Origin of the sequence: Achromobacter sp. RTa, assembly GCF_000757485.1 — a bacterium.
Lineage (GTDB): Bacteria > Pseudomonadota > Gammaproteobacteria > Burkholderiales > Burkholderiaceae_B > Achromobacter.
In genome coordinates, this window is the sequence record NZ_JPYO01000045.1 from 252,992 (window position 1) to 308,523 (window position 55,532).

The 55,532-nt window shown below is 62.1% G+C and carries 54 protein-coding genes and 1 pseudogene (2 of these 55 running past the window's edge); 17 read left to right on the forward strand and 38 right to left on the reverse strand.

What is annotated here, in order from left to right:
• From hpaH to JL37_RS25480, 5 genes are all read right to left on the reverse strand, one after another.
• Positions 1-722, reverse strand: the 5' portion of a protein-coding gene (gene hpaH / locus JL37_RS25460) for a 2-oxo-hept-4-ene-1,7-dioate hydratase (RefSeq protein WP_043547768.1). 61 nt of this gene lie to the left of the window's left edge; 722 of the gene's 783 nt are visible here — the first part of the coding sequence; it begins with the start codon at positions 720-722; the stop codon falls past the left edge of the window.
• Entirely contained in the window at positions 712-1,599 is an 888-nt protein-coding gene (locus tag JL37_RS25465; RefSeq protein WP_043547769.1) for a fumarylacetoacetate hydrolase family protein, read from the reverse strand. The genes hpaH and JL37_RS25465 overlap by 11 nt, the downstream gene beginning before the upstream one ends.
• Positions 1,596-2,468: an amidohydrolase gene (locus tag JL37_RS25470; RefSeq protein ID WP_043547770.1), complete on the reverse strand. Its 873-nt coding sequence runs from the start codon at positions 2,466-2,468 to the stop codon at positions 1,596-1,598. The genes JL37_RS25465 and JL37_RS25470 overlap by 4 nt, the downstream gene beginning before the upstream one ends.
• Before the next feature lie 12 nt (positions 2,469-2,480).
• A complete protein-coding gene (locus JL37_RS25475) occupies positions 2,481-2,861 on the reverse strand; it encodes a RidA family protein (RefSeq protein WP_043547772.1) in 381 nt (126 codons plus the stop codon).
• Between the two features lie 69 nt (positions 2,862-2,930).
• Positions 2,931-3,899: a tripartite tricarboxylate transporter substrate binding protein gene (locus JL37_RS25480; RefSeq protein WP_043547774.1), complete on the reverse strand. Its 969-nt coding sequence runs from the start codon at positions 3,897-3,899 to the stop codon at positions 2,931-2,933.
• A gap of 237 nt (positions 3,900-4,136) precedes the next feature.
• On the opposite strand from JL37_RS25480, the gene JL37_RS25485 reads away from it, so the two are divergent.
• Together JL37_RS25485 and JL37_RS25490 are read left to right on the forward strand one after the other, a co-directional pair.
• Complete coding sequence (locus tag JL37_RS25485; protein WP_043547776.1) at positions 4,137-4,769, forward strand: flavin reductase family protein; 633 nt, start codon at positions 4,137-4,139, stop codon at positions 4,767-4,769.
• On the forward strand, positions 4,766-5,557 hold the full coding sequence (locus tag JL37_RS25490) for an IclR family transcriptional regulator (protein ID WP_043547778.1): 792 nt from the start codon (positions 4,766-4,768) through the stop codon (positions 5,555-5,557). The genes JL37_RS25485 and JL37_RS25490 overlap by 4 nt, the downstream gene beginning before the upstream one ends.
• An 86-nt stretch (positions 5,558-5,643) precedes the next feature.
• Here the strand turns inward: JL37_RS25490 and JL37_RS29835 are convergent, their stop codons facing one another.
• Positions 5,644-6,888, reverse strand: coding sequence for a tetratricopeptide repeat protein (locus JL37_RS29835; protein ID WP_197064650.1), 1,245 nt, complete (start codon positions 6,886-6,888; stop codon positions 5,644-5,646).
• A gap of 257 nt (positions 6,889-7,145) precedes the next feature.
• Here JL37_RS29835 and JL37_RS25500 point away from each other — a divergent pair, with 257 nt between their 5' ends.
• On the forward strand, positions 7,146-7,895 hold the full coding sequence (locus JL37_RS25500; protein WP_043547780.1) for an SDR family oxidoreductase: 750 nt from the start codon (positions 7,146-7,148) through the stop codon (positions 7,893-7,895).
• A gap of 93 nt (positions 7,896-7,988) precedes the next feature.
• Here JL37_RS25500 and JL37_RS25505 read toward each other — a convergent pair whose 3' ends face one another.
• A complete protein-coding gene (locus JL37_RS25505) occupies positions 7,989-8,210 on the reverse strand; it encodes a helix-turn-helix transcriptional regulator (RefSeq protein ID WP_043547782.1) in 222 nt (73 codons plus the stop codon).
• Positions 8,211-8,621: a hypothetical protein gene (locus JL37_RS25510; protein ID WP_052097596.1), complete on the reverse strand. Its 411-nt coding sequence runs from the start codon at positions 8,619-8,621 to the stop codon at positions 8,211-8,213.
• 414 nt (positions 8,622-9,035) lie between these two features.
• On the opposite strand from JL37_RS25510, the gene JL37_RS25515 reads away from it, so the two are divergent.
• Together JL37_RS25515 and JL37_RS25520 are read left to right on the forward strand one after the other, a co-directional pair.
• Positions 9,036-9,395 (forward strand): hypothetical protein, encoded by a 360-nt coding sequence (locus tag JL37_RS25515; protein ID WP_043547783.1) that lies wholly within the window; start codon positions 9,036-9,038, stop codon positions 9,393-9,395.
• Positions 9,396-9,476: 81 nt separating this feature from the next.
• Positions 9,477-9,944, forward strand: coding sequence for a YMGG-like glycine zipper-containing protein (locus JL37_RS25520; RefSeq protein ID WP_043548213.1), 468 nt, complete (start codon positions 9,477-9,479; stop codon positions 9,942-9,944).
• Positions 9,945-9,995: 51 nt separating this feature from the next.
• Here JL37_RS25520 and JL37_RS25525 read toward each other — a convergent pair whose 3' ends face one another.
• The 9 genes and pseudogenes from JL37_RS25525 to JL37_RS25550 all read right to left on the reverse strand — a co-directional run bounded on the left by JL37_RS25525 (position 9,996) and on the right by JL37_RS25550 (position 23,527).
• The gene (locus JL37_RS25525) at positions 9,996-10,523 is read right to left on the reverse strand and encodes a flavin reductase family protein (RefSeq protein WP_231570430.1); all 528 of its coding nucleotides are present in this window, start codon (positions 10,521-10,523) and stop codon (positions 9,996-9,998) included.
• A gap of 47 nt (positions 10,524-10,570) precedes the next feature.
• Positions 10,571-11,599 (reverse strand): methionine synthase, encoded by a 1,029-nt coding sequence (locus JL37_RS25530; RefSeq protein WP_043547786.1) that lies wholly within the window; start codon positions 11,597-11,599, stop codon positions 10,571-10,573.
• A 27-nt stretch (positions 11,600-11,626) separates the two neighbouring features.
• Positions 11,627-12,610: a DUF1852 domain-containing protein gene (locus tag JL37_RS25535; RefSeq protein WP_043547788.1), complete on the reverse strand. Its 984-nt coding sequence runs from the start codon at positions 12,608-12,610 to the stop codon at positions 11,627-11,629.
• 435 nt (positions 12,611-13,045) lie between these two features.
• A complete protein-coding gene (locus tag JL37_RS25540; RefSeq protein WP_043547789.1) occupies positions 13,046-13,936 on the reverse strand; it encodes a LysR family transcriptional regulator in 891 nt (296 codons plus the stop codon).
• A 105-nt stretch (positions 13,937-14,041) separates the two neighbouring features.
• Positions 14,042-14,761: a hypothetical protein gene (locus JL37_RS30595; RefSeq protein WP_156124400.1), complete on the reverse strand. Its 720-nt coding sequence runs from the start codon at positions 14,759-14,761 to the stop codon at positions 14,042-14,044.
• A gap of 458 nt (positions 14,762-15,219) precedes the next feature.
• The gene (locus tag JL37_RS30600; protein ID WP_156124401.1) at positions 15,220-18,588 is read right to left on the reverse strand and encodes a hypothetical protein; all 3,369 of its coding nucleotides are present in this window, start codon (positions 18,586-18,588) and stop codon (positions 15,220-15,222) included.
• Positions 18,589-18,610: 22 nt separating this feature from the next.
• Positions 18,611-18,950 (reverse strand): annotated as a pseudogene (locus JL37_RS31095) (hypothetical protein).
• Between the two features lie 1,326 nt (positions 18,951-20,276).
• Positions 20,277-22,145 carry an ATP-dependent endonuclease gene (locus JL37_RS25545; protein WP_043547790.1) on the reverse strand — a complete coding sequence of 623 codons (1,869 nt, stop codon included), beginning with the start codon at positions 22,143-22,145 and terminating at the stop codon, positions 20,277-20,279.
• 356 nt (positions 22,146-22,501) lie between these two features.
• Positions 22,502-23,527 (reverse strand): hypothetical protein, encoded by a 1,026-nt coding sequence (locus JL37_RS25550; protein ID WP_043547791.1) that lies wholly within the window; start codon positions 23,525-23,527, stop codon positions 22,502-22,504.
• A 326-nt stretch (positions 23,528-23,853) separates the two neighbouring features.
• Here JL37_RS25550 and JL37_RS25555 point away from each other — a divergent pair, with 326 nt between their 5' ends.
• Positions 23,854-24,417, forward strand: coding sequence for a hypothetical protein (locus JL37_RS25555; RefSeq protein WP_043547793.1), 564 nt, complete (start codon positions 23,854-23,856; stop codon positions 24,415-24,417).
• Between the two features lie 343 nt (positions 24,418-24,760).
• Here JL37_RS25555 and JL37_RS30225 read toward each other — a convergent pair whose 3' ends face one another.
• Positions 24,761-25,642 carry a restriction endonuclease gene (locus JL37_RS30225; RefSeq protein WP_081955204.1) on the reverse strand — a complete coding sequence of 294 codons (882 nt, stop codon included), beginning with the start codon at positions 25,640-25,642 and terminating at the stop codon, positions 24,761-24,763.
• Positions 25,643-26,175: 533 nt separating this feature from the next.
• Positions 26,176-26,487: a hypothetical protein gene (locus tag JL37_RS30230; protein ID WP_081955205.1), complete on the reverse strand. Its 312-nt coding sequence runs from the start codon at positions 26,485-26,487 to the stop codon at positions 26,176-26,178.
• Between the two features lie 559 nt (positions 26,488-27,046).
• Between JL37_RS30230 and JL37_RS25565 the strand changes: the two genes are divergently transcribed.
• Complete coding sequence (locus JL37_RS25565; RefSeq protein ID WP_043547796.1) at positions 27,047-27,259, forward strand: hypothetical protein; 213 nt, start codon at positions 27,047-27,049, stop codon at positions 27,257-27,259.
• A gap of 46 nt (positions 27,260-27,305) precedes the next feature.
• Here JL37_RS25565 and JL37_RS25570 read toward each other — a convergent pair whose 3' ends face one another.
• The 11 genes from JL37_RS25570 to JL37_RS25620 form a co-directional block, all read right to left on the reverse strand.
• Complete coding sequence (locus tag JL37_RS25570) at positions 27,306-28,163, reverse strand: SAM-dependent methyltransferase (RefSeq protein ID WP_043547797.1); 858 nt, start codon at positions 28,161-28,163, stop codon at positions 27,306-27,308.
• 88 nt (positions 28,164-28,251) lie between these two features.
• On the reverse strand, positions 28,252-28,527 hold the full coding sequence (locus JL37_RS25575) for a hypothetical protein (RefSeq protein ID WP_043547798.1): 276 nt from the start codon (positions 28,525-28,527) through the stop codon (positions 28,252-28,254).
• A gap of 367 nt (positions 28,528-28,894) precedes the next feature.
• Entirely contained in the window at positions 28,895-30,064 is a 1,170-nt protein-coding gene (locus JL37_RS30235; RefSeq protein WP_081955206.1) for a CMD domain protein, read from the reverse strand.
• A 20-nt stretch (positions 30,065-30,084) separates the two neighbouring features.
• Positions 30,085-31,383, reverse strand: coding sequence for an acyl-CoA thioesterase/bile acid-CoA:amino acid N-acyltransferase family protein (locus tag JL37_RS25585; RefSeq protein WP_043547799.1), 1,299 nt, complete (start codon positions 31,381-31,383; stop codon positions 30,085-30,087).
• Positions 31,384-31,386: 3 nt separating this feature from the next.
• Positions 31,387-32,970, reverse strand: coding sequence for an ABC transporter substrate-binding protein (locus tag JL37_RS25590; RefSeq protein ID WP_043547800.1), 1,584 nt, complete (start codon positions 32,968-32,970; stop codon positions 31,387-31,389).
• Positions 32,971-33,047: 77 nt separating this feature from the next.
• Entirely contained in the window at positions 33,048-34,067 is a 1,020-nt protein-coding gene (locus JL37_RS25595; protein ID WP_043547801.1) for an ABC transporter ATP-binding protein, read from the reverse strand.
• On the reverse strand, positions 34,064-35,071 hold the full coding sequence (locus tag JL37_RS25600; protein WP_043547802.1) for an ABC transporter ATP-binding protein: 1,008 nt from the start codon (positions 35,069-35,071) through the stop codon (positions 34,064-34,066). The genes JL37_RS25595 and JL37_RS25600 overlap by 4 nt, the downstream gene beginning before the upstream one ends.
• Positions 35,068-35,985: an ABC transporter permease gene (locus JL37_RS25605; protein WP_043547803.1), complete on the reverse strand. Its 918-nt coding sequence runs from the start codon at positions 35,983-35,985 to the stop codon at positions 35,068-35,070. Before JL37_RS25605 ends, JL37_RS25600 begins: the two co-directional genes overlap by 4 nt.
• Positions 35,982-36,956 carry an ABC transporter permease gene (locus tag JL37_RS25610; protein ID WP_043547805.1) on the reverse strand — a complete coding sequence of 325 codons (975 nt, stop codon included), beginning with the start codon at positions 36,954-36,956 and terminating at the stop codon, positions 35,982-35,984. The genes JL37_RS25605 and JL37_RS25610 overlap by 4 nt, the downstream gene beginning before the upstream one ends.
• Complete coding sequence (locus JL37_RS25615) at positions 36,953-38,428, reverse strand: NAD(P)/FAD-dependent oxidoreductase (protein ID WP_043547806.1); 1,476 nt, start codon at positions 38,426-38,428, stop codon at positions 36,953-36,955. Before JL37_RS25615 ends, JL37_RS25610 begins: the two co-directional genes overlap by 4 nt.
• Complete coding sequence (locus tag JL37_RS25620; protein WP_043547807.1) at positions 38,425-39,402, reverse strand: LysR family transcriptional regulator; 978 nt, start codon at positions 39,400-39,402, stop codon at positions 38,425-38,427. The genes JL37_RS25615 and JL37_RS25620 overlap by 4 nt, the downstream gene beginning before the upstream one ends.
• A gap of 244 nt (positions 39,403-39,646) precedes the next feature.
• Between JL37_RS25620 and JL37_RS25625 the strand changes: the two genes are divergently transcribed.
• Positions 39,647-41,848 (forward strand): TonB-dependent siderophore receptor, encoded by a 2,202-nt coding sequence (locus JL37_RS25625; RefSeq protein WP_043547808.1) that lies wholly within the window; start codon positions 39,647-39,649, stop codon positions 41,846-41,848.
• 28 nt (positions 41,849-41,876) lie between these two features.
• Here the strand turns inward: JL37_RS25625 and JL37_RS25630 are convergent, their stop codons facing one another.
• The 3 genes from JL37_RS25630 to JL37_RS25640 form a co-directional block, all read right to left on the reverse strand.
• A complete protein-coding gene (locus JL37_RS25630) occupies positions 41,877-42,110 on the reverse strand; it encodes a hypothetical protein (RefSeq protein WP_043547810.1) in 234 nt (77 codons plus the stop codon).
• 297 nt (positions 42,111-42,407) lie between these two features.
• Positions 42,408-42,755, reverse strand: coding sequence for a hypothetical protein (locus JL37_RS29840; RefSeq protein WP_052097598.1), 348 nt, complete (start codon positions 42,753-42,755; stop codon positions 42,408-42,410).
• 153 nt (positions 42,756-42,908) lie between these two features.
• Positions 42,909-43,790: a LysR family transcriptional regulator gene (locus JL37_RS25640; RefSeq protein ID WP_156124403.1), complete on the reverse strand. Its 882-nt coding sequence runs from the start codon at positions 43,788-43,790 to the stop codon at positions 42,909-42,911.
• Between the two features lie 96 nt (positions 43,791-43,886).
• Here JL37_RS25640 and JL37_RS25645 point away from each other — a divergent pair, with 96 nt between their 5' ends.
• From JL37_RS25645 to JL37_RS25655, 3 genes are read left to right on the forward strand one after another with little or no spacing between them, the layout of a single operon-like run.
• The gene (locus JL37_RS25645) at positions 43,887-44,891 is read left to right on the forward strand and encodes a membrane dipeptidase (protein ID WP_043547813.1); all 1,005 of its coding nucleotides are present in this window, start codon (positions 43,887-43,889) and stop codon (positions 44,889-44,891) included.
• A 32-nt stretch (positions 44,892-44,923) separates the two neighbouring features.
• Positions 44,924-45,901, forward strand: a complete 978-nt coding sequence (locus tag JL37_RS25650) for a tripartite tricarboxylate transporter substrate binding protein (RefSeq protein ID WP_043547815.1) — start codon at positions 44,924-44,926, stop codon at positions 45,899-45,901.
• 13 nt (positions 45,902-45,914) lie between these two features.
• The gene (locus JL37_RS25655; RefSeq protein ID WP_043547816.1) at positions 45,915-46,412 is read left to right on the forward strand and encodes a RidA family protein; all 498 of its coding nucleotides are present in this window, start codon (positions 45,915-45,917) and stop codon (positions 46,410-46,412) included.
• A gap of 7 nt (positions 46,413-46,419) precedes the next feature.
• Here JL37_RS25655 and JL37_RS25660 read toward each other — a convergent pair whose 3' ends face one another.
• Together JL37_RS25660 and JL37_RS25665 are read right to left on the reverse strand one after the other, a co-directional pair.
• Entirely contained in the window at positions 46,420-47,022 is a 603-nt protein-coding gene (locus JL37_RS25660) for an OmpA family protein (RefSeq protein WP_043547817.1), read from the reverse strand.
• 2 nt (positions 47,023-47,024) lie between these two features.
• Positions 47,025-47,510 (reverse strand): hypothetical protein, encoded by a 486-nt coding sequence (locus JL37_RS25665; protein WP_231570431.1) that lies wholly within the window; start codon positions 47,508-47,510, stop codon positions 47,025-47,027.
• A gap of 233 nt (positions 47,511-47,743) precedes the next feature.
• On the opposite strand from JL37_RS25665, the gene JL37_RS25670 reads away from it, so the two are divergent.
• A complete protein-coding gene (locus JL37_RS25670; protein WP_043547818.1) occupies positions 47,744-47,995 on the forward strand; it encodes a hypothetical protein in 252 nt (83 codons plus the stop codon).
• A gap of 23 nt (positions 47,996-48,018) precedes the next feature.
• Here the strand turns inward: JL37_RS25670 and JL37_RS25675 are convergent, their stop codons facing one another.
• A complete protein-coding gene (locus tag JL37_RS25675; RefSeq protein WP_043547819.1) occupies positions 48,019-48,399 on the reverse strand; it encodes a DCC1-like thiol-disulfide oxidoreductase family protein in 381 nt (126 codons plus the stop codon).
• A gap of 63 nt (positions 48,400-48,462) precedes the next feature.
• Complete coding sequence (locus tag JL37_RS25680; protein WP_043547820.1) at positions 48,463-49,413, reverse strand: GlxA family transcriptional regulator; 951 nt, start codon at positions 49,411-49,413, stop codon at positions 48,463-48,465.
• 120 nt (positions 49,414-49,533) lie between these two features.
• Between JL37_RS25680 and JL37_RS25685 the strand changes: the two genes are divergently transcribed.
• Positions 49,534-50,130, forward strand: a complete 597-nt coding sequence (locus JL37_RS25685; protein WP_043547821.1) for a LysE family translocator — start codon at positions 49,534-49,536, stop codon at positions 50,128-50,130.
• A 19-nt stretch (positions 50,131-50,149) separates the two neighbouring features.
• Here the strand turns inward: JL37_RS25685 and JL37_RS25690 are convergent, their stop codons facing one another.
• Positions 50,150-50,776, reverse strand: coding sequence for a DUF2239 family protein (locus JL37_RS25690; protein WP_043547822.1), 627 nt, complete (start codon positions 50,774-50,776; stop codon positions 50,150-50,152).
• Between the two features lie 192 nt (positions 50,777-50,968).
• Here JL37_RS25690 and guaB point away from each other — a divergent pair, with 192 nt between their 5' ends.
• From guaB to JL37_RS25710, 4 genes are all read left to right on the forward strand, one after another.
• A complete protein-coding gene (guaB, locus tag JL37_RS25695; RefSeq protein ID WP_043547823.1) occupies positions 50,969-52,429 on the forward strand; it encodes an IMP dehydrogenase in 1,461 nt (486 codons plus the stop codon).
• Between the two features lie 117 nt (positions 52,430-52,546).
• Positions 52,547-54,139 (forward strand): glutamine-hydrolyzing GMP synthase, encoded by a 1,593-nt coding sequence (gene guaA, locus JL37_RS25700; protein ID WP_043547824.1) that lies wholly within the window; start codon positions 52,547-52,549, stop codon positions 54,137-54,139.
• Positions 54,140-54,301: 162 nt separating this feature from the next.
• Positions 54,302-54,694 (forward strand): Rap1a/Tai family immunity protein, encoded by a 393-nt coding sequence (locus JL37_RS25705; protein ID WP_043547825.1) that lies wholly within the window; start codon positions 54,302-54,304, stop codon positions 54,692-54,694.
• A 324-nt stretch (positions 54,695-55,018) separates the two neighbouring features.
• Positions 55,019-55,532: the 5' portion of an NAD(P)-dependent oxidoreductase gene (locus JL37_RS25710; protein WP_043547826.1), read on the forward strand. Its footprint extends 374 nt past the window's final position; the window shows 514 of its 888 coding nt (coding positions 1-514); its start codon is at positions 55,019-55,021; the stop codon falls past the right edge of the window.

Sequence of the window (55,532 nt, forward strand, 5' to 3'; positions counted from 1 at the left end):
CTTTTGACGGCTACCGTGCGGGTGAACGACCCGGCCAGCACGATCTGCCCGGCGGCCAGGCCCGTATCGTGCTGGGCCAGCTTGTTGGCCAGCCACGCGATGCCCAGCGCCGGATGCCCCAGCACTGCCGCGGACACGCCCGATTCCTCGATCACGCCGTTCTTCAGCAGCAATGCGCCCACCCATCGCAGGTCGATGTCCAGCGGCCGCACGGGCCGGCCGCCCAGTACGATGCCGGCGCAGGCGGCGTTGTCGGCGATGTTGTCGACGATGCGGCGCGGATACTTGCTGCGTCCGTCGATCAGCTCCAACGCAGGCACCACATAGTCGGTGGCGTCCAGCACATCGAACAGACTCACGTCAGGGCCGTGTAGCGGCTTGCCCAGCACGAAAGCCAGTTCCACTTCTACGCGGGGCACGATCAGCCTGGACGTCGGGATGGTCTCGCCGTCCTGATAGAACATCGTGTCCAGCAAGTGCCCATAGTCCGGCTCGTCGATGCCGACCGTGCTTTGCATCGCCTTGGAGGTCAAACCGATTTTGTGGCCGCGCAATCTGGCCCCGGCGGCAAGCTTCTGGTCGATGATGCGCTTCTGGATCGCATAGGCATCGGCGATCTCGATGCCCGGAAAGGCCTGGTCGAGCTGCGTGGTAGGGACACCGCTGCGTTCCGCCTCCAGAAGGAGGCCGGCGGCGCGGTTGCGATCTTCTTCACTGAGCATGGCGAGTTCCTTGTGCGGGCACGGTCGATTCGTCGGCCACTGGGTTGGACAGGGTGCCGATACCCGCGACCTCTACCTCGACCACGTCGCCCGGCTTCAGGAAGCGCGGCGGCGTGAAGCGCACGCCGGCGCCGATAGGGGTGCCGGTCGAGATGACGTCGCCCGGTTTCAGCGTGGTCCAGATGGAGATATAGCGGATCAGTTCGGCGAAGGGGAACATCAGGTTGTCGGTCGAGTCCTGCTGGCGCAGCTCGCCGTTCACGCGGGTGCGAACCGTCAGCGGCGCGGCGGGGTCGAACTCATCGGCCGTCACCATCCATGGGCCCATCGAGCCGCTGGCGTCGAAGTTCTTGCCCTGGGTCACGTTGAACTTGCCGTGCTTGATCCAGTCGCGCACGGTGCCCTCGTTCAGGCAGGTCAAGCCGGCGATGTGGCTCCAGGCGTCTTCCGCGGCGATGCGGCGGCCGGCCTTGCCGATCACGATGGCGATCTCGCCCTCGTAGTCCAGCTGTTCGGACTCCGGCGGGCGCAGCAAGGGTGCGCCGTGCCCCACGAAGGACCCCGGAAAGCGCGGGAACACGCTGGGATAGGCGGGCGGCGCGCTGCCGTCCTGGTATTCCTCGTTGCGCTTGCCGTAGTTCACGCCCACGCAGATGATCTTCTCGGGCGTGGGAATCGGCGGCAGCAGGCGGACTTGATCCAGCCGGTGCGTGACGGGCAGCGTCCCGGCCAGGCGTGCCAAAGCGGGGAGGGCGCCTGCTTCCAGCGCGGCGCGCAAGCTGTCGTTGCCCTGGCCGTCCAGCGCAACGATCTCGTCCTGGCCGCGCAGGGCGCCAAAGCGCGCGCGGCCTTGATGGGTGAAGCTGAGCAGTCTCATTCGTCGAATCCAAAAAGGCGCGCGGGGTTGTCGACCAGGATCTTCCTGAGCGTGGCGTCATTGCCGGCATAGCGCGCCAACTGATCCAGCAGGCGGCCCTCGTCCGGCGTGGCCTTCACGGACACCGGGTGCGGCCAGTCGCTGCCCCACACCACGCGGTCGGGGTTCGCGGCGATCAGCGCCTGGGCAAGCGGAATCACGTCGTCCCAGGGCTCGCCCGTGCGCGACAACTTCTCCGTCAACGACAGCATCACCCAGAACTTGCCGCGAGCCAGCAGCGATTCGAGCTTGCGCCGCGTGGGGTCGCTCGCGCCCGCGCCTGGATCGGCGCGGCCCATGTGGTCCAGCAGCACCGGTATGTCCAGCGCTTCGAATTGCTCCATCTGGGCCATCATGCCGTCGGGCTCGGGTTGGAACTTGGCGTACCAGCCCAGCTCGCGGATGCGCGCGATGGAACGGTCGAACACGGCCGGTTCCATGCTGATGCCCAATCCCTGGCGCGTGAAGCGCGCGCCGCGCACCCCCGCATCATGCAGCTTCTGAATATAGGCGTCATCGCATTCGGCCAGCACCACCGCATTCGCGCAGCCGCGATACGACGGGCCAGCCACGGCAAGGCCGTCCAGCACCACCTGATGATCGGCGCCATAGGTCGTGGCCTGCACGATCACGCCGCGCTCGATGCCGAGCAGCCGGTGCAGGGCCAGCGCCGTCTCGATCGTTGCGCTGGGCATTTCATACGCCGCGCCCGGGCGCACCGGATAACGGTCCGCCGGCCCAAACACATGAAACTGGCTATCGCACGAACCTGGCGGCAAGCGATACGCCGGCGCGGTCGGATGGGTATGGAAATGTTGGTATTGCGTCATCGCCGGGGTCCTTTATCCGATCACCGCGACGAAATCGCACTCGATGAGCTTGTCGCCATCCAGATCCGCCTGCATGGTGTGGCGCGCCGGACGGTTCTGCGCATCCGGAAACGCCTGCAGCCACACCGCATTCAGCGCCGCGCGCTGGCTGCGGTCGCGCATCCACACCGTCATCTTGGCGATGTGGTCCAGTGTGCCCCCGCCCGCTTCCACGATGCGGCGCACGTGGTCGAACATCAGTTCGCACTGGCGTTCCAGCGACGCGCCATAGGCGCCCGTCGCTGGCTCCGTGCCCTGGATGCTGCCGGAGTACAGCATGGGGCCGATCCGGCAGGCCGCGGGAATGGGGTTCTTGTGGCTGAAGCCTTCGGCATAGATGCTGCGTCTGCTCATGGCGGGTTCCGTGTTGGGATGGATGAAGGGGGGGAGGGGCGCCGAGTCGCGTGCCTGGCGCGCCCGGATTCAATTCGCCGTAATGCCGGCGCGCTTGATAATCGGCGTCCAGCGCGCGTCTTCCGCGGCCAGGTAGCGCGTGAACTCCTCGGGCGAACTGCCGCGCGCCTCCGCGCCCAGCTCGTCGAAACGCTGGATGATCGTCGGCTGCGCCAGGATCTTGCCCAGCGCCGCGCTCAATTTGTCCAAAACCTCCGGCGGCGTGCCCTTCGGCGCCAGCAGCCCGGTAAACGTCGCCGCCTCCATGCCCTGCACGCCGGCTTCCGCAAACGTGGGCACATCGGGCATCGAGGGCACGCGCTTGGCGGTCGTTACCGCCAGCGCCCGCAGCCGCCCATCCTTCACGTAAGGCAGCGCCACCGAGATCTGATCGAAATTGAAATCCACTTGGCCGCCCAGCAGATCCGTCGTGGCCGGCGCATTGCCCTTGTATTGCGCCGTCGTCCAGCGCGCGCCGGTCAGCGACTGCAACAGCTCGCTCACCAGATGATTCGTTGTGCCCGCGCCCGGCGACGCCATGTTCAGCTTGCCCGGGTCCTTCTTCGCCAGCGCCAGCAGTTCTTCCAGGTTCTTTGTCTTCAGTTCCGGCCGCACCTGCAACACCAACGGCGTGTACGAGACCGAACTGATCGGCGCGAAATCCCGATCCCACTTGTACGCCTCGCGCTTGAAGATCAGCGGCGAAAACAGCAGCGGACCGTTCGCGGCCATGAACAGCGTGTACCCGTCCGGGGCCGAGCGCGCCACTTGTTCCCCGGCAATCATGCCGCCCGCGCCGGGCTTGTTCTCGACGATGAACGGTTGCCCCAGCGCCGCCTGCAATCCTGGCGCAATAAGCCGCGCGGCCACGTCCACATTCCCGCCGGGCGGGTAGGGCACGACAATCTTTACGGGCTTCTCGGGCCAGGCGGCATGCGCCATCGAGGTAAGGACAGCCAGCGCCACAGTGGCGCAGGCGCGGAGCGCGTTGCGGTTCATGGTCAGTCTCCTGTGCGTGTCATCGCGTTTTGTTTGATGACACTCTAGGAATTCCCGCACCGCCGAACAACGCCAATTTGGCAAAAAGTTCCGAATATTGGACTATTTTTTGATCGCGCTCCGCGGATCTCTTCTGGATTGGACTCTCCGCATCGGAAAATCAGGCTTGGCGCACTGTGTGCGCGCCGAGGCTCCCAGATTCTGATGTTCAATATCCGGACTACGAAGCGAGACAATATGCACTTCCCCGCAACCGATCTGAATCCCGAACAGACCTACCGCCTGATGAGCGGCATCGTCGTTCCGCGGCCCATCGCCTGGATCAGCAGCGTCAACGCCAACGGCGGCGTCAACCTGGCTCCCTTCAGCTGCTACACCTTCGTTTCCAACCAGCCGCCCATGATCGGCGTCAACATCGGCAGGAAGGCCGGAGAACGCAAAGACACCGGCCGCAACATCATGGCCAACGGCCACTTCGTCGTGAACATCGCCGACGAGACGCTCCTGGATCCGCTCCATGAAAGCGCCCAGGAACATCCGGCCGAAGTCAGCGAAGCCGAACTGCTGGGCCTGGAGGTGCTTCCCGGCTCCGCCATTCCAACCCCCCGCCTGGCTGCGGCGCCCATCAGCCTGGAATGCCGGTTCCACAGCGTGACGCCGTTTGGAAACACCGGCGCTGAATTCTTCGTGGGCGAAGTCGTGATGTTCCACATCCGCGACGGCTTGATGCAGGACGGCAAGATCGACACCCGCCAACTGCGGCCCATCTGCCGCATTGGAGGTCCCAATTATGCGTCGCTGGGCGCCATCGTCACCAAGCGCGCCATCGCGCAGACTCCTAAATCCGTCCTGAAACCGGAGGCCGCATGAGCGATGCCGAAGACAAGAGCGCGGCCGGAGCCCAGACCGTGCGCCGCGCGTTGGCGCTGCTGCGCTTGATCGCGTGCGGGCAGGAACGGGGAGTGCGCCTGGTGGACCTGGAGCGCATGTCCGGCCTGAATCGTCCCACCGTGCACCGGCTGCTCAAGACCCTGGTGCAGGAGGAAGCGGTCGAACAGGACCCGGAAACGCGCCGGTATTTGATCGGGCAGGAGGTCACGCTGTTGGGGCTGGCGCGCACGCGACGGTTTCCGTTATTGACGCTGGCCGATCCGTATATGGCGGAGCTGGCGGATCAGGTGGGGGACACCGTGTTTCTCAGTATCCGGCACGGGCACGACTCGATATGCATCGGCAGGCGGACCGGGCGGCATCCGATACAGGTCTTGTCGATTGAAGTGGGGGTGAGGCGGCCGCTCGGGGTGGGCGTGTCGGGAGTGGCGTTGTTGGCCAGCCTGGACGCCGGGGAGAGCGTGGAATTGGTGCGCAGCAACGCAGCGCGGCTGGAGGTGTTGGGGGAGCGGGTGGAGGATGTCATCGCCCGGGTAGAGAAGGCGCGCAAAGAAGGATTGGCGCATGCGCCGGCCGGGCTGATGCCTGGCACTAGCGCGGTGGCGGTGCCGATCATGTTGGGGAAGGAGGAAGCGCTGGGGGCGATTACGGTGACGGCGATGGCGGAAAGGTTGGCGGCGGAAAGGTTCGGGTCGGTGGTGGAAAGGATGCGGCAGGCGGCGGCGGGAATTGCGGGGAGGTATGCGCAGGTGGCTGGTAGAACCTGAAGCGGGCCGGCTGCCATTGCCTGGTCAGTTGCATGCCGCAGCGCGGTTGTCGGGTGACGCTGGGGAGGGCCCCGGGGCGCTGCGCGCTATCCGGCGGCGGCGTCGGCCTTGGGCCGCGGCTTCAGCGCGCAGGCCGCCGCCGGCGCCATGCCGCGGCGCATAGCCTCGTCCGAGGGCGGCGCTATGGGCCGCCTGGGATGCGCATAATTCCAGCCCGACCACATCGGACCTATCCTTTGGCGGTCCAGCATTCCCGCCGCGTCCGCCTGACGGACCCAATAGTGCATGAGTTCCTCGCGTTCCTGCCGGCTATACTGCTCGCGCGCGTCCTCGGCCTCGTAGGTCTCCACCATTGCCAGCATGGCCGCGCCCATGCCGCGCCGCGCCGCAGCGGCAAAGCAGGCGCGTACCGCGGTCATGGCCGTTGGCTCGTAGGCGGAGTTGCCGGACACGCCTTTTGCCGCTTCCCGCTGCAATATGATTCCGATGTTGTAGAGCGCGAGCACGTCGCCGTTGGCTGCCGCTAGCGTCACCCAGCGCGCGCCGGCCTCGCGGTCCTTCAGCAAAGCCGGATCGTCCGGATAGCGCGCATTCAGCTTCAGCCACAGCTCGGGCGTCCAACGTATCTGCCGGACGGTAACGTCCAGATACCGCAACCCCAGCCGGCCCTGCGCGGGCGGGTAGCCCAGCGTGGCCGCATCGGCAAGGGCATGGATCGCCTTGGTCTCGCAGCCCTTCCATTCGGGCCGCGCATTGCACCAGTCGTCCAGGTCATAGAGCGCCGGCGCATAGCCCGAATCGGCCGCCTGGCCCAGCCAGCGCCAGGCCTCGGGCAGATCCCGCGCGCCGCGGTCGTCCCGATAAAACGCCGCAAGCACCGCCGCGCCCTGCGGCAGCCCCAGTTCCGCCGCCCGCCGATAGCGCGATAGCGCGGCGGCCGGCATGCCGCCTTGCGGTCCGGCCTCACGCTGCAGTCGGGCGGCCTGATTGAACAACGCCCGGCGATGGCCCTGGTCCGCGGCAAGCTCATTCCACTTGCGCGCCGCCCGCTCATCCTGATGACCGCCCCAGCCGGCCTGCAACATGCGCGCCAGAGACGCCTGCGCGGCGGCATTTCCGCCCCGCGCGGCGGCCTCATACCAGCGCCGCGCCTGGGCCAGGTCCTGAGGCACATGCTGGCCCGCTTCCAGGGCCACGGCGGCGCGGTACCGGACGGCGGCATCGCCTTGCGGCGCGTCGCGCAGCCACTGCCGCACTTCGGCGGCGTTCCAACGGCCGGGGTCCTGGTCGTACCAGATAGCCGAATCCAGCCATGGGGGGCGAGTCTCCATGGGCGCCGCGTGCGCGGTGTGCGGCGATAGCGCCAGCAATGCCAGCGCGGCGAACGCTTTCAGAGCGCGTCGGAACCTGGGAAAGGGAGAGGACATGGATACTGGGGGATACACGACGGATGGGAATCGCCATCGGCTTGCGCCAGCATTATAGTCTTGCGCCATTTGTGCGGCCGAACCGGGCCGCAAGAACCGGATATCCGCCTTCATGAACGCCCTGGAGAATGACGGAACGCCATTCATATCGGAGCCTCATCATGGGTTTGCTGCAGGATAAAGTCGCCATCATCACGGGCGCATCATCGGGAATCGGGCGTGCCGCCGCGCTCTTGTTCAGTGCCGAGGGGGCCGCCGTCGTCTTGAATGCCAGGGGGGAATCGGCGCTGGAAGTCGTGGCGGCGCGCATTCGGGATCAGGGCGGGAAGGCGCGGGCGGTTGCTGGCGACGCCAACCAGCCCGAGACCCACCGGCGTCTGGTTTCAGAGGCGCTCGGGGCATTCGGCGGCCTGGATATCGCGTTCAACAACGCCGGGGCGACCGGCCCCATCGCGCCGCTGGCCGACATCGCCTTCGCCGATTGGCAGACAACGATAGCGGCGAACCTGCACTCGGCCTTCCTGGCTAGCGTTCATCAAATCCCCGCCATGCTCGAACGCAAGGGCGGGGCGATCATCTTCACGTCCAGCTTTGTCGGCACCAGCGTCGGGCTGCCCGGCATGGCTGCGTATGCCGCCGCCAAGGCGGGGCTGATGGGGCTGGTCAAAGGAATCGCCGCGGACTACGGCGACAAAGGCATCAGGGCCAACGCGCTTTTGCCCGGCGGTGTCGACACTCCCATGGCCGGCGACAGCGCGCAGAAGGAATGGGCGGCAGGGCTGCATGCGATGAAACGGATCGCCCGGCCGGAGGAGATCGCTTCCGCGGCCTTGTTTCTGGCGAGCTCGATGGCGAGCTTCGTCACGGGTTCCGCCTTGTTCGCGGATGGAGGAAACGCGGCGGTGAAGTGACGGCCCGCATGCCATGCGGACATGGAGGCAGCAAACCGCGCGCGAGGTGATCGCCGTGCCGGGCCAGAACCGGTGAAGCCTCGATGCGCGGCATCAGTCTTTCCTATCTCCGTCCGCGCTTCGGTAAGGGCTTTCGAAAATATCCTCGATCCGCCGCTTGAAAAGCGCGCTGATCCGAAATGCAAGATCCAAGGACGGCGCGTGCTTCTCGGTTTCCAGCGCGTTAACGGCCTGGCGCGAGACACCCAATCGTTCCGCCAAGTCTGCTTGCGTCCAGCCTGCTTCGGCTCGCAGTACCCGCAACTTGTTTTTCATTCAATTGCTCGTGCGGACAAACGGGGATACCAGGGCGTAGATTCCCCAGAACACGGGATAGACGAGCCAGCCGGGCAGATGAGGGGCCGCCGCATAGGTTTCGCCAAATCCCCAGGCAGACCAGAGCGCCATCGTGGCGCCGGCGGCCAGGATGAAGCATTTGGCGACTATCACGCGCATGTATTCGTCGCTATGCGCCATGAGCCGTAGCGTGGCCCATACTTGACCCGCCACGAGCAGCGCGGCCAGCGCGGCCACCGCCCATCCGGCGGGCTGGCCCAGGATGCCATCGAAAAGCCCCCCGATCGCGGCGGCGTGAACCAGCACGTACGCGCTCATCAGAAACATCGTGCGGATAACGTAAGTGCGGCCGGGCGAAGGGGCGCGCAGGGAATCGGCGTGAGTCGGCATGGTGATCGCCTGTGTAAAGAAAACCTGACTTTATAGGTGTCAGGTTGTCGTGTCAATAAGTCTAGTATTCTTTACATTCCGTGGTCCGCTCCTGAGCGACAGCGGCCCTCGAGCACCCGGTTCAGCCGTCATCCCCGTCCCGTACACTACCGCGATAACCAGGGAGCGATATGTCGATTCAGGTACTAGGCCGATGCGGTGTCGTTTGTTTTGAAGCGAAACGCTTGAACAAGAACTCGACCGATCGGTTGCGCCGAAGCCCCGGCAACTGATCCGCGATCGGGCTCTTTGACCCGGAATATATAGCGCCGGTCCTTGATTGCTTGCCCTCGGTCACCTCAAGCATGTGGCGCCACCGCCCACTTGCCAAGCCAAACGGCAAATCTCTGGCTCTCGATAGGAATGGGATTTTTCATGAAACCGTCCATGCACTTCGGCGTTGCATTGCTTCTCGCTACGTTCTGCCTCAGCGCCACGGCCCAGACCGTGACGCCGCTCAACGGGCAGTCTTCCGCAACCACCCAGCAAGATAGCGCCGCGTGTCGGGCGCTGGCCGACAGTGAGAGCAGCGCCGCTACGGAAAGCCCTACATCCGGCGGACGCGTCCGAGGCGCGGCCATCGGTGTGGCGGTGGGGGCGGCACCGATGGGCGCGGCGATAGCCGGTGTGCGCAAGCGCCGGCACGAGCGGGCCGCCCAGTCGCAAGCCAAGGCGGCCGCTGCTTCCGCCTACGCCAATTGCATGCAGCAGCGCGGTTATCAGGTGACGCCCTGAGCGGCGTGGGCCCGTGTTCGGGTCGGCTACCTTTCAAGCTAAACTGCAATTTCCTGGCTCTCGATAGCAATGGAGTTTTTCATGAAAACGTCCATGTATTCCGGCATCGCGTCTCTACTCGCTACGCTCTGCCTGAGCGCCACGGCCCAGACCGTTACCCCGCTTAAAGGGCAGTCTTCCGCCACCACCCAGCAAGATAGCGCCGCGTGCCAGGCGCTGGCCGGCAACGGGAGCAGCGCCGCCACCGAAAGCCCTAAATCCGGAGGACGCGTCAGAGGCGCGGCCGCTGGCGCCGCGGCAGGCGCGGCGGTGGCCGGCGCGCGCGGCCGGCAGCACGAAGAGGTGTATGACAGGATGGACGATGACGTCAAGCAGGAGTACCGCCAGAATCAGGCGAAAGACGCCGCGGTGGCGGGGGCGGTAGTAGGCGGTTCGCGGCAGCGGCAAGAGCGCCGGCAGGATCGCGCAGCCCAGTCCCAGGCCAGTTCGGCCGCCGCTTCAACCTACGCCAATTGCATGCAGCAGCGCGGTTATCAGGTGACGCCCTGAGCGGCATGCGGCGTATCCGGGGGGGCCGCTCTTAGCCGTGGAGGTAGGCCTTCAAGCCTCGCAATGCTCGGCGATGTTGCGATACTGCCCTTTGTAGTACAGCAATGGCTGCGTAGCGGCAGCTTCTTGCAGGTTCAACGCCTTCACCTCGCCGATCACGATCAGATGATCGCCCGCGGCGTGTTCGGCGTAGATCTCGCAATCAAGCCAGTGCAGGCTGCCGGCAATAATCGGATTGCCCAGCGGCGATTCCCGCCACTCGACTTCGTGCCACTTGTCCGTGCCGCGGCGAGCGAATTGCTTGGAAATCCTGACTTGCTCGTCCGACAGAATATTGACTGCGAATCGGCCTGCCTGGCGAATCTTGGGATAGCTGCCTGAACTGGACATCACGCCGAACGACACCAGCGGCGGGCTCATCGACACGCTATGGAACGACTGGCAGGTAAAGCCTATCGGCTCGCCTTCGACGTGCGTGGTAATCACCGTGATGCCGGACGCGTAGTGCCCGAGAGCTTCGCGAAAGCGCAATGGCTCGATCGCAGTACTGGAAAGTGACATATTGGGTTTATTGTTCATGCGTGGCCGTCGCGAGCAGCTCGCGACGGCCATTTCCCGCCTTTGAATCAGTTCGAGAGTTCCTTGCGGACGATTTCCGCGCCGGCGCTCAAAGCGGCCAGCTTGCCCCTGGCGACGGCGCGAGACAGAGGCGCCATGCCGCAGTTGGTGCAAGGATAGAGCTTGTCGGCATCCACGAACTGAAGCGCCTTGCGCAGCGTGTCGGCGACTTCCTCCGGGGTTTCAATGGCGTTGGTCGCCACGTCAATGGCGCCCACCATCACTTTCTTGCCCCGGATGAGCTCGATCAGATCCATGGGAACGCGAGAGTTCTGGCATTCCAGCGACACGATATCGATGCTGGATTTCTGCAGCTTGGGGAAAGCCTCTTCGTACTGCCGCCACTCCGATCCCAGCGTCTTTTTCCAATCCGTATTGGCCTTGATGCCATAGCCGTAGCAGATGTGGACAGCGGTTTCACACTTGAGCCCTTCAATGGCCCGTTCCAGCGTGGCCACGCCCCAATCATTCACCTCGTCGAAGAACACGTTGAAGGCGGGCTCGTCAAATTGGATGATATCGACGCCGGCAGCCTCCAGTTCCTTGGCTTCCTGGTTGAGAATCTTGGCGAACTCCCAAGCCAGCTTTTCGCGGCTTTGGTAGTGGGCGTCATACAGCGTGTCGATCATCGTCATCGGGCCCGGCAAAGCCCATTTGATCGGCTGCTGGGTCTGCTGACGCAGGAACTTGGCGTCTTCGACAAATACCGGCTTGCGGCGAGCCACGGCGCCCACGACCGTCGGCACGCTCGCGTCGTAGCGGTCGCGGATCCTGACCGTCTTGCGGTTCTCGAAATCAACGCCGTCGAGGTGCTCGATAAACGTCGTCACGAAGTGCTGACGCGTTTGTTCGCCGTCGCTGACGATATCGATGCCTGCGTGCTGCTGTTCTTGCAGAGACAGACGCAGAGCGTCTTGCTTGCCCTCGGCCAGGCCTTCGTCCTGCAATTTCCAGGGCGACCAGAGCTTCTCGGGTTCTGCAAGCCAGGAGGGCTTGGGCAGGCTGCCGGCGGTCGAGGTGGGGAGCAATTTCTTCACAATAGATGCCTTGGTGTTTCTGATTAATCAAAGAGGGTAGTTGGCGGACCACTGCTCAAGAATCGCCTGGTACGGCTTGATGAAATGCTCTTCAACAAACCGTCCCTGCTCGATAGCCAGCTGGCTGCGTTCCTCTCGGTCATAGACAATCCGGGTCAGCGAATAATCCTGGTGCTTCAAGCTGGGCTGATAGGACTTTCCGGCCGCGGAGTTCGCGTTGTAGATCTCCGGCCGGTAGATCTTCTGGAAGGTGTCCATCGTGCTAATCGTGCTGATCAGCTCAAGATTGGTGTAATCGCCCAGCAAATCGCCGGAAAAATAGAAAGCCAACGGCGCGGCACTGTTCGGAGGCATGAAGTAGCGAACCTTCATCCCCATCTTCTTGAAATATTCATCAGTCAGCGAATACTCATCCTGCACGTATTCAACGCCCAGCACAGGGTGCTGGTTTTCAGTCCGAAGATAGGTCTTGCTGCTCGACACGCTCAGGCAGATCACGGGCGGCTTGCTGAAGTGCGCTTTGTACGTGCTTGAATTCACAAAGGCCTTGAACAGCTTCCCATGCAGGTCTCCAAAATTCTCAGGGGTACTGAACCCGACCTGATTCTTGGTGTGTTCCAGCAGCAGCACGCTGAAGTCGTAATCCCGGACGTAGGAGGAAAAATTATTCCCTACGATGCCCTCAATGCGCTCGTTGGTCTTTCGATCGACAATGCTCGTCTTCAGGATTTCAATCAGGGGCAGGGCGTTGCCGTTGCTGGCGCCGTCAATGCTCATCTCGACGGAGATGATTTCAAGGTTGACGGTATAGCGATCGCCCTTGGGATTGTCCCAATGCGCCAAGGCATTGAAACGGTTGTCAATCATCCGCAGCGTGTTGCGCAGGTTCTCCTGGCGGCTCGTGCCCCTGGCGAGATTGGCAAAATTGGTGGTGATCCGCGTATTGTCCGAAGGACGATAGTCTTCGTCGAAACAAATGCTCTTGATGGCAAATGTGAATTCGTTACTCATGTTGCTTTGCTGCCCTGATTCCTGAGATAAAACCCGCGTCCATTTATCGCTTTTCAGCGCTGCTCAAATTCTTCTGATTTTTGCTTGGCAGTCTTCATATCGACGGCGTAGGGGCCGAAGTATAGGTGGGGTAATCCATGAATAAAAGTGAATTGATCTCATGGAACCATTAGCTGTGTTCATGTGTGGGAGGGCGTGCCGATCTGCTCGCAGATTTGGCCTTGCCTCGGCCACGCGGCCACGCGGTCGGCCGCAGCCCAACGCTCTCAAGTCCGGCAGCGTCTTTCTCAGGGGAAGGGGATTGTTTGCTGGCAGTGCCGACGCTCTGCCAAGCAGAAAGCCCGGCGGCGCAGTCGTTGCGCGACCGGGATCTTGGCCGAGTACGGGTTAGATGGCGGTTGACGCCGCGTAGCGAGCGGACGCGGCCGCGAAGAATCAGGCTACGGCTGGCCTTTTTGCCTGCGCGATAAACGCACGCAGGTAATCGATATCAACGTCCGCCTCGCGAGCACCCAGATAAATGTGCTTGGCAATGCCTTTCTTGCCCAGCCGGACGGGCACCACATTCATCGTGTCCGCGTACTCCAGCACCAGCCAGCGCGGCAACGCCGCCACCCCGCGGCCGCTGGCGACCATCTGCAGCATGATGTCCGTCGTCTCGATCGCCTTGTGGCGCTTGGGCGTAATGCCGGCCGGCGTCAGGAACATGCTGTAGATATCCAGCCTGTCGACCGGCACCGGATAGGCCACCAGCACTTCGTTGCCCAGCTGTTTGGGCGTGACGTACTCCTCCTTGGCAAGCGGGTGGTTGCCCGCGACGACCAGCACTTGTTCATAGTCGAACACAGGCTCGAACACCAGCCCGGGCTTATTCAGCGGATCGGGCGTGACCAGCAGATCGATTTCGTAGCCGAACAACGCCCCGATGCCTCCGAACTGGAATTTCTGCTTCACATCCACGTCCACATCCGGCCAGGCCGCCAGATACGGGGAAACAATCTTCAGCAACCACTGATAGCAGGGATGGCACTCCATGCCAATGCGCAGCGCTCCGCGCTCTCCCTGGGCGAACTGACGCAGGCGCTCCTCGGCCAGGTTCAGCTGCGGCAACACCCGGTTGGCCACTGCCAACAGGTATTGACCGGCTTGCGTCAGCCTCAGGCTGCGGCCCTCACGCAGCCAGATGTCGGTGCCCAGTTGCTGCTCCAGCTTCTTCATGCTGTGGCTTAGGGCCGATTGAGTCACGTGAAGGACGCCTGCGGCGGCGGTCAGGGAACCTTGCTTTTCCACCTCTTGCACGATGGATAGATGGATGCGGTCGAGCATGAGTGATGAATGGAATTCATGGGCTGTTGGGGTTGGGCGATGTTACTTCATCGATGTGTAATCCCGAGTTCGCCGGTTCAACAGTTCTTGAGAGCGCGTAGCTAATCATCCCCTAAAGACGGTAGGGAGACCTCGATGTGAAGCCCAACGCAAAAAGAGATCGTTTTTAAAGTACCACTGAATGAGTTCAATTTCTTTCGCATCCGGATGAACTATAAGGTTCCAATGGCTGACGCGATTTTGAATGTCGAGCTCAGTCTCAGAAATGATTAATACGAAATCGATCGGCTGACAAGTACGGTCGCCATTTAATTCCCTCTTTCCCAGATTCTCTCTTATCGCAATCGTAAGGTCCGAAATTTCTATCGATAGATCTCTCGCATTAATTATAATAACGCCGCACGATGCACCCGGAAGCAAAAAAAGATTCTTCATGCTTCGCAGTTGCGGGCGAGCAGAGTTTATACAGTTACCAATCACGCTTCGATAGAAGAAATCTAGGGATTCTCGCTTTAACCGCTCGCCATCAGGATGCCGACAAAATATTTGCTCGACATCAACAGTTCCAAACCAGAATTTTCTCAACCAGGGGTCGGACTCCGCTTTACGGTTCAGCCACTCATTGAGTTGCGAGCCTCGATTACCAGATAACGATTTGACCTCAACGATAATACTTCGCTGCATCAGAAAATAGTCTGCGCGTTGTAATGAATTCCCATCGTGTGCCAAAAACATACTCGCGGGGAGATCATCGAGATTCTCAGCCAGAGGATCAACATGCACGATTTGGTCGAGTATTAACTTTAAATCTCTGTCTACGCTCATGTCGATGCCTCCGATATAATTACCCGTGATGACCGGTGGCAACCGAACGGCCAGAGTCGATAGATATTCGGCTATTTTCAATCGTCACGGGCGTAAATTTTAACCCTGATGTCGCCCCTTTAAACATAGGTCAGCGTAGTTTCCACGCCGCGTCGGTGTAGCGAGCAACCATCGCCGACAGCTCCAGGCCAAGAGCAGTCTTTTAAAGCTCCCCTGTAAATGACTGCTTCGTTAGGCCAAAGAGGACGTCGACCAATCAGTAGGCCCAGATTTGTTGCACCCTAGCGATCGCCAAGGTATCAATGCCGACTATCCATGGTTGGCATTTGTGTCACTTCACTTAGGAATGCCGTCTGAATAGATCCAAAGATGAGTTCCATCGGCTCGCGATATTTCTTGCAAGTGGTTTTGGCGTTTTCGAGCAAACCAGTCACTGCGAGCCTATGAGCTTGAGTTAGCTAGTTTCTGTTAGCTGTGGAAACCTGAAGGTGCGTTGGCGTGGATTCCTCTTTTAATAGATCGGAACCGATCGACCGAAAATGTTCGGTAATCGCTTTTAAAGACATGAAATGCCCTTCAGCAAAGCCTAAAAATTTTCGGTCAATATGCTTCCAAAGAATGTGGTGCCCCCCGGCCCTGGAGGACATGTACTTCATAGCTTTTGCTAGTCGGAGTTCCGTGTTGCCTTTGCCTAATGAGAGATATAGGTTGAGTCCGTGATTAAATACATGGTCGGTAAAAATCTGCCAAGGTGTGTAACGCGGCCATGCAGTTCTGAGATCCATACCAAAGGTATAGTGGCTGTGCAGATGAACAAAAATCAAATGGAGCAACAGCTCGGATTTCCCTTCATCTGAAAAAATTTGGCGACCGTGATTTTTTATCAGCTGGAACAGAATGAAACTCGCCAACGGATTTGGTATTTGTGCTAGCGAATGAAGATCTTGAGCAGTGAGTGCTAGTGGAAGTGCACCAACAGCGTAAAGTAAGAAGCCGTGCCGTAGACTCTCAAAATCGAATTCTTCTTTTGACACAGCCCGAAGAACTATAGCGGCTACATTTGCCGTAGGGCTCTTGTTGTCGTGGTGTAGAGCAGAAAAAGCCCCATCCATACAAAACCAAGGAATGTTATTGGCCATGGAAAGCTGAATAGCATCATAGACGGTAGCATCTATCCCTTCCTTGATTGAAAAAACCTCAAGATTTGCATCATGAGTCATCGGATAGGCTACAGATGCCTTATCCCGAACTAATTGCAGCATCTCTACTATGTGTGCGTTATTTTCGCGAATATCCGATGCCGTGGTTCGAACAAGTCTTCCACTATCCGTCACACCTAAGAGCATGAAATTTTCATCGGAGATTTCATTGATGAACTGTGTAAGCTTCTCTTTGGTGGCTGCGGGTAAAATAAATGAAATGCCAGCGTCTAGTACCGCGCGGACTAGGTTTGTAGTTGCTAAGTAGCCAATACCGTAAGCGTCAAGCACAATGGCATTAGGGCTAGCCTCCCCTTGATTCCATAGGGGTGATTTGGGAATCCGGACGTCAGGCCAGCAATTCAAAGCGCCCTTAAAAGCGTCATTTGGATAGAGCGCGTGACCACGAATATATAACGGTAAAGCGTCAATCTCCTCCAGTTGCTTGCGACGCTCTGCATCTGAATTTTGGCCAATTTTTTTCTCTAAATAGGGTACTAACTCAGCTGGATCAGATGGCATCTGCATCATAACGAAGCAATCACTGCCATCGTTGTGAGTATGTCGCAGTTTTAATGCAAGACGTAAACACCCCACGTAAGGGGGCAAGCGGTCTATCACCCTGTAAGTAGCCATTCCCAAATTGGCGCTTTCGCCTTTCGGCAGATCTTGCAGCAGCTTCCCCAATTGGCTGGAGGACCTCAATGTGTACTCACCGGAGCTTTGGTTTTCCTCAACGATCAGCCGAGTCTGAATATTTCCCTCCTGCTCATACTCAATGGCAACTGCACACCGATCTAAAGTAGCCGAGACATCAAAGTCTAAACCGGTCATGAGGCCTGTGCCAAAGTGGAAATTTACTAAGTCGACGGCTCGGTCTCTGGGGGATTGGATGAACCAATCCACCCACAGCGGCTCTACGCGTTTGAAGTTACCGGCTCGGGTAAGAAACCCAAGAATGGCCATTACCTCGGGAATGGGAGATTGCAGCACAGCATCAGGTATCCTCTGATGAAAAAGCTGTTGCTCGGCTAAACTCTGATGCCGCGCTCGAAGGTGGCAGCCCTGATACCAGGCATATGCCATATCAGGTGCATACTCGACCATCAGATCATTGAATTTAAGTGCAGATGCGATATCCCCCATTCGCTCGGCTTTCATCGCATTGAGGTTTAAGATCATTGCAGACTTTTCTGCGTCTTTGACTTTGTCGATCACCTTCTCGAATGTTTCGTACTGCTCCGCTTCAAGTAGGTATCTCAGATAGGCTACGACGAACTGAGACGGCCACAACGTGTCATCGGGTATGAGACGGGAGGTGAATTCGATCGCCTTATGAGGCAGTTTGCTGGCGGATAGCTTTTCTGCCAACTTAAATACCGCTTCCGGCATCAAGGTCGTTATGTCGTTTCCCCATTGTGAAATGAAACAGTCTGCGTGCTCGGCCAAATCCTGCCTCTGCCGTGCGCTATGGTTATCTTCATCATGCTTAAGGGCGTGGGCTAACAGCCGAACGTAAGCTTCCTCCATTTCAGAGGCGTCATTTAGTATATGCTCACGACCGACCCATTCTTCCAGCTCGGTTGGTGTTGCGAGTCGAAGAAAGGGCATTATGTCGCTGATGGGATGGCTATTCGCTGCAAGGAACTGCTTGCACCAGGCAGTGCGCTTTTGAGGATTTTCAGTTGCCGCTTTCAGCTCCCTCTGTGATTCGTTCAGAGCGGTCTCGTCACCTAAAGCAGCCTTGCTCATCGCAATAGAATCAGATCGAGTGGGATCAAGATTCGGAAGGTGCTTTTTCAACGTTCTGAATAGGCTGATTGGTGCGTAGCCTTGATAAACGTTGAAAATTGAGCAGGCCAGCTCCTGAGCGCGTATGTCGGTGCCTGCCGATTGCTCTAATAGCTGAACAGTGCGGTCAGCCAGGTCATCAAGCCCTTCCTTCACTTCGGGCCGGTTCAACCAAAAGTGACATCTCGCAAGATCAGGGTTGAACGACATGCCCATTGCGATGGCAAGAAGCACCCTGGAGTTGTAGGAGGGAAACCACATATCCAAGTGCTTGGCCATTCGCATCATCAGATCTGTTAGTTGCAGTCGGGCGGCACCTTCAGCGGCCCCAGTCAGTTCCGCCTCTGTGGGGCTTCCTTTTCCCGCTGCCTCTAGGTACTCCTTGTCTGCGTACAAACGCAGATATGTCTCTTGCGAGTACGATCCGGGAGGAGATTTTCCCTCAAAAAGGTCTCTCGCCGCCTGTTCGCGATCAGTACCACTCGACAACTTCAGGAGCGCCGCTAAGCACATGTCCTCAACAACGTCGTTGCTTGCGGTCGAGATGATCTGCGCAACGGTTCTCCAGGCAGAATCGTGATCTTGAGCGTCAACCAGTCCACTATAGATTGAAATGACCTCTACCAAGGCTGCGGCTTCGGGGTCTCGCTGGGCCATGGCTTTGAGCATGACCATCTGAGTTTTGGCCGTAGCATGATCCTTTCTTCGGAGGCTTTCGAACACCAAATCCATTGGAGGAATCAGATCAGCCGGAGCCAGCGATTTGATCTCGACCATGATCTTATCGCCAGCCACGTTATCACCAACGCCGTTGTGGCTCTGCTCAATTGTGCTCACGTGTGCTGTTCCTGATTATTGATCACTGCGTGATTTTGTTGCCGGCTACATTGTCGCCACTACCGTTGTGCGTTTGAGTGACTGTATTGATCGTGGATGGCGCAGCTATGGCAGCCTTTGCGTTGATTTCTTGAAGGAGGGTGAGTAATTGCGGAGAATTCTCTAGGCGGCGATTAATGGCTAGCTCACTTAACTCGTCGTTGATATTGAGTTTCGCGAGTTCGGTGGCCAAGGCATGCAACTACCTCGTCTTTAATCCAGCTACCTAAACGATTCTTTAGAATATCGCCGCTTAATTGAGCACCGCGTTTCAAGACGTCGTAAACTGCGCTTGCGATGACACCGGTAGTAATGAAATCCATTCTAGATATTCCCTTGGTGTGAGAAAGGTTGGCTCTGTCGGTAGCTATTCGGGGGATACTGTGCACCTATAGCCGAAAGAAAGCCTGACTTGCATTGTTGTGCCTGACCAGCGATTGTCTACTGCTTGTGATTTCTTGCCGCTCAAAACAGTGGCACTACTCAAGAATGTATCAAAAAAAACAAACAGGTGTTATCACTGTTGAAATTCATCTCATAAGCCAAGCAAGGCATCTGCGCTTCGCCGCGCTGCCCCAGGTTTCGCTTGTTTCCCTGTGGGGACGGGCGGACGCCCACCTTGCACATCCCTGACGCCTTCGGCCCGGTTTCACCGCTTCGAGCAGAAATAGGTGTCAGACTACAATTTCGCTATCAATAACTGAAAAATTGTAGTCTGACATTTTTTCGCGAGCGGTATCGAGGTCGACTAGAACTTATCAAACACGACCACCATCCGATGCCCTAGGACTTTTCCCAGCTCTACAGCCAATGCGTCGTCTATGCTGGGTCCATCGAACCCAAAAGTGAGGTTCCCCAATCCCCGTGCCAGCGGTAAAAATCGCCATTGATTGATACTGTCCGATTGTCGACAACTTGGGCATTCTAGCGAGCCACGTTCCCCCGAATACCAGGCGGAAATCATTTCTTGCCACGGGAGAGAGGCGGCATCATGCTCTGCGGAGCAGCACGGGCAGCCCAGCACCTCCACCGTCTGCGGCCCAGCGTTGTAGACGCGCCGCCCTACGATTGCGCCTATCCCGTTTCTGCTCTGCTCGTTTACCCATTTGGCCCACCGAGCGATACCCGGGCCAGGCGCGTGGCTGACCGGGGAAAGGCGACTTCGGCCCCAGGCGAGGGAATAGCAATGCACATTGCTTCCATCCAACTCATGCCGCTCTTGGCGAATGCAGGCGCTTCTTCCAGGGTGACATCGAGATCTACGATGTAGATGGGTGAGTCGCTCATTGGATGATGAAATTCGATACGTGGTTTCGTGGACACTACGTGCCAGTATATTTATTAGGTCGACATGGTACGAATCTCCTTCCCTATCCACATTCCGCTTCGGGCCAAGCAGACCTAAGAATAGATCGGAAATTGGGACGATCACTGACTACGGCACACTGTGTGCATGCGTCCCTATTCGCCAATCCCGTATTGTCAGCAATGGGTCGACAGCAGACAAACGAGAACGACCATTTTCGACTCGTTGCTGTCATCCGCTCAACGATCTCGAACGTCGGCAGTGCAGCGGGAGCGGACTGTCGTGGACCGTAGCCGGAAGACTAATTCCGCATAGCTGACTTCGCATGTGATGCTAGCGTGGGCTACTCAGTTTGAGATCCCGGGAGTTTTTTGAGGACTACCATATTCACATTCTCGTCGACGCCAATCTCGAAAGGAAAAGACTCCCGCTTGAAGAGGGGGGAGGCAATGTCAACCTTAATTCGGAGAGCCTTATTGTCTGAGCGATTGTTTAGGTTGAATACCCCCGCATGCGAGCCAATAGTCGCTCTCGCGATTGCGTTCAGCTGTTCATCTGAGGAAGACGCCGTCATCGACAGGAATGCCGCACTCAATGCAGCGCCAAGTTTCGGGCGAAGTAGGAGGTCTTCATCGACGCGGTGATTCGGCGCAACGAGCGTCAGCGCTTCGAGTACATCAGCATAGTTGCGTTCGAGTTCGCTTGGCTCTGATGAACCAAACTTTGCCGCCACCGCTGCCGCACGATCAGGTTTATTCTTGTCGGATGCTTCATCTCCGTAGTAGTTTTCGATCGCTCCGCGTCTGAGAAAAAAGCATCCCAGTTTGGACAGCGCTTGGAGAAGTACCTCGAATCGAGTTCGTAGACCGGATGCATCTGCAACTGCCGATATCTCAAAGGAGTTTGGCTCAGTTAGCAAGCGCGCAAGGGTAACGCGTCTAACGCTCAGCGACGTGGACTCACTGCTTGACCAGTCGTCGTACGTATTCGCAGCGGCGACAACAGCTGTCTCGTGTTTGGCGATGAACTTCGATAGGTCAGTGCGCAAGTCTTTATCGAGGTCTGTGAGCGACGTTCGTCCGATGCTTTCAGCAACCGCTGACGCCTCTGGGAGGTCACTGAAGTCACGGACTAGTGCGTTGTCATCTGCTAAGGCATCCAAATCTGCGAGTACGGCAACGTGCTTGCCTATCAATCGAAATAGTTTCGCGGCCTCAGGAAACTCGCCTTTGCCTGTCACAGGGAGGATCTGAGCATTGCGCGCCAACAGTCGTTGGTTCAAGCGACTTGCAAGCTGTGAAGCTATGATTTCGTCGCTGGGACCCTCAACCAACAGCACGCGCTCAGCAAATACCGCCATACGGTGGGTGGCGCTAAGTCTGGCCATCAGTGCTGAGAGCTTCGATCGTCTAAGGATCTCGTCGCTCTCGTTGACTTGTGCCGGAGTTCGAAGAGCCGAACTAAAGAATGCGATTGACGGCAACTCGCTCAGCGAACGAAGTGGTATCAGAGCCGTCGAATGAGTTGCAACGACGATGAGCTTCTTGCCTGCGTTGATAGGATCTCCCGCGACACGCTGCATCTCTTCCAGAATGAACGCCTGATGCTGGGGATGCAGTGAGATTTCGGGTTCATCTATCAGTAGCGCGCCAATCTCATCATTGTGGATTGCCGCGAGAAGGGCAATCAGTTGGAGAACCCCGCTTGCCTCGTGGTTCGCGGCGTACGGACTACCACCCAACATAGGGGAAATCGCTACCGTCAGTCCGGATTGCGACCAATTGAAATCGATACTTCGATCAAACAATTGTTGCAGTCGTGCTTCAACCTTCAGGCGCAGATCTGCTCTTTGATTTAATGCTAGCAAAACACCAGTGATCGACTCCAGATCCCACCACTGGCTTTGATGATAAGTCTGGCCGACGGCGGCATCCTCTTGCTGAATGGAATTTGGATCGTAGACCGCCGACCGGAATTGCTCCATCGGACTGGCTCGCCCTGCGGCGAGAAAATGAACCTTGCGTCCCTTATCCGAAATTCCGCGAACGGATGCAACGGCACTCTTGATCGCACGCAGGGCGCGTGTTTTGCCAGTGCCGTTTGGGCCAACCAGCGTGGTCAAACCTGGTTGCACGACGACGGCACCCGGACTTGAGGCCTGTCCAACCAATGTGATACTGACCTTTAAAGGCCAAGTCTGCTCATCTGACATGTAAACTCCCTTGCCTCGCTCCTAAATAGCTAAAGCCGATTCTGCCAGTTCTTCTTGGGTTTGCTAGCGCCTTGTTCTGCTTTGCATTGGAGAGCCGCCGCTCGAAACGTGCGAGGTGTACGGCAGCAACCAGCCTATAGCGGTCGCTTAGACGGTATCTTTCAGTGGCGCCTCATGGCCGGAGGCCGGAAGCTGCCGTCAGCGCGGGCAGCCGCTCTCGACTCGTTGCCATCATTGGCAGGGTGCGCAAAAATAGCCAGTGAGGCCATAACTCTTATCCCCTCGGATTGTTCGATATGAGACTTCGATATCTATCCTAGCAACGCGCTGAAGGGCGATCGTCGCGAAGCCGCGATTCACGGCTTGAGCGCCGGCTCTTGGCTGGTGAGCATGCGCATCAACAAGAAGTCGTCGGGGCACCGTTCCTCGAGATTGCCGTCCGGACGCACGATGAAGCGGCCCAGGCGCTCGTGATCGAAGAGATTGGCCGAGAGAGGTCGCTCGGCGTATGGATTGTGGAATACGTAGAGCCCGTCGAGCAGGTGCTCGGCATAGTTGGCCTTTGTCGCCGTGCGCACCTCCGGCATCAATCCCGGACCGCTCGAGGGGTGGACGGTTGTGAACTGGATCTTGCGCTCCGGCGCATCGGCCAAGGCCCGCACCTTACCCCAGGTAGCCAGCGGTCCGTACACCACGGCCGACACCTCCTTGTAGGCATCGTCCGAGAACATCCCGACCGGCACGTTGGCTGTGTCATGCTTGGTGACGGCCTCGATGTCGCGCGTGATCACGTTCTCAGCCTGGGCCGCGATCGTCGCGTCCTCGTCGAAGTAAATTCCGTACAGGGTGGCCATGATTGGGCGGTTTGCCGCGAGGTGTGCCAGCGGACGGTCGAACGGTGCAATAGCGATCACGTAAGGCTGGTCGCGCACATGGGTTAGCTTGGCGTAGTGCTGACGATACTTGTGTACTTTGCTGGTGAAGCTGTTGCACAGGCGCAAGATCGCCTGACGATTGAACTCGCCAAAGTCGTCGGGAATTTCGGGTTTGCGCAGCCCGTACGCGGGCACCCCGCCTTGGGCCGCCGAGGCGATAGTGGCTTCCATTACGAATGGTGTAGGCGAAGTTACGACGAAGTCAGGCGCGTGGAACGAATAGTCCAGACGCATGCCCATGCCCTTGAGTACAGCGTGCAGGTAGAGCTCCCAGAAACTCGATTCGAAGCTCGACTGGAACTCTTTGACGAACTTCCCATCGCGGTCGATGAAACCCGCGGCCCATCCCTGTATGACCGCGCGTTCTGGAGCGTGGGCAGGGTGCATCAACAGCTGAAAGATGTAGTGCTGCTTGTCAGGCGGCACCAGGGGCTGAAATAAATCCATAAATCGCTCGGCGGGTTAAAGGGCGGGGCGGCACCAGATCAGTGAGCACAGACCAGCTCCAAGTCCCGGCGTCCTTCTTCTTGACTTGGTAAACCCCAGCCCATGTTGGCTCGGTCGCAGAATCTAGTTCTGCAACGTCCTGAACGGATTCAAAGAGGAGGAGGAAATCCGGCTCATTGGCCCCTCCTAAGTCGCTTCGTTTACGTGGTGGAGTTCTTTGACGCGCCGCCTATCATCGTGGATCAATAGATTTATGTAAAGTCTTGTAACATCCTGCCTCGTTATAAACCACGATGTTGGATCTCGAAATCTAGGAGGAAAGAGGCATGAAAGACGATTCAGATCCGTCGTACGCCAAAGAACTCGCCGAGATGGAAGCCTGGGACAGGATGCTCTGGCTTGCTCGGGCCTACTTGGAGGCAAGCGAGGCGTTGTGCCGCGCGATGCTCGATGGAGGATTTTCATCTCAGTACTCGTCGAGCCGAGTCGTCCTTCATATAGCTCGCCAGGGTATTGAGCTCTTTCTCAAGGGAGCCATCGCCGCTCATGGCGGGGCGCCTGAACACCTTGGCCACAACCTCAATAAGCTGTACCGAGAATACCGGCGCATTTACCCAGAGCTTCGGTACCATTTCGAGGTGCCGCGCCAGTTTTTGGTGTCCCTGAACGAGGAGCTGTTTCCTGAAGATACCGACGCATTCCATGGAGTATTGGACCAGCGCCATCGATACGCGACAGATAGAAAAGGTGCTTCTTGCGCTATTCCGGAGACTTTCGACCCGGTGACAATGAAAGAAACGCTTAGCGAACTTCGTCGCGTATCCCAAGTTATCGAGTGGGTCGAGTTACGGCCATATCTAAAGGCGGTGCACGGGAAGGGCGGGAGTTGACGCACGACTTCAGGTGTCTGTGCCTTAAGATATGGGTAAACAAATGCCCGGTTCGCGCCTGACGCGGTCGTTCGCGGGATTAATTAAAAGGCCGCTTTTGGCCGGGAGCCGTCCTTGACGACACACCGCAGCCGACCCGAAGTTGTCTTCCATGGGCCAAACCCCGCACGTTCGAAGCTCAAGGTCGCTCATGATACGTGCGGGATCCTTTCCGGCGGGGCGGGTGAATGGGACAGAAGGGTATGTGTTATTTTTTTCAAAGCGTGGCTCTATAGGGTTTTACAGAGAACTCACCCCATGAGATTTTCGCGTATACAAACGACTCAGCCACCTATTGATTTCGCTACAATCTGTTCATATGGAACGCTCCGCCATAATTAAGGGAAGAAACGCTGCCGGTATGGGCCAGAGCCAATTCTTTCAACCCTGTTGGGTCAAAATCTCGGATTTGGGCCGCTTTCAACATATCGAACAATTTGGCAGCATCGGTGCATTTCAGTTGGATTCCAGAAATTTGGGCTTGACCGCATAACTTCGGGGCACCAGCGGTAAAACTTGACGTCGTCACGAAAACGCCTCGCAGTGTGCCATGCAGCGTCAATGCACCTACGAACTCACGAAGTTGCTCTACCCCAATCTTTCTCCTATAACGTTTCACCTGGACACCGAATTGTTGGCCGTGAGGATCGAAGCCGAAGATATCGAGGCCACCATCATGAGATCGGGAAGAGATATGAACATCACACCTAAAAGACCGAAATATACTAGCGACTACGTCTTCCAATATGTATGGGTCGATGAGAAATCTCTGGTCATATCGCGCCGCTAGAAAACTCCGCACCTCTGAAAGCGGAGCTGAGATGTCTGGAAAATTTTGTGATATAAGGGCGCCAGCCGCCCATTGAAACGCCATATATGGCATCTTTGGCGTGTCATACTGTACTTCTTGGATAATGCACCACCATCCGCAGACGGGGCAGCAATAAAATGCTGCGTCATCAGGATGACAGACATGCGTAACCGTAAGGTGAGAGGAAAATATCTCATCGACGTATTTTATATTTTCTTTTGTTGTTGCTGTGTGCTCAGTTTTTATCTTATCCTCGTCTATTTGCCATTTATTTTTTATTGCCTCCATCATCATGCGTGTTTCGCAGAAAACACAGATTTCTTGCACAGGGCCCATGATATTTATGTCATCATTTGTGGAAGCATGACGCCACATAGAACTCTCCCAAAAGGCGCTCGCTGGAATTTTTCATGCTTTCCCTTGGCATTTTGACTATATCGACGACGTTTGCAATTTCGCCGTGGGATTTTGTTTGCTAAATATACATCGAGCCACTCGGCATCTATCTGTTAGCTTCAATGCCAGCAGGTCAGTTCGTAGATAATATCCGATCAATCACGTTAACAATTTCAATACAAAAAACGCGATCTTGACTCATTAATGAAGAGGCGACATCAGATCGTTCACCAAATGGACCGAACGAATGAGCTAGACCTTCTCGCATCTTCCGTCGTCAGCATCGATGCAAACATGGTTGACTCATGGAACGCGGCTCTCAATGGATTCGCGAGCGCGCTATTTGATGCTGTGCCTGCATCCAACGAGGGCATCTAACCGTGTAAAAGACTCCTCTTCCTACGGCCACTGGCGGCTTCTGGCCGAAGGCCGACCTTCGCATTTCTCATACTTCGGCAAGCACTACGGCGAATTGGCATCCGAGCGATGCCAATTCGCGCCAACCGTTCGAATTAATGAACCGAATTTTCCTCATCGGCGAATCCAATGGCTACCTGCACGCCATGAAGCGCTGTCCCCACCAGATCCGCAACATGATCACAAAGACTCTCAATCCCGCCTAGCAAATTGGAAGTAACCCAAGGGTCTAGCGGTTGCGCGCCAGAACTCGTCGGCTCATTCGCGCTATTACCCACAATCCGGGCAATAGCCCAGATTCCCTGGCAGGCGCGTTCTATCTTCCGAAGGTCCGCAAAGCGAATGGAGCCAATCTCCGGATCATCCGGCGTGGCCCAGCGGTCAAGGGTGTAGGGGTGGTCGTTCATAGTGGCTTCCTTTGTCGTGAAGCCCGCGCCCCGCTGTCAATCGGGGTGGGCGGGCGCAAGGCCGGGTTGACAGACCGGTACAAAGGAAACCGGCGCACGCGAACGTGCCCCAGCCTAGGCCCGCCCATAGAGGGACGTGCGTCAGCCTACGGACATGAAAACGCCGCTATTGCAGCGGCTGTCCGCCCTTTGTCATTCCGGCTGTCAATCCGGTCGATCGTTGGTGCGATCGCAGGGCGAGTATAGGCGCAACGCATATTGGCAGCAGTGCCAAAGGTGGCATTTTCGTCCCTTTCTGAGACGAGCGCTCAAAAAACAAAAGGACCGCGTGCCGTCCTTTGTCAATTTTCATTCACTCTGCTGCAAGAAAAGCCGATCTTCAACGCCAGCAACCCAATGCGTTCGAGCGTCTCGGTCAACTGCTCGGAGGGCTTTTCCTCAGCAAATCCTTCTGCCGCGCAATGATCAATTCATTCGTGATCAAAGGTATCGATTTCCGACTCAGCCCGAATTCGCCATCTCCATCTCCTACACTACCCATCAATCACCAGGGAGAGATATGTCGATTCAAACCTTAAGCCGCTGCAGCATCATCCTGTTTCTCACCGCGCTGACTTCGGGTTGTTCAATAGGCAACGAGTGCGCGTGGTACCGCAGCAGCTGCATGTATGAAGGCCAGTACGAGCAGGGCGAGGAAGATTACGCGGAATCCGAAGCGCAGCGCCTGAACAAGAATTCAACGGATCGCTTGCGCCGTAGCTCTGGCGATTGATCCATGGATCGGGCCTTTCGCGCTAGCGGAACATGGCGGCCGCTTCTCAGGCCGCCGTCGTCGGCTCTGGCAGGAAAAACCGATCCTTCAATTCCTGCAAGCCAATCCGCTCCAGCATTTCCGTAAGCCGCTCAGCCGGCTTCCTGCGCGGCAAATCCTTGTACTGCGCAATGATGAGTTCATTCTTCATCGAATGCTCCCATCCCACCAGCTCAGTCACGCTGACCTGATACCCATGCGCTTCCAGCTGCAAGCACCGCAGCACATTGGTGATCTGGCTCCCAAACTCCCGCGTATGCAGCGGATGCCGCCAGATCTCAGCCAGCGGGTCGGCCAGCGCCTTAGCCTTGTTCTTGCGCAGCACCGAAGCCACTTCCGCCTGGCAGCAGGGGACGACGACGATGTACTTGGCCTTCTTCTCCAAGGCGAAATGGATCGCGTCGTCGGTGGCGGTGTTGCAGGCGTGCAGGGCGGTGACGACGTCGATGGTGGCGGGTAGTTTGTCCGAGGTGATGGAGTCGGCAACCGAGAGGTTCAGGAACGACATGCCGGAGAAGCCCAGGCGCTTGGCCAGTTCTTCCGACGACTTCACCAGTTCTTCGCGGGTTTCGATGCCGTAGATGTGGGAGCCGTTCTTCAGCGCCTCGGGCTGTTCCTTGAAGAACAGGTCGTAGAGGATGAAGCCCAGGTACGACTTGCCCGCGCCGTGGTCGGCCAGGGTGACGGCGCCGCGTTGTTGTTGGACGTCTTTGAGCAGCGGTTCGATGAACTGGAACAGGTGGTAGACCTGTTTGAGCTTGCGGCGGCTGTCCTGGTTCATCTTGCCGTCGCGGGTCAGGATGTGCAGGGCCTTGAGCAGTTCGATCGACTGGCCGGGGCGGATGTCGTGGGTTTTGTCGGACATGGGGTAAGGCAATGCGCCCCGCTAGGGCGGGGCGCAGGGGAAGGCGGAAAGTGGCAGTTTAACGCTTCTATAGGGGCGGCCGTGCTGCTCAGGGCCCGCCGCCGTATTCCTGTTCGCTGCGCGCAGCGCCCGGGCATTGGGCGTCCAGCGATGCGCGGTAGGCGACGCAGCCTCGCATGAACTGAGGCCAGGCGGGGACGATGGGAGGCTTGCCGGCCTGTTCGGGCAGCAGGTCCCATAGTTTTGGATGGTGCCAACAGAGGTCGTGGCCGGTGGCGTCGCGGTGGGCGCGCACGCCGGCGCGCAGTTTTTTGACTTCGCTGATGAGTTGCTCGCGCGTCATGGCGTCAAGGTCATGGTCCATGGCTGGGCTCCGTGTCTTGTTCGCGTGGGCGTCTGCCGCGGCGGGCCGAAGTGGGACGGGGCGGCAGGATGGCTGGCGGCGGGGAGGCCGCTGGAACCAGTGTACGGCGATGGTTGATTTGTGTCTGACACCCGGGGGCAGGGGTTCATGTTTGAAGGTCTGCGCGTGGGGTGTCAGACACTGGGGCGGGTGGCGCTTGTCGTTGATTTGTGTCTGACACCCGGGAGCAGGGGGTCATGTTTGAAGGTCTGCGCGTGGGGTGTCAGACACTGAGTCTGGGCAGCGCTTCATGTTGGATTTGTGTCTGACACCCGCAAGCAGTGGTCCATGTTTGAAGTTCTGCTCGTACGGGTGTCAGACACTGAGATCACGCCTGCGGGAATACCGGCTCGCCCAAGTTCAGCATCAGGCGGTTGGCCCACGCGAAGATGGCATCCGAGTGCAGCAGGTCCAGCACTTCGCCTTCGTTCAGGCCCACGTCCTTCAGGGCCTGGATGCTGTCGGCGTTCACCGTCGCGGGGGCGTCGGTGATCTGGATGGAGAACTTGCCGATGGCCAGTTCGCGGGCGGTGGTGCCGGCGGTGGCGGGGTCTTCGAAGACCTGGGCGATGACGTCGTTGCGCTTGGCCAGCTGTTCGAAGCGCTGGGCGTGGACAGACGCGCAGTAGACGCAGCCGTTGACGCGGGACACGACGGTGGCGCCCAGTTCGCGTTCGGCGCGGGACAGGCCGCCGGGCGCGTACATGATGGCGTTGAATGCCGTGGAGCGCTGGCGCAGGATTTCGGGCTGATGCACCAGGAACAGGTAGTAGTCCGAGACCTTGGCCTTGGGGTGGCTTTCTTCCAGGACGGCGACTTGTTCGGGCGTGGCGGTTTCGACGTTGACGACGTCGAGCCAGGCCTTCCATTCCAGGCTTTCGTTGGTGAAGCCGTGGTTCTTGATGACGGCGCCGGGCGCGGTGGCGGCGGTGTTGGGCGGGAAGGGCGCGGGCGGGTTGCCGGCGGCGCGGCCGGGCTGGCCTTCCAGGGCCTTCATGGCTTCCAGGCCGGCGACGAGGCGGACCTGGTAGGACAGGAAGGCGATGAGCTGCGACAGGGTGACCACGGCGGGCGTGGAGACGCCGGCGGCGGGCAGGGTCTTGAGCGCGGCTTCGTCGCCTTCGACGGGCTTCTCGATCAGCTTGCGCGTGTATTCGAGGATGGCGGCCAGGCGCGGGGTGGCGGCGTCAGACGGCTTGCCGGATTCGGCGACGGCGATGTCGGCGGGCGTGGCGCCGGCGTCGGCGAGGCGGGCGCGGTAGTGCGCGGCCAGCAGCGGCGACGGCGTGATGCGGGTGGCGTACAGCGCGACCAGCAGGCGCTCGGCCAGGGACAGGCCGGGCAGCGCGGGGTCGAACAGGGCGTCGTAGCTGCCTTGGGTGGCGGCGGCGACTTTCTCGCGCTGGTGGCGCGCTTCGTAGGTCTTGCCGCCGGGCGCCAGGGCGATCAGGCGATCGACCAGGTCGTCGGTGACGTTGTAGACGATGGGTTCAGCCATGCGGGATCTCCTTGTTTCTCTCAGGCGGCGCGGGCGCGGACGGCGGCGTCCAGGAACTTCAGCACGCCTTCCCAGGATTCCTGGTCGGCGCGGGCGTTGTCCTTGGGAGTGCCGCCGCTGGTGCTGATCTTGCCGGACACGGGGTGGGCGTAGACGTGTTGGGTGGTGGGCACGTACGGGAACAGGATGGAGTGCCCGCCGTTCTCGTAGTCCAGCCATTGGACCGGGTAGGGGTGCTTCACCTCTGCCAGCTTGTCCTTGACCATCTTGGAGTACAGGCTGGACGGCCAGGAGCCGTCGTCGGTGCCGGACAGCAGGATGACGGGGCCCTGGATGTCCTCGACCTTGATGCGGGCGCGGGCCACGGCGTCGGGGTCCTGCAGCGCGGTGAGGATGGCTTTCTCGTGGCGGTGCGGGGCAGGGCCTTCGTCGAACGGCGCCCAGGTGGCGGTGCGGTTGTTCTCCCAGACGTGAGGGATGGGCTTGCCGCCCAAGAGCCACGTGGGGCCTTCGCGGCCGATCTTGGGGTCGCAGGCGTTCTGGCCGCTGTGGACGACGGCGCCGGGCACGTAGGCGACCACGGCCGAGACTTCCTCGGGGAAGGTGGCGCCCAGAAGCAACACCAGTTCGCCGCCGCGCGACTGGCCGCTGATGGCGACGAAGTCGTGCTTGGGCTGGACCTTTTTGCGTAGCCAGCGCAGGCCGGTCTGGAAGTATTCCAGCGGGGTGTTGGAGATGTAGTCCGACAGGCCGGGCGCCTTGAAGTAGGCGAGCGCGAAGGCGGCGTAGCCGCGCGAGGCGTAGAGCGCGGCGCGTGGTTCGTTGATGCCGCCGCCCGAGCCGTTCAGGATCATGACGGCGGGGTGCGTTCCAGGCCCGGCACCGGGCGGCAGGTACAGAGTGCCGACCAGGCCTTCTTCGCGCACGTCCTGGCGCGTGACGCCCTCGGACGCCAGGCTCTGTGTGAAGCTCGCCTGGGCCTGGGCGCCGCCGGCGCGCGCCACCACGTCGGTGACCAGGGCCTCGGTCACCGGCTGGTTGAATTGCTCGCGGCTGGGCGAGTCCACGGGACACTGCGACCAGACCAGGCCCATGGGGGCGACGCCGGCGTAGTCGCCGGACGCGGGGGCGTCCCGGCTCAGGTCGACGGTGCCGTGCGCATCCGCCACGAAGGCGGCCTGGCTTTGCCAGAGCACGCCCTTGCGGCGGGTCAGGGCGGTGATCTCCACCGTCTGGCCGGGCTGGGCGTGATCGACCCGGATGTGGCGCGGCACGTCGATCAGCGCGTCCGCGGGGGTGATGGAAAGAGTAAGGGCCATGGCTTATTTGCCCGCGTCTTTGCCGGAGTCCTTGGTCACCATCATGGCGGCCGTGCGGTCGCTGGTCATGGGGGTGACCTTCAGGCCCTTCTTGGTGGCCCAGATGTTCTTGTAGTGGAAGAGCGGGATGATGCCCACGTCGTCCGACACGATCTTGACGGAGTCGCGCAGGATGGCTTCACGCTTGGCCACGTCGAATTCCGAGGTGGATTGCTCCAGCGCGGCGTCGACCTTGGGGTTGCTGTAGCGGCCCCAGTTCGAGGCGCCCAGGCCCTTCTTGGCGTCGGCCGTGGCCAGGATGTTGACCAGCGCGTAGCTGCCTTCGCCGGTGCCGTTGCCCCAGGCGAGCATGCTGACCGCGAATTCGTTTTTGTTGGCGCGGCCCGAGTACACGGCCCACGGCACCACTTCCACCTGGGTCTTCACGCCGATGCGGGTCCAGAACTGCGCCACGGCCTGGGCGGTTTCCGGGCCCTGCGGGTAGCGGTCGTTGGGCACGTGCATGGTCAGCTTGAAGCCGTCGGGGAAGCCGGCTTCGGCCAGCAGCTTCTTGGCCTGGGCGGCGTCGTTGGGGATGTCCTTGACCTCGGGGTTGTAGCCGAAGGTGCCCTTGGGCATCCACTGGTTGGCTTCGGTGGCGGCGCCTTGCAGGATGCGGTCGGCGATGGCCTTGCGGTTGATGGCCAGGTTCAGCGCCTGGCGCACGCGCACGTCCAGGAGCGGGTTCTTGTCCAGCGGCTTGCCGTTGTTGTCGGTGATGTACTGGTTGGGCGCGGGGTTGAAGCTGGGCTGCAGCAGCATGACGCGCAGGCCGTCGTACGGATAGACCGAGATATTGGACGCCTTCTGCAGCTTGGCCAGGTCGGACACCGACACCTTATCGATCACGTCCACGTCGCCGGCCAGCAGCGCGGCGGTGCGGGCGGCGGCGTTGTTGATGTAGCGGTAGTTGACCTTGTCCCAGATCTGCTTGTCGCCCCAGTAGGCGTCGTTGCGTTCCATGATGACGCGGTCGCCCGGGGTGTAGGACACGAATTTGTAGGGGCCGGTGCCGACCATGGCCTTGCCCGAGTTGTAGTCTTCGGTGGTGGATTTTTCGCCGACGTGCTTGCTGACCACGTGCACCGAGGCCAGGTTCAGCGGCAGGTCGGGGTTGGGGGCCTTGGTCTTGACGATGAGGGTCAGCGGGTCCTTGGCGCTCATCGTGTCGATGGTGCGCAGGTAACCGGCATAGGTGGCCACGCTGCCCGGCACGGCGCGCGCGCGGGTGTAGGAATAGATCAGGTCGTCGGCGGTGAAGGGCGTGCCGTCCTGCCACTTGACGCCTTCGCGCAGCTTGAATTCCCAGGTCTTGTCGTCCAGCGGCTTCCAGCTCACGGCCAGGCCCGGCTGCAGCTTGTTCCACTTGTTCTCGATCAGCAGGTCCCAGAAGTGCAGGGCCACCGAGCGGTCACCGGCGTGGTTGTTCAGCTGCGGGTCCAGGGACGACAGCGGATCGGCGAAGCCGATGGACAGGTCGTCGGCCACGGCCGCGGCCGAGGCGCCGAGGATGGCGGCGGTCAGGGTGGTGAGAATCAGGCGTTTCATGTTCGGGGTCCTTGGTAAAGGGGAGAACTAGAGGTTGATCCCGGAGGCCGCGGCGCATGGCGCCGCGGCCGGCGTGTTCAGGCCATGTCGTTCAGGTGACAGGCGCTCAGATGGTTGATGGCGATTCCCTTCAGCGTGGGAACCTCGGTCTTGCAGCGCGGCATCGCATGCGGACATCGCGGATGGAAATGGCAGCCGCCGGGCGGGTTCAGCGGGCTGGGGATCTCGCCCTTGATCGCGGTAAAGGTCTTGTGGCGCGATTTCAGGCTGGGGATCTCGGCCAGCAGGGCCTGCGTGTACGGGTGGTTGGGGCGGCGGAACACTTCTTCCACCGTGGCCGTTTCCACGACGCGGCCCAGGTACATGATCACGACGCGGTCGGACAGGTGCTCGACCACGCCCAGGTCATGGCTGATGAACAGGTAGGTCAGCCCCAGGTCTTCGCGCAGGTCCATGAAAAGGTTCAGGATCTGCGCCTGGATGGACACGTCCAGCGCGGCCACGGCTTCGTCGCAAACCAGCATGGACGGCTGCACGGCCAGCGCGCGGGCAATGCCAATGCGCTGGCGCTGGCCGCCGCTGAACTGGTGGGGATAGCGCTGGCGCAGCGCCGGGTCCAGGCCGGCGCGTTCCATCTGGGCGCTGACGTAGTCGTCGAAGTCGCCGTTGCCGACCAGCCCATGGATGCGGGCCGCTTCGCCCACGATCTCGTCCACGCGCAAACGCGGATTGAGGCTGGCGTAGGGGTCCTGGAAAATCATCTGCACTTGCAGGCGCGCGGCATGGGCCTGGGCCGAGTTCATGTCGGCCGGGCGCACGCCGTTGATGCGGATCTCGCCGCCGGAGGGCGTCAAGAGGCCTGCGGCGATGCGGCCCAGCGTGGACTTGCCGCAGCCGGATTCGCCGACCAGGCCGACCACTTCGCCGGGCCGGACCACCAGGTCCACGTTGTCGACGGCGCGGGTGATGGCGGGCGGCTTGGACAGGCCCAGGCGCTGCATGGCGCGGCCGGCCGGGCCGACGGGGCGCTCGCCGAAACGCTTGCTGACGCCGCTCAGGTCGATGAGCGGCACGGGGGCGGAGGCGGGCGTCGTCATGCCATCACCTCGCTGGCCTGGATGGTGGGATGGAAGCAGCGCACGCGATGTCCGGGCAGGGCGTCGGTAATGGCGGGTTGCTGGCCGCAGGCGGCGGTGGCGCGCGAGCAGCGCGCCGCGAAGGCACAGCCCGCGGGCAGGTTGAGCAGGTTGGGCGTCATGCCGGGAATCTGGCGCAGGCGCTGGCCGCGCCGGTTGTTGCTGGGCAGGCTGTCGATCAGGCCCACGGTATAGGGATGCTGCGGGCGGTCCAGCACGTCGTCGACCGTGCCGTGCTCGACGATGCGGCCGGCATACATGACGGCCACGTCGTCGGCCAGCCCGGCCACCACCGACAGGTCGTGGGTGATCCAGATCAGGCTGGTGCCGTGCTGCTGCGCGAGCTTCTGCACTTCGGATAGGATCTGCGCCTGGATGGTGACGTCCAGCGCGGTGGTGGGTTCGTCGGCGATGATCAGGTCGGGCCGGTGCAGCATCGCAATCGCGATGGCCACGCGCTGGCGCATGCCGCCGGACAGCTGGTGCGGGTAGGCCAGCAGCCGTTCCTCGGGGCTGGGGATGCCCATCATGCCCAGGGTGTCGCGCGACAAGGCGCGGGCTTGCGCCGCGCTCATCTTGCTGTGGGCGCGCACGGTCTCGATCATTTGCGCGTCGACCCGCAGCACGGGGTTCAGCGTCATCATCGGATCCTGGAAGATCATGGCGATGCGGTTGCCCTGCAGCTTGCGCAGTTCGCGCGGCGCGAGCTTGGTCAGGTCGCGGCCCTGGAACAGCACTTCGCCGCCGACGATGCGGCCCGGCGCGTCGACCAGCCCCATGATGGAGAAGCCCGTGACGGACTTGCCCGAGCCGGACTCGCCGACCAGGCCCAGGATCTTGCCGCGTTCCAGCGTGAAGGAAACGTCGTCCACGGCAGGCAGCACGCCTGCGCGGGTATGGAAGTGGGTGCGCAGGTTGCGCACCTCCAGCGTCGGCGCGCCGGCAGTATGGCGGTCGGCGCTCATTTGTGGGTCCTCGGGTTCAATACGTCGCGCAGGCGGTCGCCCACCAGGTTGATCGCCACGATGGTGACCAGAAGCGCGATGCCGGGATAGAAGCTGATCCAATATTCGCCGGACAGCATGGTCTGGAAGCCGTTGGAGATCAGCAGCCCCAGCGACGGTTCGGTCACGGGCACGCCCAGGCCCAGGAAGCTCAGCGTGGCTTCCAGCGTGATGGCGCGCGCGATCTGCAGCGTGCCGATGACGATGAGCGGCGGCAGGCAGTTGGGCAGGATGTGCTTCAGCATGATCCGCCAGTTGGGGATGTCCAGGCAGCGGGCGGCCTCGACGTATTCGCGGCGGCGCTCCACCAGGGCCTGGCCGCGCGCGGTGCGGGCGTAGTAGGCCCATTCCAGGATCACCAGGGTCAGCACCACGTTGCCCACGCCCTTGCCCAGGTAGGCCAGGATCATCATGGCGACGAGGATGGACGGGAACGACAGGATCAGGTCCACCAGGCGCATGATCAGCGCGTCGACCTTGCCGCCGGCGTAGGCGGCGAGCAGGCCCAGCAGCGTGCCGACGACGCCCGCGATGAGGGCCGAGCCCACGCCCACGACCAGGCTGATGCGCAGGCCGTACAGAATGCCCGAGAGCAGGTCGCGGCCCTGGCCGTCGGTGCCCAGCCAGTAATGGAAGGTCTCCAGGCCGTTCATGGCGCCGGGCGGCAGGCGCGCGTCCAGCACGTCGATCTGCAGCAGGTCGTACGGATTCTGCGGCGCGATCCAGGGCGCCAGCGCGGCGGCCAGGATCAGCAGCACGGATACGGCCAGGCCCAGCACCGCCGTCTTGGACGAAAGGAATTCGGCCAGGTTGCGGCGCCAGGGCGATTCGCGGCGCAGTGCGGGAGTGGGGGTAGGAGTAGAAAGGGCGCTCATGCCGAGGCCTCCAGCCGCACCCGCGGGTCCAGCACTTTATAAAGAATGTCCACGATCAGGTTCAGCGTCACGAACAGGAAGACCACCACGATCAGGTAGGCCACGATCACGGGGCGGTCCAGCGCGTTCAGGCTGTCCAGGATCAGCTTGCCGGCGCCGGGCCAGGCGAAGATGCTCTCGGTGACCACGGCGAAGGCGATGGTGGAGCCCAGCTCCAGGCCCAGCACCGTCACCAGCGGGATCATGGTGTTGCGCAGCACGTGCACGCAGACCACGCGCATCGGCGACAGGCCCTTGGCGCGCGCGAACTTCACGAAGTCCTGCGGCAGCACGTCGCGCACGCCGGCGCGCGTCAGGCGGATGACCAGGGAAATCTTGAAGAGCGACAGGTTGAACGCCGGCAGGATCAGGTGGCGCCAGCCGTCGGCCGTCAGCCACGACCACTGGAAGCCCAGGAACTCCACCGTCTCGCCGCGGCCGCTGGCCGGCAGCCAGCCCAGCGATACGCTGAAGGTCATGATCAGCATCAGGGCGATCCAGAACGTCGGCAGCGAAAAGCCCACGATGCTGCCCGCCATGATCATCTTGGAGAACCTGCCATCCGGATACAGGCCCGCGTACAGGCCCAGCGGCAGGCCCACGACCACGGCCAGCATCATGGCGGCGATGGCCAGCTCGAAGGTGGCCGGCAGGCGCTGGATCACCAGTTCCACGGCCGGGATGTTGTAGACGAAGCTGTTGCCCAGATTGCCGTGCAGGGCGCCGTTCAGGAACGCCAGGTACTGTTCCCACAGCGGCTTGTCCAGGCCCAGTTCGGCGATGATGCGGGCGCGGTCCACCTGGTCCACGTCCTGGCCGATCAGGATGTCCACGGGGTTGCCGATGGCGTGCAGGCCCACGAAGACGATCAGCGTCATCAGGAAGACCACCACTGCGGCTTGCGCGATGCGGCGCAGCAACCAGCCGGTCATTGCGCGGTCTCCGATTGCGGGGCGGAGGCGGGCGCCGGGGCCGGGACCCACTCGTCGCCGTACACCTCGGGCTCGGAGAAGGCTTCCATGTTGGCGTAGTGCGTCTCCACGTCCTCGCGGTAGAACAGGCCGGCGATGCCTTGCGCCAGGCGCTTGGCGCCCTCGCTGATGGCCGGGATGTCGCCCGAGATCGTGCCCTGCGTCAACGCGGCGGGGTACGAGAAGCAATGCACCCGGTCCAGGCCGGGACAGGCGCCTGGCGTTTTTTCCTGCAATTCGAAGACGGCGCCCAGGTCGGGCGAGTCATGCAGTTCCTGGTCTTCCTCGCCGGCCGGCGGCACGTAGCGGTCGCCCCAGGCGCGCACGTGCGGCGCCAGCGCGGCGAATTCCGGACGCGCGGTCCAGTCGATGCGGAAACCCGTGGAGAAGATCAGGAAGTCCAGCGCGAACACGCCCTTGGGCGTGGTGACGCGGATCTCGTCGTCCACCAGGGCCAGGTCCTGCACGCCGCAGCCCAGGTTGAAGCGGGCATTGGGGTGGCGCGACACGCGCAGCGTGCTGCCGCGCGGCGGCGGCACCTGGGCGGCGTTGATGTAGTGGCGGATCTTCCACTTCCATTCGTCGGGCAGCGTCAGGTGGCCGTGGGTCAGGCCGGGGTTGCCCGCGCCCTTGCCCTTGTTGACGCGAGGAATGTCGCTGCGGCGGATCAGCAGGTCCACGCTGGCGGCGCCCGCTTCCAGCGCGGTGGCCGCGCTGTCCATCGCGGAGGCGCCTGCGCCCACCACGCCCACGCGCTTGCCCGCGAGCGTGTTGTAGTCCATGACGTCGGACGAGTGCGCCCAACGGCTGCGCGGCAGCTTCTTCGCGAAATCGGGCACATAGGCGCCGCCCAGGCCGTCGCGCCCGGTCGCCAGCACCACGCGGCGCGCCAGCACCGTGCTGCGCCCGGCGGGGGATTCGATATCGAGCTGGACCAGCTTGTCGGCGCGCGGCAGCACGGCGCGGATGCGGTGCTCGTTCCGCACGTCCAGGTTCAGCGCGCGGCGGTACCAGCGCAGGTAGTCCATCCATTGCAGGCGCGGGATCTTGTCCAGGGCTTCCCAGGCTTCGGAGCCGAACTGGGCCTCGAACCAGGCGCGGAAAGTCAGCGCGGGCAGGCCCAGCGCAGGGCCCGTCAATTGCTTGGGCGAACGCAGCGTTTCCATGCGGGCCGTGGTGGCCCAGGGGCCTTCATAGCCTTCGGGCGCCTGATCGAATATGGGCGCATTGACGCCCAGGTGCGTCAGCGACGCCGCCGCCGCCAGGCCCGCCATGCCGCCGCCGACGATGGCCACGTCCAGCACCTGCCGGCCGTCGACATACCGGGGCGTAACCCAGTTCTTGGCGGGAATATCTAGCCACGACAGGTCTTGCCGCAGGCGCGCTTCCAGCGCTGCGAGACCTTGCGGCGGGGTGGCTACAGGCTGATTCATATAGCAGGGGATTCCGTAAGAGGGGCGTCGTCACCGTAGATCGACTGCAATAGCGCCGAATGCTCGCAGGCGTCGTGCAGCACGAAGCCGGGCAGCAGGTCCGCCGCGGCTTGCGCCAGCGCATCCGCCATGGCCTGGCAGGCCGGCGTCAGCGTTTGCGACTGCGGGGTGATGACCCCGAAGAAAAAGGGGATGTCCAGGTCGATGGGGCGGATCGCCACGCCCGGCATGGGGGCGCCGTAGGCGGTGATCGGTTCCAGCACCGACACGCCCAGCCCGGCGCGCACGGCGGCCAGGGCGTTGACGGACGAATTGGTTTCCATGGTGCCCAGCGCCTGGGCGTTCTGCGCCAGCGCGGCGTCCAGGCGGCGGCGCAGCCGGTAAGGGTTCGCCATGGTGATCAGGCGGCGCCCGGCCAGAGCCGCTACCGGCACGGCGGCTTGCTGCGCCAGCGGGTCGTTTTCCGGCAGCGCGGCTACGCAGGGGGCTTGCCCGATCCAGTGCACCGTCAGGCCGCGGTGCTCCAGCGGCAAGCTGGTCGCGCCCAGTTGCGCGGCGCCCGACAGCACGGCATGCACCACGCGTTCAGGCGAGGCACTGCGCAGCTGGATGCGGGCGGCGCCTACGCGGGATTCGATGCGCTTGAGCGCGTCCGGCACCAGGCCGGCCGCCAGGGCGGAGGTGGCCGCCATCAGCAGGGGCTGGGCCTGGCCGCGGGCGATCTCCTCGGCCCTGCCGCGGATCTGCTGCAGGCTGGTCAGCGCGCGTTCGACGTCGTCATACAGCAGGAAGCCTTGCTCGGTGGGCGTTACTCGCGGACCGCTGCGGGCGAACAGCGGATAGCCGATCTCGGCCTCCAGTTCCTGCAGCAATCGGCTGATCGCTGGTTGCGAGCGCCCCAGCAGCCGGCCGGCGGCAGTAACGCTGCCCGTGGACATGACGGCCGCGAAGGCCTCGAGTTGACGAAGTTCCATCTGAATTGATTTATGCCAAGGACGAATTCTTGCCCGCCAAGTATGCGCTTTGCAAATAATTAAAGAGCATAAGCAAATTCCCTAATGGGGTTTTCCTTAGGGAATTTCATAACCGTCAGTTATTTCAAGGGCTTATGCGCGGGGAGAGCGGCGGGCCGGCAGATTGAGAATTTTCTTGGGCTGGGCCCGGCCGGCCTTGGTGAAAATTAAGTGCGAATCATTCGCATTTAATTGGAGCCCCCCGATGGCGTGCAAGCCTCTCCTTTCCAACACCCTCGCTCCCAGCGCAACCTTCTTCTCCGCCATGGCGGCGGCCACGCTGGCCGCTCCGGCCCATGCCGGCAACGGCGCATCCTCCGTGCATCACGTCCTGGATCCCGTCACCGTCTCGGCCTCGCCGGTGGACGGGTACAAGGCCAACCAGTCCAGTTCGGCAAAGTATCCCGTGCCCCTGCTCGACGTGCCCCAGACCATCACCGTCGTGCCGCGCGAGATCATCCAGGAACAGAACGCGCAAAGCCTGCGGCAGGTGCTGTCCAATGTGTCGGGCATTACCTTCAATGCCGGCGAGGGCGGCGGCGGCTCCGGCGACATGTTCAACATCCGCGGCTTTGCCGCCACTACCAATATGCAGGTCGACGGCCTGCGCGACAGCGCCCAGACCAGCCGCACCGACATGTTCAACCTGGAATCGGTCGAGGTCATCAAGGGCCCCAACTCCGTGTACGGCGGCGCCGGCACCACCGGCGGCTCGGTCAACATGGTCAGCAAGGAAGCCCGCGAGGGCAGCTTCACCGAAATGTCCGCCGGCCTGGGAACGGACCGCTACCGCCGCGCCACGCTGGACGCCAACCATGAACTTCCCGGCTCCGGCGGTTTCGCGGCCTTCCGTTTCAACCTGATGGGCCACCGCAGCGACGTGGCCGGCCGCGACGAAATCTACCGGCATCGCTGGGGCGTGGCGCCGTCGCTTGCGCTGGGCCTGACCGGGCCCACCCGCCTTACCCTCAGCTACATCCATCAGCGCGACCACAACCTGCCCGACTACGGCCTGCCGGCCTTGCAGGGCGCCAGGCTGGACGGCGTGTCCCAGCATGCCTACTTCGGCTGGCGCAACCTCGACCGCGAGAAAATCGACTCCGACGCGGTCACGGCCAAGGTGGTGCACACATTCAACGACAAGGCCAAGCTGCAGAACCTGAGCCGCTATTCCCGCGTCAGCCGCGACACGGTCATTTCCGCCTCGCACGCCAGTACGCTGGGCCTGGCGCCAGGCCGTTACCGGCCCGCAGGGCCACAGGCCTATGGCCGCGATTCGCTCACGGACATGTGGGCCAACCAGACCACGCTCAGTACCGCGTTCGACACCTTCGGCCTGGGCCACACCATGGTCAGCGGTTTCGAGTTCTCGCGCGAAACCTACGAACGCGACACCTATTCGTACAACATCGGGCGCCATTTCCCCGCCGAGGGCTATCGGCTTTCCAATCCCCCGGGATACTGGTCAGGACCCACCGCCAAAGCATATTCGGGCCGCAACAAGACCAGCCTGGAGGTCAAGGCGCTGTACCTCATGGACACCATCGCGCTGGCCCGCCAGTGGGATCTCAGCCTGGGCCTGCGCTACGACTGGATCGACGCCGCGCTGCGCAGCACCACGCCCACGGGCCAGGTCACCAGCGTCTCGGGCACCGACCGCAAGCTCAGCAGCCGCGCCGGCATTGTTTTCAAGCCCGCCGACAACGGCCGCCTTTATGTGTCCTACGGCACCTCGTTCAACCCGTCGGCCGAAAGCCTCGTCACCACGGGCTCGGGCTTCACCGCCGCCACGAGCGACCTCGACCCCGAAAAGAACCGCGCGATCGAACTCGGCACCAAGTGGGACGTGCTGGGCGGCAAGCTGGGGCTGACGGCGGCCCTGTTCCAGATCGAAAAAACCAACGTGCGCGAACGCATGGCCGACGGCACCCAGGCCCTGGTCGGACGGCAGCGCTCGCGGGGGCTGGAGCTGGGCGCGGCGGGCTCCATCACCTCGCAATGGAACGTCTTCGCCAACTACACCTACACCCAGGCCAAGACACTCAGTTCTTCGGCGTATCCCGAACGCGAAGGGCAACGGCTGGGCAACACGCCCCGTTCTTCCTTCAACTTGTGGACCACCTACAAGCCCGACGATTCATGGACGCTGGGCTATGGCGCGCGCTTCATGGGCACCCGCAACGTCACGGGGCAGGGGGACGGGGAACTGGCCAGCTACCTGGTGCACAGCGCCATGGTGTCCTACGACCTGGACAAGCATTTCAGGCTGCAGCTCAACGTGGACAACCTGGGCGACAAGGCCTACGTCGAGCGCGTGCGCCAGGTGCTGGGCAGCGAATCGCGTTCGTCCGCCATCGAGTACGGCGACGGCCGGGTGGCCATGCTGACGGCGACCTATAAGTTCTGATCGCGGCCGGCTATCGGCGGGCCGCGGCTCAGGAATGGCCGCGGCTGCCTTCCCGGCGGTAATACAGATAGCGCTCGATCTCCGCCTGCTCCACGGCCGGCTCCAGCGGGCGCCATCTGACGACGTATCCCCGATGCGCCGGCGGCATCCAGCCCAGTACGGAGTACATCGTGACTTCGGTTTCCCCCGTGTTGAATTCGGTTTCGAAGAAGCCCTGACGATGCGGTGGCTTGGTGCCACATATCCAGTTGGAACCTGGCATGACGTTCTCCCCTCATGCAGCGCCCGGTTCCCATCCTACTGGGCCACATCGTGAAATCGCATGCGTTCTAGCCCCGATGCGGAGCGGGGCTTGCTTGTGTTAGAAACATGGATGGAGCTGCTTTGGGATGGCGGTCGCAAACTTTGCGAACCTTTGCAGTTCGATTCCGGGGATGGCTGTAGCATTCGGTCATCGATATCCAGGAGACCGCCATGCACAGCAAGACACCCGCGCCCGAGCCGAACAAGCGCCGCTGGCCTTTCGGCTACGGCGAGGAAGAATAGGCCCGCGCGGGCCTCAGGCGGGTTGGAAGGCGCCGACCACGATCCAGGCGGCCACCGCGCCTATCCATAGTGTGGCTGCGTAGACGGCACGACGCGCCGCGGAACTGAGCTGGGAACGTTCCAGCCGCAGATTCAGCGCGCCGGCAGCCAGGAAACTCAGTGACCACGCCGAACCCGCCGCCATGGTGGCCGGCCACACCCAGTCGCCGTGCCAGTCGTCCAGCTTGCCATACAGCGGCATCAGCAGGGGATACCCCGCATAGTAAAGGGCCGCGCCCAGCGCTCCCATGCTGAGCACGCCCAGCACCGCCACGATCCCGAAGGCGGCCAGCGAGCGCCGCATACCCTTGAAGATTCCCATCGACCGTTTCATCCCCGATAAGCCACCGGCACGGTAGCACCGCGGCGGACCGGGTGGCAAACGTTGCGGGCAAGCGGTGCGCAGGCGGTCTAGCCGAGGCGCGAAATCCGTTCGCCCGGCCGCGAGAGTTCGTGGTAGACGTCGTCCAGGTAGTCAGGACCAGGCCAGCGCCAGTTCCGCGGCTGCGGTCCGGGTCAGGCCCAGCAATGCCTGCGAAGCAGGGCTGAGGGTTTCGCCCCGCCGGGTCAGCAGTTCCAGGCTGCGGGCGGCGCTCTGGTCCGCCAGGGGCAAGATGGCCAGGCCGTCGGCCGCGGGAACCGCCAGCGCGGGCAGGATGGTGACGCCAAAGCCCTGTTCGACGAAAGTGAGCAAAGAGGTGGTGTTGCGCACCGTCAGCAGCGAACCTTCGACCAGCGCGGCCACCTCCGGCACATTGAAACGCGCGCACAGGCCATTGGCGATGAACTCGGCGGCGTCGATGTCGCTCCAGCGCACGTCGCGGCCCAACATCGTCAGGCTGTGGCGGGCAGGGCACACGAGCACGAAGCGGTCCGCGAACAGCGGCTCGGCCAGAATCCCCGGCAGGGGCTCGGGCAGGGTGGCGACGCCGAAATCCACCGCGCCGCTGGCCACCGCGCTGCCCACGGCGGCGGAATCGATATCGCGCAGATCCACCCGCACCCGGGGATATTGCCGGCGCATCTGGCCGATGACCCGCGGCAGCAGCCGCGTGGCCGCGGACGGCACGGCTGCCACCTTGGCCGTGCCCAGGGCGCCGCTGGCGTAGCGCAGCATGTGGGCCACGGCCGAGTCGTATTCGGCGATGGCCCGTTGCGCGTGCGCGCGTACATAAATGCCCAAGGGAGACAGCCGGATCTTGCGTTCGCCCTCGAACAGCGGCCCGCCCAGCTCGGATTCCAGCTGTTTCAAGGTCATGGAAAGCGCCGCCGGCGTGCGGCCGACGCGGTCGCCCGCCTGGGCCAGCTCGCCCGCATCGACCACGGCCAGGAACATGCGCAAGTGCTCTAGCTTCACGATTAAGAAATTATTGAATGGATGAAAATAATTTTAGTTTGACTGAAATTTGGCTGGATATCTACAGTACCGCTCATCCCATTCAAGGAAGCAGCAATGAGCGCAACCGCCTTACGCGTAGATGGCCTGCAGTACAGCAACTGGTCCGAAAAGATATTCCGGCAATTGCGCGAAGGAGGCGTGGACGCGGTCCACGTCACCATCGCCTATCACGAGAACCTGCGCGAGACCATCCTGAATATTGAGCGCTGGAACACCTGGTTCGAGCGCTATCCGGAATTGATCGTGCAGGCTCGCAGCGGCGACGACGTCAGGCGCGCGCAAGAAACGGGGCGCACGGCCATCATCTTCGGCCTGCAGAATCCTTCGCCCATCGAGGACGACATCGGCCTGGTAGAAGTGGTTCACACCCTGGGCGTGCGCTTCATGCAGCTGAGCTACAACAACCAGTCCCTGCTGGCTTCGGGCTGCTACGAATCCGTGGACAGCGGCATCACCCGCATGGGGCGGGAAGTGATCAAGGAGATGAACCGGGTCGGGCTGGTGATCGACATGAGCCATTCAGGCGAACGCTCCACGCTCGAAGCCATCGATCTGTCCGAGCGGCCCATCACCATCAGCCACGCCAATCCGCATTCGTGGGCCGCGGCGCTGCGCAATAAATCGGACACGGTGATGAAGGCGCTGGCGTCCGCGGGCGGCATGTTCGGTTTTTCGCTCTATCCCCACCATCTGAAGGGCAAGTCGGCCTGCACCCTGGACGACTTCTGCGCCATGGTGGCCCGCACGGCCGATCTGATCGGAGTCGAGCACCTGGGCCTGGGGTCGGACCTGTGCCAGGATCAGCCGGATTCCGTCGTCCAGTGGATGCGCACGGGCCGCTACACCAAGGGCGTCGATTACGGCGAGGGATCCGCGGCGCAGCCGGGGTTTCCGCCCCAGCCCGGCTGGTTCCAGGACAGCCGCGACTTCGCCAACATCGAGGAAGGGCTGCGCGCCACGGGGTTCTCGCCGCGCGAGGTGGCGTTGCTAATGGGCGAGAACTGGATGCGCTTTTTCGACCAGAGTTTCGGCCCGGCCGCCGCGCCGAGCGAATCGTAATTTCCCTTGGGCCGCAACCCCGGAGCATGAACATGAAGAAAGCCGTCCGCCTTTTCGCATCCGCCGCCCTGGCCTTGGGCGCCCTGTGGAATGGGCAAGCCTGTGCGCAGGAATTCCCGAACAAGAACATCCAGATCGTCGTGCCGTTCCCGCCGGGAGGCGTGGCGGACCTGGTCGTGCGCACGGTGGCGCAAAAGCTCGGCCAGGACATCAAGCAGCCCGTATTGGTGGTCAACAAGCCCGGCGCCAGCGGCATTATCGGCGCCGAATACGTGGCCCGGGCGCCCGCGGACGGCTATACCCTGCTGCTGGCGAACCTGCCGATCATGTCGATCAATGAACTGCAGTACGCCAGCCTGCCATATTCCGCCGCGCGTGATTTCGCGCCCGTGATCCTGCTGGCCGACCAGCCCTACATCATCGCGACCAGCCACTCCGTGCCGGCCAAGACGATGAAGGAGTTCATCGCCTATGCCCATGAAAAACCCGACGCGCTGACCTTCGGCTCGGCCTCCAGCTCCACCTTCCTGGCGGGCGAGCTCTTCAAGCAGCGGGCCGGCATCCGTATGGCGCACATCCCGTACAAGGGCAGCGCGCCCGCCATCAATGACCTGCTGGGCGGCCACATCAGCCTGATCCTGGACCCCGTGATCACGCTGCTGCCGCACGTGCAGGCAGGAAAGCTGCGCGCCCTGGCGGTGACTTCTCCCACCCGCATCGACTCCGCGCCCGACATCCCGAGCTACAAGGAGGTGGGCCTGGCCGATCTGGACATCACTTCCTGGCAGGGCATCGTGGCGCCTGCCGGCACGCCCGCGCCCATCATCAGGAAGTTGAACGAGGAATTCAACAAGGCGCTGCAATCGCCCGAAGTCGCCACGCGGCTGAAAGAGCAGGGGGTAAGCACCAAAGGCGGTTCGGCGGAAGCCTTCGCCAGCTTCGTCGCGGGCGAGAGCAAGCGCTGGGCCACGCTGGCCAAGCAAGTCAATTTCCTGCCCGGCAAGCTCTAGAAGGACGGCGGAAATGGGCGAAACGGAATCGCGATTGAAGGCGCTGGGGCTGGCGCTGCCGGCGCCCACGCCGACGCACTATGCCTACTTGCCGGCGCTGCGGCATGGCAACACGGTGCATGTGGCCGGCCAGATCCCCAAGGTGGCGCCCGACCGCCTGCTCATTCAGGGCGCGGTCGGAGAACAAGTGTCTGAGGAGCAGGCGCGCGAGGCCGTGCGCCTGTGCGTGCTGCACGCCTTGTCGTGGGTGGCGCACAGCGCGCAGGGCGGCCTGGACGCCGTGGCCCAGATACTGCGGGTCAATTATTACTTCCAGGTGGGCGAGCGCAAGAGCGCCCGGCTTTCCGCCATTGCGGACACCGGATCGGAACTGCTGTCCGAGCTGTTCGGCGCAAAGGGGCGGCATCCGCGCTCGGTCATCGGCGTGCGGGAACTGCCGCGCGACGCGCCGGTGCTGATCGATATGGACGTCGCCCTGCATGCTGCGGACGAGCCGGCGGCGGCCCGCTGACGCCTCGCTACTGCTTCTTGGGCAGCACGAATTCCACGCGCCGGTTCTGGGCTCGGCCCTCCGGATTGTCCGCGCCGTTGGCAAGCTTATTGGGCTGGACCGGCTGGGTATCGCCCAGTCCCTTGGTGCTCAGCCGCGACGGGTCCACGCCATGGCTTGCCAGCCACTGCGCCACCGCCTTGGCGCGACGCAGCGACAGATCCTTGTTGTAGGACGCCGATCCCTTGGAATCGGTGTGCCCTTCGATGACGACCTTGCCGCCGGAGCCCGACTTGATCAGGCTGGCGATGTCCTGCAGCGTGGGCTCGGCGGCGGGCCGGATTGCGGCCTTGTCGAAGTCGAACAGCACGTCGCCCAGCATCGATACCGTCACGGCATTCTTGTCCTGCCGCACCGACAGCCCTTCGTGCCGGGCCGCCAGCCCGTCCACCCGAGCAGTCAGGTCGGACACGCCTGCGCCGGTGTCGGAAGGAAAGCCCTTCAGGTCCAGGATCGTGGCCTTCAGATCGAGGATCTCGGCCTTATAGGGAGGCTCTTGCGCAAAAGAGCCGCCGGCGGCGGCCAGCAGCGCCGCGGCCAGCAGAGTCGACGCGCCCGGATGGCCGGCCATGGCTAGCGGTCGGTGATCTTGATGGCGTCCAGGGTCTCGACTCCCGGGATCGTTAGCGAGACTTCGGTGATCTCTTTGGGCGGCGCCGGGAACTTCCCGTGCCAGGTTCCGGCGATGGGGGAGTCTTTCGAGGTCCGGATCAGCAGCTTGGGATTGGTCAGCGGCTTGTCGTTGCTGTCTTTCAGCAGCAGGTACTTCTTATTGCCCGCGACGACGTAGAAGCTGTTCTCGTAGTCGTTCTGCGTGACCGCCGAATAGACCATCTCGCTCTTGCCGGAAACGATGGGCTTGAACCGCATCTTGATGGAAAGGATGTCGCCATTGCGCACCGCTTCGATCACCTGGCCCTCGGCCGTGCCGGAGTCGACCATGCCGGTCGCCAGGGGGGCGGGGGCGTCGGCCTGCGCAAAGGCGGCCTGCCCGATGGCGGCGAGGGTCATGCAGGCGCCAAGCGCACAGGCGGCGGCCGTCTTTCTGATCGAAATCACGATAAGCATCCTCTGTTGTTCAACGTTCGGGGCGATGTATCGGGGGCCAGTACTCATACTTTGGGCGTAATCCGGAGCCCAGCGCAAGATGGTCCGACTTTCGGGGACTTATTGCAGTTCGATATTTTTCCAAGACGTTACGGAATCTAGCCGCACTGCGGTGAGAATTGCTGAACTTTCGCGGGTTGCGCTTTCGTACGATCCCCTTAAAGCATAGAAAAAGGGGATGGGCCATGGAGACCTGCGAAAAATGCGAAGCCATCGTTCCGAACCAGCGCGACGCGCCCGGGCATGAGCACCTGATCAGCCTGGGCGACGTGCGTTCTTTGGAGGAGGGCAGGCGCGGCGTGACGCGGGAAGCGTTCACCTGCGCGCAGTGCGGCGCGGAATGGGACTACCGGCACGACAAGCGCGATCCATCTTCCGGCTGGAGCCGCTGCGACGCCGCTCCCCAAGCCGCGGAACGCGCCGCGAACGCCGCCTAGCGGCATCCGGCGGGCCGCGCGCCCTATACCTGCATCTTCTTCTTGCCCAGCAGGGTCAGCGCCAGGCTCCTGCCCGTGCGCATGAACGGGTACAGGGCGGTCGACAGGCAAGGGTTGCGGAATATGGCGGCGTTGAAGCTGTTGAACAGATCGTTGCCGGTGCTGATGAGCGCCAGCCGGTTGATGCAGTCTGCGCCGAAATAATCCTTGCCGTCCAGGTGCAGCAGCATGCCCTGGTTCAGGTCGTATCCCTGCGCCTTGTAGGCCACCGCCAGGTCGGGATGGTCGCGCATGTTCAGCAGCTCGACCGGGCCCACGGCCTTTTGCAGTTGCAGCATCCGCACATAGTTAGCGCAGAAGGGGCAGTCTCCGTCGTAGAGCAGGAAGTTCTTCGCAATGGCCATGATGCACCGTATGGAATGCGCGGCCGCGAAAAGCGCGCCCGCCAGCCCTGATTAAAGCGCATATCAGCGCAGTTCGCGCACCCCCTGGCCCAGGCGCCGCCGCAGCAGGTTCCGCAGGGTGACGCCGTCCGCGTAGCCCACCTGCGCCGCGATCCGCTCCAGCGACAGGCTGCTGGTCTTCAGCAGGTGGGCCGCGCGTTCTACCCGCAAGTCCTGGAAGAACGACAACGGGCTTTTGCCCAGCACCTGCTGTGTGCGCCGCGCCAGGGTGCGCTTGCTGGCGCCCAGTTGCTGCGCGGCGGCGTCCAGCGAGAACCCTTGCGCAAGATGCTCGCGCGCCCAGCGCTCGAAGGCCTGGACCAGCGGATCGGCGTGCGCCAGGTGATCGGTGAGCGCGTAGGCGGATTGCGCGGGCCGCTGGTCCACGATCAGATAGCGCGCCACCAGCGCCGCCAGTTCAGGGCTGGCCTGGCGCACCAGCCATAGCGCCATGTCCATGTGTCCCAACGCGGCGCCCGCCGTCAGCAGGGAGGAAGAGCGGACCAGCATGCGGCTGTCTTCCAGTTCGACCTGCGGATAGCGTTGGCGAAAGAGCGGCGCCAGCCACCAGGTGGTGGTGGCCTTGTGGCCGTCCAGCAGGCCCGACTCCGCCAGCACGAAGGTGCCGATGCAGGCAGCGGCGGTGCTGCCGCCAGGCCCGCGTTCGCGCAGCATCCGGCCGCTGTCGCGCACGTCCGGCCGTTCCAGGGCCGGCAGCAGCGTGCCGGGCATCTTGTAGCCGATGGCGGGAATCACGATCCAGTCCTGCGCGGCCGGATCCGGATTGCCCGCCACCGGCACGCTGAATCCTTGCGATGTGCGCACCTTGCGGCGCATGCCCACGATGCGGGTATCGAAGGGAGGGATGCGCGTGGGCAGCATGGGCGCCAGTTCGTTGGCCGTCGCAAACACGTCCAGGATCGCCGACAGGCCCGTGTCGAACACGCCATCCAGGGCGAGGATCTGCAATTGCATGGCAAGAACGCTATCAAAGATGTCAATAGCGCCAATATTAATCAGGCCCGACCAGGCTCACAATGCCGCTGTCTTTCCAGCCGCGGCAGGCACTGCGCGGCGCGTATCGGGAGCCATGCCTTGTCCACCGAAAACCTGCTTGCCCTGGCCACGTTCGCCCTGGTGACATCCATCTCGCCGGGGCCCAGCAACGTCATGCTGATGACGTCTGGCGCCAACTTCGGCTTCGCCCGGACGCTGCCCCAGGTGCTGGGCATCACGGCCGGCTTCACTTCGCTGCTGCTGGGAGTAGGGCTGGGGCTGGGCGCGGTGTTCGAGGCCTGGCCGGCCTTGTCGTTGGCGCTGAAGATCATGGGCGCGGGCTATCTGCTGTATCTGGCATGGCGCATCGCGCTGTCGCGCTCGATGGCGCCGGACCAGGCGGCGTCGGCGCGCCCGCTCAGCTTCGTGGAATCTGCCCTGTTCCAATGGGTCAACCCCAAGGCGTGGATCGTGGCGCTTGCTGCCGTGGCGGTGTATATGGATGCGGCGGCGCCATGGGCTTCGCTGGGCCGCATGTGCGCCGTGTTCGCGCTGGTCAACCTGCCCGCCGTTTCCGTGTGGGCGGGCTGCGGCGTGGCGCTGCGCGGGTTCCTGGCGCGGCCGGGGCGCCTGAAGGGCTTCAATATCGGCATGGGCGCGCTGCTGGCGGCCACGCTGTGGCCCATGTTGCGCTGAGCCGGACTTGGCGGCGGCGTCAGCCCGCTGCCGCCTCGCCGGGAGACGGCCACGCCAGGCCCATGGCGTAGCCGCGCACGTCCCGCGGCCAGTCCGCGATCTGGCGGGCAAAGCGCTCTGGGTCGTCCGCATAGAGCGCCCGCGTCGCCTCTTCGAAGCCGGGCAGGTTGCCCGCCATGCCGGACATGAAGCGGTACGCAGCTTCCTGGCGCTGGCGCAGATGGTCCCGCGCCTCATTGTCGCGGCGGGCCTGCTCCACCAGCTTGCGCAGCGCCACGGATGCGCCGCCCGGCTGCGCGCCTAGCCAATCCCAATGGCGGGGCAGCAAGGTTACTTCGCGCGCCACCACGCCCAGCTTGGGCCGGCCGCGGCCGCGCGGCTGCGCCTCGTCTGCGGATGTATCGGGTTGCGGAGCGGCCGGCGCGGCAAGAGGACGGTGGCGTTCGGCGACGGCGGCATCGTCGCCGCTCAGGTCCAGGTCCACCTGTTTGCCGGACAGGTCGTCGAATACCAGGATAGGGGCGTCGCCGCCGGCAGGCAGGGCTTGCTTGACGGCCAGCGCCACCTCGGCGAGGGAGCCGGCGGCCAGAATGCGATGGCCGGCAAACGCGGTGTGCGGATCGGCGGGAGAAGTGGGCTGATGCATGATTTAGTCCGGGTAAAATTATTCGGCGAATTATGATCCGGGTAAAAATATAAGTCAATGCACCCGGGTAAAAATATCCAAACGGGGCCGCCGGCCCCCGGGGAACGCAGAAATATCCCTGTGCACCTAGGGTCAACACCTAGGCAAAACACACAGGCGGCGTATAATCTTGCTTTGCGCCCGGAGTTACCCATGCGTCTCGTACAAAAAGCGCTCACCTTCGACGATGTGTTGCTGGTGCCTGCGTATTCCGAGGTCCTGCCTCGCGACACTTCCCTGGCCACGCGCCTCACTCGCAATATCAGCCTGAATATCCCGCTCGTGTCCGCCGCCATGGACACCGTCACCGAGTCGCGCCTGGCCATCGCCATGGCGCAAGAGGGCGGCATCGGGATCATCCACAAGAATCTGTCCGCTGAAGCCCAGGCCCGTGAAGTGGCCCGCGTCAAGCGCCACGAATTCGGCATCGTGATCGATCCGGTCACCGTCACCCCCCAGATGAAAGTGCGCGACGCCATTGCGTTGCAGCGCCAGCATGGCATCTCGGGCCTGCCGGTGGTGGAAGGGCGCAAGCTGGTCGGCATCGTCACCAACCGCGACCTGCGTTTCGAGGAAAGCCTGGATCAGCCCCTGCGCAACATCATGACCCCGCAGGAACGCCTGGTCACGATGAAGGAAGGCGCCACGCTGGAAGAAGCCCAGGCCCTGATGCACAAGCACCGCCTGGAGCGCGTGCTGATCGTGAACGATGGCTTCGAGCTGCGCGGCCTGGCCACGGTCAAGGACATCGTCAAGAACACCGAGCACCCGATGGCCAGCAAGGACGCCCAAGGCCAGCTGCGCGTGGGCGCGGCGGTGGGCGTGGGCGCCGGCACCGAAGAACGCGTGGAAAAGCTGGTTGCCGCCGGCGTCGACGTGCTGATCGTCGACACCGCGCACGGCCACTCCAAGGGCGTGCTGGAAGGCGTGCGCTGGGTCAAGCAGAACTACCCCAAGGTTGAAGTCATCGGCGGCAACATCGCCACCGCCGCCGCCGCGCGCGCGCTGGTCGAGCACGGCGCCGACGGCGTCAAGGTCGGCATCGGCCCCGGCTCCATCTGCACGACGCGTATCGTGGCGGGCGTGGGCGTGCCGCAGATCCACGCGATCTCCGAAGTCGCCAAGGCGCTGGAAGGCACGGGCGTGCCGCTGATCGCCGACGGCGGCATCCGCTACTCGGGCGATATCGCCAAGGCCCTGGCCGCCGGCGCGTTCGCCTGCATGATGGGCGGCATGTTCGCCGGCACGGAAGAAGCGCCGGGCGAAGTGGTGCTGTTCCAGGGCCGTTCTTACAAGTCGTACCGCGGCATGGGCAGCCTGGGCGCCATGACGGACGGCTCGGCCGACCGCTACTTCCAGGATCCCTCCAACAACGCCGACAAGCTGGTGCCGGAAGGCATCGAAGGCCGCGTTCCCTACAAGGGCAGCGTGCTGGCCATCATTTACCAACTGGTCGGCGGCATCCGCGCCTCCATGGGCTACTGCGGCGCCGCCACCATCGACGACATGCGCACCAAGGCCGAATTCGTGGAGATCACCTCCGCGGGCGTTCGCGAGTCTCACGTGCACGACGTACAGATCACCAAGGAAGCGCCCAACTACCGCGCCGACTGATCCGTACAGTCAACTACAATGTCATGCATCACGCACCGGCAGAACCGCAAATGAACCAGCGGTTCTGCCGGTGCGGTTTTATTTACTGCGGTTTCATTCATTACCGGTAGAGTCTCCATGCACCAGCGCATCCTCATTCTCGACTACGGTTCGCAAGTCACCCAACTGATCGCCCGCCGCGTCCGCGAAGCCGGCGTGTATTCCGAAGTGCATCCGGGCGACGTCGACGACGCCTTCGTGCGCGAACAGATGGCGCAAGGCCTGAAGGGCATCATCCTGTCGGGCAGCCACGCCTCGGCCTACGAAGAAGGCTCCATGCGCGTCCCGCACGCCGTGTTCGAGCTGGGCGTGCCCGTGCTGGGCATCTGCTATGGCATGCAGTCCATGGCGCAGCAGCTGGGCGGCGTGGTCAGCTTTTCCGACCACCGCGAATTCGGCTACGCCGAAGTCCGCGCGCACGGCCACACCAAGCTGCTCGACGGCCTGACCGACTTCACCACGGATGAAGGCCACGGCATGCTCAAGGTCTGGATGAGCCACGGCGACAAGGTCACCGAGCTGCCCCCGGGTTTCAAGCTCATGGCGTCCACGCCGTCCTGCCCGATCGCCGGCATGGCCGACGAAGACCGCAAGTTCTACGCCGTGCAGTTCCACCCCGAAGTCACGCACACCGTCCAGGGCAAGGCCATGCTGGCCCGCTTCGTGAACGAGATCTGCGGCTGCGAAGGCGACTGGAACATGCCCGACTACGTGGCCGAGGCCGTCGCCCGCATCCGCGAGCAGGTCGGCGACGACGAAGTCATCCTGGGCCTGTCGGGCGGCGTGGACTCCTCCGTCGCCGCGGCCCTGATCCACAAGGCCATCGGCGACCAGCTCACCTGCGTGTTCGTCGACCACGGCCTGCTGCGCCTGGACGAAGGCAAGCAGGTCATGCAGACCTTCGCCGAAAACATGGGCGTGAAGATCATCCACATCGACGCGACCGCCCAGTTCATGGGCAAGCTCGCCGGCGTGGCCGATCCCGAAGCCAAGCGCAAGATCATCGGCCGCGAATTCGTCGAAGTGTTCCAGGAGCAGGCGGGCAAGCAGAAGAGCGCCAAGTGGCTGGCCCAGGGCACCATCTACCCCGACGTCATCGAATCGGCCGGCGCCAAGACCGGCAAGGCCACCTCCATCAAGTCGCACCACAACGTGGGCGGCCTGCCCGACACGCTGAACCTGCAACTGCTGGAGCCGCTGCGCGAACTGTTCAAGGACGAAGTCCGGGAACTCGGCGTGGCCCTGGGCCTGCCGCCGCAGATGGTCTACCGCCACCCGTTCCCCGGCCCCGGCCTGGGCGTGCGCATCCTGGGCGAGGTCAAGCACGAATACGCCGAACTGCTGCGCCGTGCCGACGCGATCTTCATCGAAGAGCTGCGCAACACCAAGGACGAGGCCAGCGGCCTGACCTGGTACGAGCTGACCTCGCAAGCCTTCGCCGTGTTCCTGCCCGTGAAGTCGGTGGGCGTGATGGGCGACGGCCGCACCTACGAATACGTCGTGGCCCTGCGCGCCGTGCAGACCTTCGACTTCATGACCGCCGACTGGGCGCCGCTGCCGCATCCGCTGCTGGCGCGGGTGTCTTCGCGCATTATCAATGAGGTGCGTGGGATCAACCGGGTTGTGTACGACGTGTCGAGCAAGCCGCCGGCGACGATTGAGTGGGAGTGATCCCGCGCTTGTCCTGCGGCAAGTAACAAAGGCGCTTCGGCGCCTTTTTTATTTTTTGCATCCCGGCACGATCAAGGCGCATGGCACCGGAGTGCTTATGAAGGGCGAAATCCCGCACTGATACCATCTTGTCTGTTTCGACGTGATCGAGGAAGCCGATAGATGAGATTTCGACACCGCATCCCGTACCGCAATCTGGCCGGACTTGTGCTGGCGCTTTCGGCGATGGCCGCTCAGGCGCAGCAACCCGAGGTCTACCGGCCCATCACCGCGAAAGAGCTGCTGGCGGGATTCATGGAGGGCGGGTTGGCGACCTGGATTCAGGATCCAGTGCAGCGTTCCTCGCTTTCGACGTTCATGGCGACCGCCTACGTGCTGGGCACGGCCGACAGCGTGAAGGGGCAACAGTGGTGCCCGGGGCAGGATGTGCGCATGGAGAGGTTCTCGGAGCGGGTGATGGATTACTTGGCCGATCTTCCTCAAGCCAGGCAGGAGGAAAGCGCTGCAAAGATCGTGGCGGAAGCCTTGGGAAAGGCTTATCCATGCCGGCGATGAGCGCCATGCCGTCCTTGTGAAGAAGATCATATCGTGGACTAATGATTCGCGATGGAACTGGCTTGCCCGGCAGACGAGCCAGCCCTGATTCGCCCGATATCAAGCGCTGTAGCCTGAATATGAACAAATCGACTGATGTCGGAGGACTGGTCGCGCATATTCGCTCGCTCGATGAATCTGATCCGTCACAATGATAGATCACATAATGGACTTGTTTTGCTAGTTACATCGTTCCCCCGTAGCTATCATGCAGCAAACAAATCAATCAAAAAGTGTCCATTGAACAAACTGTGAAAGGGGGAGCGCCCGCAAGGGCCGGACAGTATGAGCGTTGTGTTTAATCAGGTTGGCTTCATCGGGTTGGGCGTAATGGGCGAGCACATGTGCCGCAACTTAAGCAGAAAATCTTCCCGGCCCGTTCATGCCTATGACCTGCAGCCCGCAGCCTTGCAGCGCCTGCGGGACGATGGCGCGCTGGCGCGCGATTCCATCCGCGACGTGGCCGCGCACGTCGACGTGGTGTTCCTGTCGCTGCCCAGCATCCAGCACGTGGAGGACGTCTGCCTGGGGGCGGAAGGCCTGTTGTCCGGGGACCGCAAGCCTTCGATGATCGTGGATACGGGCACCAGCGACGTGGCGCGCACGCGCGCATTGGCCGTGAAGCTGGCGGAGCAGGGCGTGCGTTTCGTGGATGCGCCGGTGGCCCGCATGCCCGAGGCCGCGCGCGATGGAACCTTGCTGATCATGGTGGGCGGCGGGCAAGAGGATTTTGACGCGCTCAAGCCGCTGTTGGATTGCATGGGCAGCGACGTGGTGCTGTGCGGCGGCACGGGTTGTG

What these genes read in the sequence shown, in the direction of transcription:
- JL37_RS25465 (WP_043547769.1), bottom strand. Translation starts at nt 1,599, where the DNA reads ATGAGACTGCTCAGCTTCACCCATCAAGGCCGCGCGCGCTTTGGCGCC.
- JL37_RS25470 (WP_043547770.1), bottom strand. Translation starts at nt 2,468, where the DNA reads ATGACGCAATACCAACATTTCCATACCCATCCGACCGCGCCGGCGTAT.
- JL37_RS25475 (WP_043547772.1), bottom strand. Translation starts at nt 2,861, where the DNA reads ATGAGCAGACGCAGCATCTATGCCGAAGGCTTCAGCCACAAGAACCCC.
- JL37_RS25480 (WP_043547774.1), bottom strand. Translation starts at nt 3,899, where the DNA reads ATGAACCGCAACGCGCTCCGCGCCTGCGCCACTGTGGCGCTGGCTGTC.
- JL37_RS25485 (WP_043547776.1), top strand. Translation starts at nt 4,137, where the DNA reads ATGCACTTCCCCGCAACCGATCTGAATCCCGAACAGACCTACCGCCTG.
- JL37_RS25490 (WP_043547778.1), top strand. Translation starts at nt 4,766, where the DNA reads ATGAGCGATGCCGAAGACAAGAGCGCGGCCGGAGCCCAGACCGTGCGC.
- JL37_RS29835 (WP_197064650.1), bottom strand. Translation starts at nt 6,888, where the DNA reads ATGGAGACTCGCCCCCCATGGCTGGATTCGGCTATCTGGTACGACCAG.
- JL37_RS25500 (WP_043547780.1), top strand. Translation starts at nt 7,146, where the DNA reads ATGGGTTTGCTGCAGGATAAAGTCGCCATCATCACGGGCGCATCATCG.
- JL37_RS25505 (WP_043547782.1), bottom strand. Translation starts at nt 8,210, where the DNA reads ATGAAAAACAAGTTGCGGGTACTGCGAGCCGAAGCAGGCTGGACGCAA.
- JL37_RS25510 (WP_052097596.1), bottom strand. Translation starts at nt 8,621, where the DNA reads ATGCCGACTCACGCCGATTCCCTGCGCGCCCCTTCGCCCGGCCGCACT.
- JL37_RS25515 (WP_043547783.1), top strand. Translation starts at nt 9,036, where the DNA reads ATGAAACCGTCCATGCACTTCGGCGTTGCATTGCTTCTCGCTACGTTC.
- JL37_RS25520 (WP_043548213.1), top strand. Translation starts at nt 9,477, where the DNA reads ATGAAAACGTCCATGTATTCCGGCATCGCGTCTCTACTCGCTACGCTC.
- JL37_RS25525 (WP_231570430.1), bottom strand. Translation starts at nt 10,523, where the DNA reads ATGAACAATAAACCCAATATGTCACTTTCCAGTACTGCGATCGAGCCA.
- JL37_RS25535 (WP_043547788.1), bottom strand. Translation starts at nt 12,610, where the DNA reads ATGAGTAACGAATTCACATTTGCCATCAAGAGCATTTGTTTCGACGAA.
- JL37_RS25540 (WP_043547789.1), bottom strand. Translation starts at nt 13,936, where the DNA reads ATGCTCGACCGCATCCATCTATCCATCGTGCAAGAGGTGGAAAAGCAA.
- JL37_RS30595 (WP_156124400.1), bottom strand. Translation starts at nt 14,761, where the DNA reads ATGAGCGTAGACAGAGATTTAAAGTTAATACTCGACCAAATCGTGCAT.
- JL37_RS25545 (WP_043547790.1), bottom strand. Translation starts at nt 22,145, where the DNA reads ATGTCAGATGAGCAGACTTGGCCTTTAAAGGTCAGTATCACATTGGTT.
- JL37_RS25550 (WP_043547791.1), bottom strand. Translation starts at nt 23,527, where the DNA reads ATGGATTTATTTCAGCCCCTGGTGCCGCCTGACAAGCAGCACTACATC.
- JL37_RS25555 (WP_043547793.1), top strand. Translation starts at nt 23,854, where the DNA reads ATGAAAGACGATTCAGATCCGTCGTACGCCAAAGAACTCGCCGAGATG.
- JL37_RS30225 (WP_081955204.1), bottom strand. Translation starts at nt 25,642, where the DNA reads ATGTGGCGTCATGCTTCCACAAATGATGACATAAATATCATGGGCCCT.
- JL37_RS30230 (WP_081955205.1), bottom strand. Translation starts at nt 26,487, where the DNA reads ATGAACGACCACCCCTACACCCTTGACCGCTGGGCCACGCCGGATGAT.
- JL37_RS25565 (WP_043547796.1), top strand. Translation starts at nt 27,047, where the DNA reads ATGTCGATTCAAACCTTAAGCCGCTGCAGCATCATCCTGTTTCTCACC.
- JL37_RS25570 (WP_043547797.1), bottom strand. Translation starts at nt 28,163, where the DNA reads ATGTCCGACAAAACCCACGACATCCGCCCCGGCCAGTCGATCGAACTG.
- JL37_RS25575 (WP_043547798.1), bottom strand. Translation starts at nt 28,527, where the DNA reads ATGGACCATGACCTTGACGCCATGACGCGCGAGCAACTCATCAGCGAA.
- JL37_RS30235 (WP_081955206.1), bottom strand. Translation starts at nt 30,064, where the DNA reads ATGGCTGAACCCATCGTCTACAACGTCACCGACGACCTGGTCGATCGC.
- JL37_RS25585 (WP_043547799.1), bottom strand. Translation starts at nt 31,383, where the DNA reads ATGGCCCTTACTCTTTCCATCACCCCCGCGGACGCGCTGATCGACGTG.
- JL37_RS25590 (WP_043547800.1), bottom strand. Translation starts at nt 32,970, where the DNA reads ATGAAACGCCTGATTCTCACCACCCTGACCGCCGCCATCCTCGGCGCC.
- JL37_RS25595 (WP_043547801.1), bottom strand. Translation starts at nt 34,067, where the DNA reads ATGACGACGCCCGCCTCCGCCCCCGTGCCGCTCATCGACCTGAGCGGC.
- JL37_RS25600 (WP_043547802.1), bottom strand. Translation starts at nt 35,071, where the DNA reads ATGAGCGCCGACCGCCATACTGCCGGCGCGCCGACGCTGGAGGTGCGC.
- JL37_RS25605 (WP_043547803.1), bottom strand. Translation starts at nt 35,985, where the DNA reads ATGAGCGCCCTTTCTACTCCTACCCCCACTCCCGCACTGCGCCGCGAA.
- JL37_RS25610 (WP_043547805.1), bottom strand. Translation starts at nt 36,956, where the DNA reads ATGACCGGCTGGTTGCTGCGCCGCATCGCGCAAGCCGCAGTGGTGGTC.
- JL37_RS25615 (WP_043547806.1), bottom strand. Translation starts at nt 38,428, where the DNA reads ATGAATCAGCCTGTAGCCACCCCGCCGCAAGGTCTCGCAGCGCTGGAA.
- JL37_RS25620 (WP_043547807.1), bottom strand. Translation starts at nt 39,402, where the DNA reads ATGGAACTTCGTCAACTCGAGGCCTTCGCGGCCGTCATGTCCACGGGC.
- JL37_RS25625 (WP_043547808.1), top strand. Translation starts at nt 39,647, where the DNA reads ATGGCGTGCAAGCCTCTCCTTTCCAACACCCTCGCTCCCAGCGCAACC.
- JL37_RS25630 (WP_043547810.1), bottom strand. Translation starts at nt 42,110, where the DNA reads ATGCCAGGTTCCAACTGGATATGTGGCACCAAGCCACCGCATCGTCAG.
- JL37_RS29840 (WP_052097598.1), bottom strand. Translation starts at nt 42,755, where the DNA reads ATGGGAATCTTCAAGGGTATGCGGCGCTCGCTGGCCGCCTTCGGGATC.
- JL37_RS25645 (WP_043547813.1), top strand. Translation starts at nt 43,887, where the DNA reads ATGAGCGCAACCGCCTTACGCGTAGATGGCCTGCAGTACAGCAACTGG.
- JL37_RS25650 (WP_043547815.1), top strand. Translation starts at nt 44,924, where the DNA reads ATGAAGAAAGCCGTCCGCCTTTTCGCATCCGCCGCCCTGGCCTTGGGC.
- JL37_RS25655 (WP_043547816.1), top strand. Translation starts at nt 45,915, where the DNA reads ATGGGCGAAACGGAATCGCGATTGAAGGCGCTGGGGCTGGCGCTGCCG.
- JL37_RS25660 (WP_043547817.1), bottom strand. Translation starts at nt 47,022, where the DNA reads ATGGCCGGCCATCCGGGCGCGTCGACTCTGCTGGCCGCGGCGCTGCTG.
- JL37_RS25670 (WP_043547818.1), top strand. Translation starts at nt 47,744, where the DNA reads ATGGAGACCTGCGAAAAATGCGAAGCCATCGTTCCGAACCAGCGCGAC.
- JL37_RS25675 (WP_043547819.1), bottom strand. Translation starts at nt 48,399, where the DNA reads ATGGCCATTGCGAAGAACTTCCTGCTCTACGACGGAGACTGCCCCTTC.
- JL37_RS25680 (WP_043547820.1), bottom strand. Translation starts at nt 49,413, where the DNA reads ATGCAATTGCAGATCCTCGCCCTGGATGGCGTGTTCGACACGGGCCTG.
- JL37_RS25690 (WP_043547822.1), bottom strand. Translation starts at nt 50,776, where the DNA reads ATGCATCAGCCCACTTCTCCCGCCGATCCGCACACCGCGTTTGCCGGC.
- guaB (WP_043547823.1), top strand. Translation starts at nt 50,969, where the DNA reads ATGCGTCTCGTACAAAAAGCGCTCACCTTCGACGATGTGTTGCTGGTG.
- guaA (WP_043547824.1), top strand. Translation starts at nt 52,547, where the DNA reads ATGCACCAGCGCATCCTCATTCTCGACTACGGTTCGCAAGTCACCCAA.
- JL37_RS25705 (WP_043547825.1), top strand. Translation starts at nt 54,302, where the DNA reads ATGAGATTTCGACACCGCATCCCGTACCGCAATCTGGCCGGACTTGTG.